This is a genomic window from Pseudaminobacter soli (ex Li et al. 2025), assembly GCF_003012705.1.
Classification (GTDB): Bacteria; Pseudomonadota; Alphaproteobacteria; order Rhizobiales; family Rhizobiaceae; genus Pseudaminobacter; species Pseudaminobacter soli.
This window is the reverse complement of sequence record NZ_PXYL01000010.1, coordinates 114640-171369: the sequence shown is the minus strand read 5'-3', so window position 1 is coordinate 171369 and position 56730 is coordinate 114640. Positions and strand designations below refer to the sequence as shown.

The 56730-nt window shown below is 62.8% G+C and carries 54 protein-coding genes and 3 tRNA genes; 18 read left to right on the top strand and 39 right to left on the bottom strand.

Annotated features, from left to right (window positions below; translation table 11 throughout):
* Window positions 1-223 precede the first annotated feature (223 nt).
* The 6 genes from C7I85_RS19615 to C7I85_RS19590 all read right to left on the bottom strand — a co-directional run bounded on the left by C7I85_RS19615 (window position 224) and on the right by C7I85_RS19590 (window position 4546).
* A complete protein-coding gene (locus C7I85_RS19615; protein WP_106725697.1) occupies window positions 224-946 on the bottom strand; it encodes a PopZ family protein in 723 nt (240 codons plus the stop codon).
* Between the two features lie 222 nt (window positions 947-1168).
* Window positions 1169-2551, bottom strand: a complete 1383-nt coding sequence (locus C7I85_RS19610; RefSeq protein ID WP_106725696.1) for a TolC family outer membrane protein — start codon at window positions 2549-2551, stop codon at window positions 1169-1171.
* A 175-nt stretch (window positions 2552-2726) separates the two neighbouring features.
* Window positions 2727-3401 (bottom strand): protein-L-isoaspartate O-methyltransferase family protein, encoded by a 675-nt coding sequence (locus C7I85_RS19605; RefSeq protein WP_106725695.1) that lies wholly within the window; start codon window positions 3399-3401, stop codon window positions 2727-2729.
* Between the two features lie 87 nt (window positions 3402-3488).
* Window positions 3489-3562: transfer RNA gene (locus tag C7I85_RS19600), tRNA-Cys, on the bottom strand.
* 227 nt (window positions 3563-3789) lie between these two features.
* Complete coding sequence (locus C7I85_RS19595; protein WP_106725694.1) at window positions 3790-4107, bottom strand: RcnB family protein; 318 nt, start codon at window positions 4105-4107, stop codon at window positions 3790-3792.
* Between the two features lie 136 nt (window positions 4108-4243).
* The gene (locus tag C7I85_RS19590; RefSeq protein WP_106725693.1) at window positions 4244-4546 is read right to left on the bottom strand and encodes a hypothetical protein; all 303 of its coding nucleotides are present in this window, start codon (window positions 4544-4546) and stop codon (window positions 4244-4246) included.
* Between the two features lie 187 nt (window positions 4547-4733).
* Here C7I85_RS19590 and C7I85_RS19585 point away from each other — a divergent pair.
* Window positions 4734-4808, top strand: a tRNA-Asn gene (locus tag C7I85_RS19585).
* Between the two features lie 198 nt (window positions 4809-5006).
* On the opposite strand, the gene C7I85_RS19580 is transcribed toward C7I85_RS19585, so the two are convergent.
* Entirely contained in the window at window positions 5007-5219 is a 213-nt protein-coding gene (locus C7I85_RS19580; RefSeq protein WP_106725692.1) for a hypothetical protein, read from the bottom strand.
* A gap of 209 nt (window positions 5220-5428) precedes the next feature.
* On the opposite strand from C7I85_RS19580, the gene C7I85_RS19575 reads away from it, so the two are divergent.
* From C7I85_RS19575 to C7I85_RS19565, 3 genes are all read left to right on the top strand, one after another.
* Window positions 5429-5788 carry a hypothetical protein gene (locus tag C7I85_RS19575; protein WP_106725691.1) on the top strand — a complete coding sequence of 120 codons (360 nt, stop codon included), beginning with the start codon at window positions 5429-5431 and terminating at the stop codon, window positions 5786-5788.
* Window positions 5789-5917: 129 nt separating this feature from the next.
* Window positions 5918-6109 (top strand): hypothetical protein, encoded by a 192-nt coding sequence (locus tag C7I85_RS19570; RefSeq protein ID WP_106725690.1) that lies wholly within the window; start codon window positions 5918-5920, stop codon window positions 6107-6109.
* A gap of 221 nt (window positions 6110-6330) precedes the next feature.
* Entirely contained in the window at window positions 6331-7779 is a 1449-nt protein-coding gene (locus C7I85_RS19565; RefSeq protein ID WP_106725689.1) for an MFS transporter, read from the top strand.
* A 32-nt stretch (window positions 7780-7811) separates the two neighbouring features.
* On the opposite strand, the gene C7I85_RS19560 is transcribed toward C7I85_RS19565, so the two are convergent.
* Window positions 7812-8504: an RlmE family RNA methyltransferase gene (locus C7I85_RS19560; protein WP_106725688.1), complete on the bottom strand. Its 693-nt coding sequence runs from the start codon at window positions 8502-8504 to the stop codon at window positions 7812-7814.
* The gene (locus C7I85_RS19555; RefSeq protein WP_428832879.1) at window positions 8501-9964 is read right to left on the bottom strand and encodes a Ppx/GppA phosphatase family protein; all 1464 of its coding nucleotides are present in this window, start codon (window positions 9962-9964) and stop codon (window positions 8501-8503) included. The genes C7I85_RS19560 and C7I85_RS19555 overlap by 4 nt, the downstream gene beginning before the upstream one ends.
* Window positions 9965-10143: 179 nt before the next feature.
* On the opposite strand from C7I85_RS19555, the gene C7I85_RS19550 reads away from it, so the two are divergent.
* The 3 genes from C7I85_RS19550 (at window position 10144) to C7I85_RS19540 (ending at window position 11825) form a co-directional block, all read left to right on the top strand.
* Window positions 10144-11073, top strand: a complete 930-nt coding sequence (locus C7I85_RS19550; protein WP_106725687.1) for a lysylphosphatidylglycerol synthase domain-containing protein — start codon at window positions 10144-10146, stop codon at window positions 11071-11073.
* A gap of 132 nt (window positions 11074-11205) precedes the next feature.
* Window positions 11206-11279: transfer RNA gene (locus tag C7I85_RS19545), tRNA-Gln, on the top strand.
* Between the two features lie 171 nt (window positions 11280-11450).
* Entirely contained in the window at window positions 11451-11825 is a 375-nt protein-coding gene (locus tag C7I85_RS19540; RefSeq protein WP_106725686.1) for a DUF4180 domain-containing protein, read from the top strand.
* Between the two features lie 189 nt (window positions 11826-12014).
* Here C7I85_RS19540 and C7I85_RS19535 read toward each other — a convergent pair whose 3' ends face one another.
* Window positions 12015-12944, bottom strand: coding sequence for a hypothetical protein (locus C7I85_RS19535; RefSeq protein WP_146148902.1), 930 nt, complete (start codon window positions 12942-12944; stop codon window positions 12015-12017).
* Between the two features lie 390 nt (window positions 12945-13334).
* On the opposite strand from C7I85_RS19535, the gene C7I85_RS19530 reads away from it, so the two are divergent.
* Genes C7I85_RS19530 through C7I85_RS19520 form a run of 3 tightly spaced genes read left to right on the top strand, consistent with a single transcriptional unit; the run spans window position 13335 to window position 16571 of the window.
* Window positions 13335-13793, top strand: a complete 459-nt coding sequence (locus tag C7I85_RS19530) for a (2Fe-2S)-binding protein (protein WP_106725684.1) — start codon at window positions 13335-13337, stop codon at window positions 13791-13793.
* Window positions 13794-13806: 13 nt separating this feature from the next.
* Window positions 13807-16014 (top strand): xanthine dehydrogenase family protein molybdopterin-binding subunit, encoded by a 2208-nt coding sequence (locus tag C7I85_RS19525; protein ID WP_106725683.1) that lies wholly within the window; start codon window positions 13807-13809, stop codon window positions 16012-16014.
* Between the two features lie 44 nt (window positions 16015-16058).
* Entirely contained in the window at window positions 16059-16571 is a 513-nt protein-coding gene (locus C7I85_RS19520) for a DUF302 domain-containing protein (protein WP_106725682.1), read from the top strand.
* Window positions 16572-16583: 12 nt separating this feature from the next.
* Here C7I85_RS19520 and C7I85_RS19515 read toward each other — a convergent pair whose 3' ends face one another.
* A complete protein-coding gene (locus C7I85_RS19515; RefSeq protein WP_106725681.1) occupies window positions 16584-18023 on the bottom strand; it encodes an amidase in 1440 nt (479 codons plus the stop codon).
* Between the two features lie 131 nt (window positions 18024-18154).
* Here C7I85_RS19515 and C7I85_RS19510 point away from each other — a divergent pair, with 131 nt between their 5' ends.
* Window positions 18155-18928, top strand: a complete 774-nt coding sequence (locus tag C7I85_RS19510; RefSeq protein WP_106725680.1) for a helix-turn-helix transcriptional regulator — start codon at window positions 18155-18157, stop codon at window positions 18926-18928.
* A gap of 28 nt (window positions 18929-18956) precedes the next feature.
* Here the strand turns inward: C7I85_RS19510 and C7I85_RS19505 are convergent, their stop codons facing one another.
* The 15 genes from C7I85_RS19505 to C7I85_RS19435 all read right to left on the bottom strand — a co-directional run bounded on the left by C7I85_RS19505 (window position 18957) and on the right by C7I85_RS19435 (window position 32130).
* Window positions 18957-20288 carry an APC family permease gene (locus C7I85_RS19505; RefSeq protein ID WP_106725679.1) on the bottom strand — a complete coding sequence of 444 codons (1332 nt, stop codon included), beginning with the start codon at window positions 20286-20288 and terminating at the stop codon, window positions 18957-18959.
* A gap of 443 nt (window positions 20289-20731) precedes the next feature.
* Entirely contained in the window at window positions 20732-21562 is an 831-nt protein-coding gene (locus tag C7I85_RS19500; RefSeq protein WP_146148901.1) for a DUF1236 domain-containing protein, read from the bottom strand.
* 94 nt (window positions 21563-21656) lie between these two features.
* Entirely contained in the window at window positions 21657-21896 is a 240-nt protein-coding gene (locus tag C7I85_RS19495) for a YdcH family protein (protein ID WP_106725677.1), read from the bottom strand.
* A 126-nt stretch (window positions 21897-22022) separates the two neighbouring features.
* Complete coding sequence (locus C7I85_RS19490) at window positions 22023-22451, bottom strand: hypothetical protein (RefSeq protein WP_245445013.1); 429 nt, start codon at window positions 22449-22451, stop codon at window positions 22023-22025.
* Between the two features lie 158 nt (window positions 22452-22609).
* Window positions 22610-23443 carry an aspartate dehydrogenase gene (locus C7I85_RS19485; RefSeq protein ID WP_106725676.1) on the bottom strand — a complete coding sequence of 278 codons (834 nt, stop codon included), beginning with the start codon at window positions 23441-23443 and terminating at the stop codon, window positions 22610-22612.
* On the bottom strand, window positions 23430-24131 hold the full coding sequence (locus tag C7I85_RS19480) for an ABC transporter ATP-binding protein (protein ID WP_106725675.1): 702 nt from the start codon (window positions 24129-24131) through the stop codon (window positions 23430-23432). The genes C7I85_RS19485 and C7I85_RS19480 overlap by 14 nt, the downstream gene beginning before the upstream one ends.
* On the bottom strand, window positions 24125-24883 hold the full coding sequence (locus tag C7I85_RS19475) for an ABC transporter ATP-binding protein (protein WP_106725674.1): 759 nt from the start codon (window positions 24881-24883) through the stop codon (window positions 24125-24127). The genes C7I85_RS19480 and C7I85_RS19475 overlap by 7 nt, the downstream gene beginning before the upstream one ends.
* Window positions 24880-25863 (bottom strand): branched-chain amino acid ABC transporter permease, encoded by a 984-nt coding sequence (locus C7I85_RS19470; RefSeq protein WP_106725673.1) that lies wholly within the window; start codon window positions 25861-25863, stop codon window positions 24880-24882. Before C7I85_RS19470 ends, C7I85_RS19475 begins: the two co-directional genes overlap by 4 nt.
* Window positions 25864-25881: 18 nt before the next feature.
* A complete protein-coding gene (locus tag C7I85_RS19465; protein WP_106725672.1) occupies window positions 25882-26796 on the bottom strand; it encodes a branched-chain amino acid ABC transporter permease in 915 nt (304 codons plus the stop codon).
* 80 nt (window positions 26797-26876) lie between these two features.
* Complete coding sequence (locus C7I85_RS19460; protein WP_106725671.1) at window positions 26877-28040, bottom strand: ABC transporter substrate-binding protein; 1164 nt, start codon at window positions 28038-28040, stop codon at window positions 26877-26879.
* Between the two features lie 41 nt (window positions 28041-28081).
* On the bottom strand, window positions 28082-29032 hold the full coding sequence (locus C7I85_RS19455) for an MBL fold metallo-hydrolase (RefSeq protein ID WP_106725670.1): 951 nt from the start codon (window positions 29030-29032) through the stop codon (window positions 28082-28084).
* 9 nt (window positions 29033-29041) lie between these two features.
* A complete protein-coding gene (locus C7I85_RS19450; protein ID WP_106725669.1) occupies window positions 29042-30211 on the bottom strand; it encodes an ABC transporter substrate-binding protein in 1170 nt (389 codons plus the stop codon).
* Between the two features lie 67 nt (window positions 30212-30278).
* The gene (locus C7I85_RS19445; RefSeq protein ID WP_106725668.1) at window positions 30279-30824 is read right to left on the bottom strand and encodes a 3-hydroxyanthranilate 3,4-dioxygenase; all 546 of its coding nucleotides are present in this window, start codon (window positions 30822-30824) and stop codon (window positions 30279-30281) included.
* A 50-nt stretch (window positions 30825-30874) separates the two neighbouring features.
* Window positions 30875-31837 (bottom strand): dihydrodipicolinate synthase family protein, encoded by a 963-nt coding sequence (locus C7I85_RS19440; protein ID WP_106725667.1) that lies wholly within the window; start codon window positions 31835-31837, stop codon window positions 30875-30877.
* Entirely contained in the window at window positions 31837-32130 is a 294-nt protein-coding gene (locus C7I85_RS19435) for a hypothetical protein (protein WP_146148900.1), read from the bottom strand. Before C7I85_RS19435 ends, C7I85_RS19440 begins: the two co-directional genes overlap by 1 nt.
* Before the next feature lie 121 nt (window positions 32131-32251).
* Between C7I85_RS19435 and C7I85_RS19430 the strand changes: the two genes are divergently transcribed.
* A complete protein-coding gene (locus tag C7I85_RS19430; protein ID WP_106725665.1) occupies window positions 32252-33163 on the top strand; it encodes a LysR family transcriptional regulator in 912 nt (303 codons plus the stop codon).
* A 9-nt stretch (window positions 33164-33172) separates the two neighbouring features.
* Here C7I85_RS19430 and C7I85_RS19425 read toward each other — a convergent pair whose 3' ends face one another.
* The gene (locus tag C7I85_RS19425; protein WP_245445012.1) at window positions 33173-34030 is read right to left on the bottom strand and encodes an alpha/beta hydrolase; all 858 of its coding nucleotides are present in this window, start codon (window positions 34028-34030) and stop codon (window positions 33173-33175) included.
* Between the two features lie 225 nt (window positions 34031-34255).
* On the opposite strand from C7I85_RS19425, the gene C7I85_RS19420 reads away from it, so the two are divergent.
* Window positions 34256-37084 (top strand): DNA translocase FtsK, encoded by a 2829-nt coding sequence (locus C7I85_RS19420; RefSeq protein WP_106725664.1) that lies wholly within the window; start codon window positions 34256-34258, stop codon window positions 37082-37084.
* A 228-nt stretch (window positions 37085-37312) separates the two neighbouring features.
* Entirely contained in the window at window positions 37313-37990 is a 678-nt protein-coding gene (locus C7I85_RS19415) for a GntR family transcriptional regulator (protein ID WP_106725663.1), read from the top strand.
* 19 nt (window positions 37991-38009) lie between these two features.
* Here C7I85_RS19415 and C7I85_RS19410 read toward each other — a convergent pair whose 3' ends face one another.
* The 3 genes from C7I85_RS19410 to C7I85_RS19400 form a co-directional block, all read right to left on the bottom strand.
* Window positions 38010-38765: an SDR family NAD(P)-dependent oxidoreductase gene (locus tag C7I85_RS19410; protein WP_106725662.1), complete on the bottom strand. Its 756-nt coding sequence runs from the start codon at window positions 38763-38765 to the stop codon at window positions 38010-38012.
* 21 nt (window positions 38766-38786) lie between these two features.
* Window positions 38787-39557: an SDR family NAD(P)-dependent oxidoreductase gene (locus C7I85_RS19405; protein ID WP_106725661.1), complete on the bottom strand. Its 771-nt coding sequence runs from the start codon at window positions 39555-39557 to the stop codon at window positions 38787-38789.
* A 112-nt stretch (window positions 39558-39669) separates the two neighbouring features.
* A complete protein-coding gene (locus C7I85_RS19400) occupies window positions 39670-41055 on the bottom strand; it encodes an aspartate aminotransferase family protein (RefSeq protein ID WP_210203062.1) in 1386 nt (461 codons plus the stop codon).
* Between the two features lie 155 nt (window positions 41056-41210).
* On the opposite strand from C7I85_RS19400, the gene C7I85_RS19395 reads away from it, so the two are divergent.
* A complete protein-coding gene (locus C7I85_RS19395; RefSeq protein WP_106725659.1) occupies window positions 41211-43229 on the top strand; it encodes an amidase in 2019 nt (672 codons plus the stop codon).
* Between the two features lie 76 nt (window positions 43230-43305).
* On the opposite strand, the gene C7I85_RS19390 is transcribed toward C7I85_RS19395, so the two are convergent.
* The 8 genes from C7I85_RS19390 to C7I85_RS19355 all read right to left on the bottom strand — a co-directional run bounded on the left by C7I85_RS19390 (window position 43306) and on the right by C7I85_RS19355 (window position 51735).
* Window positions 43306-44097 carry a DUF1684 domain-containing protein gene (locus C7I85_RS19390; RefSeq protein ID WP_106725658.1) on the bottom strand — a complete coding sequence of 264 codons (792 nt, stop codon included), beginning with the start codon at window positions 44095-44097 and terminating at the stop codon, window positions 43306-43308.
* Between the two features lie 35 nt (window positions 44098-44132).
* A complete protein-coding gene (locus C7I85_RS19385) occupies window positions 44133-44879 on the bottom strand; it encodes an ABC transporter ATP-binding protein (RefSeq protein WP_106725657.1) in 747 nt (248 codons plus the stop codon).
* Complete coding sequence (locus C7I85_RS19380; protein ID WP_106725656.1) at window positions 44876-45685, bottom strand: ATP-binding cassette domain-containing protein; 810 nt, start codon at window positions 45683-45685, stop codon at window positions 44876-44878. Before C7I85_RS19380 ends, C7I85_RS19385 begins: the two co-directional genes overlap by 4 nt.
* On the bottom strand, window positions 45682-46548 hold the full coding sequence (locus tag C7I85_RS19375) for an ABC transporter permease (RefSeq protein ID WP_106725655.1): 867 nt from the start codon (window positions 46546-46548) through the stop codon (window positions 45682-45684). The genes C7I85_RS19380 and C7I85_RS19375 overlap by 4 nt, the downstream gene beginning before the upstream one ends.
* Window positions 46545-47507 (bottom strand): ABC transporter permease, encoded by a 963-nt coding sequence (locus C7I85_RS19370; RefSeq protein WP_106725742.1) that lies wholly within the window; start codon window positions 47505-47507, stop codon window positions 46545-46547. The genes C7I85_RS19375 and C7I85_RS19370 overlap by 4 nt, the downstream gene beginning before the upstream one ends.
* A 112-nt stretch (window positions 47508-47619) precedes the next feature.
* Window positions 47620-49155 carry an ABC transporter substrate-binding protein gene (locus tag C7I85_RS19365; protein WP_106725654.1) on the bottom strand — a complete coding sequence of 512 codons (1536 nt, stop codon included), beginning with the start codon at window positions 49153-49155 and terminating at the stop codon, window positions 47620-47622.
* A gap of 348 nt (window positions 49156-49503) precedes the next feature.
* Window positions 49504-50181 (bottom strand): helix-turn-helix transcriptional regulator, encoded by a 678-nt coding sequence (locus tag C7I85_RS19360; protein ID WP_181257232.1) that lies wholly within the window; start codon window positions 50179-50181, stop codon window positions 49504-49506.
* A gap of 321 nt (window positions 50182-50502) precedes the next feature.
* Window positions 50503-51735 (bottom strand): acyltransferase family protein, encoded by a 1233-nt coding sequence (locus C7I85_RS19355; RefSeq protein ID WP_106725653.1) that lies wholly within the window; start codon window positions 51733-51735, stop codon window positions 50503-50505.
* A 223-nt stretch (window positions 51736-51958) separates the two neighbouring features.
* Here C7I85_RS19355 and C7I85_RS19350 point away from each other — a divergent pair, with 223 nt between their 5' ends.
* The 3 genes from C7I85_RS19350 to C7I85_RS19340 all read left to right on the top strand — a co-directional run bounded on the left by C7I85_RS19350 (window position 51959) and on the right by C7I85_RS19340 (window position 55932).
* Window positions 51959-53362 carry a glutamate-1-semialdehyde 2,1-aminomutase gene (locus C7I85_RS19350; protein WP_106725652.1) on the top strand — a complete coding sequence of 468 codons (1404 nt, stop codon included), beginning with the start codon at window positions 51959-51961 and terminating at the stop codon, window positions 53360-53362.
* 170 nt (window positions 53363-53532) lie between these two features.
* Entirely contained in the window at window positions 53533-54597 is a 1065-nt protein-coding gene (locus C7I85_RS19345; protein ID WP_106725651.1) for an NAD-dependent epimerase/dehydratase family protein, read from the top strand.
* A 15-nt stretch (window positions 54598-54612) separates the two neighbouring features.
* Window positions 54613-55932 (top strand): DUF4910 domain-containing protein, encoded by a 1320-nt coding sequence (locus C7I85_RS19340; protein ID WP_106725650.1) that lies wholly within the window; start codon window positions 54613-54615, stop codon window positions 55930-55932.
* Here the strand turns inward: C7I85_RS19340 and rfbC are convergent.
* Window positions 55929-56471: a dTDP-4-dehydrorhamnose 3,5-epimerase gene (rfbC, locus tag C7I85_RS19335; RefSeq protein ID WP_106725740.1), complete on the bottom strand. Its 543-nt coding sequence runs from the start codon at window positions 56469-56471 to the stop codon at window positions 55929-55931. The genes C7I85_RS19340 and rfbC overlap by 4 nt on opposite strands.
* Window positions 56472-56730: the final 259 nt, after the last annotated feature.

Sequence of the window (56730 nt, the reverse complement as noted above, 5' to 3'; positions counted from 1 at the left end):
TGAGGCCGATGGCGCCAATTATCTGCGAGGCGAAAAGATGGGGGATGAAAGAGCAGCGATTTTCTTTCAAAGCCAATATTCTCAACGGGTTAGAACCGGCGATGTGGCAAATTCATTCACATACCGCGCTTCCGATCGCGTGCGGCTGTGTCCGCGACGCACGAAAAACCCGGCGCGAGGCCGGGTTCTATGCGTATCTAACATGCGTTGCCTGGATGGCTATTCAGCCGCTGCGTGCGACCCGCTCGATCTCTTCGCGGACCAGCCGTTCGACCAGCGTCGGCAAATTGTTGTCCAGCCAGTCCTGCAGCATCGGCCGCAGCATCTGCTCAGCCATTTCGTCGAAGGTCTTACGGCTGCGGGCGGCAAATGCCTCGGACAGTTCACCGAAAGCGGCGGCAACCTGGCGGCCAGTGTGCTCGGAAATGATGGTCGACTTTCCGATTTCACGCGGCGCTACCGCAATGGATTCGGGCAGTGAGGCCTTTTCTTCCACCGTCTGCTCAACCGGAAGCTCCTGGAACGCAGCTTCGAACTCAGTATCGAAGCTCGCTTCCGGTTCCGACAAAGGTTCGGCGGCGACATTCCACTCCGCCACGACGGGCGCCGGCGCCTCGACAGGCTCGTCCTGCACGATAGGCATCTCCGGCTCGAAAGCCGCCGAAAGGCTTTGAGGTGCAATTGCCTCCTCGGCGGCGATTCTGGCCTGCACGTCGGCAAGCGTCGGGCTGGGTTCGACTTCCGGCGCACGCGCGGCCCGCAGCTCAGCCCGGAAGGCGTCTACCTCGATGACGGCATTGTCCAATGGCTCGTCGCGGACATCGACCCGGCCCGTCATGTCTTCAGGGCCTTTGCGGATGCCATCGCTGTCTTCGATGATCCTGCGGATGGAAGCCAGGATCTCTTCCATCGAAGGTTCGCGCTGCACGCTGTTTGCCTGTGCCATAGTCACGTCCGCCGCCCTGTGCCCCAAATCAGCGACCGCTTCGGCATCGCCCGAAGGGGTTCGAATCAATGCTTTAGCGTAACGCGCAGATTGGACGCCGAGAATCCCCAAAGTCGGGGCGCTTGCGATTTCAACAGATTAGAAACCATTTCGTGAATGAAAAAGGAGGCGCCGTTGCCGGCGCCTCCTTGATCCGATTCGGCATTGGCCGACTAAGCAATGTCAGCGGCCATCCGGCGTACGCAAGCCGAACCACTTGTCCTTGACGGCGTTGTAGTGCTCTTCCGGCTTGTACTCGGCGACATTCAGGCCCAGCCGGCCCGCATAGAGCTGGCCCGTCGCCTGCAAGATGCCATAGCTGGCAACCACGAGCTGCGCCTCGGAAGTGGCGAGGCTGATCTGGGCACTGATGACATTGCTCTGCTGGATGAGCACGTCGAGCGTGGTGCGCTGGCCGACATTGCGTTCTTCGACGACGCCGTTCAACGCGAGCTGAGCGGCGGAGACGGCCGTGCGGTTGGAAACAACGCCCTGCTTTGCGGAAGCGTAGGATGCCCATGCGGCGGCTACGGCCTGATGCACCTGATCGCGAATGACGTCGACCTCGATGCGAGCCTGCCCGAGCGATTCCTTGTTCTGGCGTATGACTGCATCGTCACGACCAGCCTGATAGATCGGGATGGTCAGCGTGGCGCCGACGCTCGCGTTGTTGTACGTGTTTCGGCTGACACCCGGCAACCCATCGGCCTGAATACCGCTACTTTCGAAGAAATTGCGTGACGCGGATGCCGATCCCGTCAACTGGGGCAGCTTTGCGCCTTCCGACGACTTCACCGCGAATCCGGCTGCATCGACCAAATGCTGCGTCGAAAGGATTGCCGGATGCTGGTTGGCGGCCAGCCCATAGGACTGTTCCAGGCTCTTCGGCAGCATCTTCGAGATCGGTGCCGCCGGGCTCAGCTTGCCAGCCTTCTCGCCGACGACCTGGAAATAGGTGGCCTCACTGATCTCAGCCTGGGAACGTGCGGCCGCCAGCTGGGAGATGGCCGTCGAACGAGCGGATTCCGCCTGAGCGACATCGGTGCGGGTGCCTTCGCCGACATCCAGTCGCGATTGGGAAGCACGCACCTGCTCATCGAGGAACTCGAGATTGCGCTCGGTCAGAATGGCGATCTGCCTGTCGCGGATCACGTCCATATAGGCGCTGACTGCGTTGAACAGGGTGTTCATCTCGGTGTTGCGCAGATTTTCGTCGGCTGCGTAGACCTGCGACCTGGCGCCCGCGACGTTGTTCTTGGTCTGGAAACCGTCGAACAGCGTCTGGTTGATCTGCACGCCGAAGCTAGCGCTGGTCTGCCGTGCGTTTAGCGTCGAGGTATAGTTGATATTGCCGACGCCGAGAATGGTTGGGCGATAGCCGGACTTGGCGATCGCCACGCCCTCGTCGGTCACCCGCACGCCGGCCCGGCCTGAATTCAATGACGAATTGTACTGATAGGCCTTCGCCATGGCTCCGGTGATGGTCTCAGCGAAGCTCGGCACCGTGGAGAGCGCGGTGGCAGAGAAAAAGACGGCAGCTAGAATGCCTTTGCGCAAAAACAACACGACTTGTCCCTCATCCGTTTCAGTGGGAGCAAAAACGGCCGAGCAGACAAACGCCCACCTCGATCGATCCTTGAATGCCCCCTGCTGACCCCCAAACCCGACTCAGGCACGAGTATTCAGCAATGGTTCACCATAAGGCCACCACGGCAGCAGGACAGCCGCAAGACTTTCCTGCTTAGAATTCGAAAGCGCCAGCGCGTTCAAATCCCGGCAGTGGCCTAATTGCCGCATTAAATGCCCTGCGGCCGGTGACAACACCAGTAGTCTTTAAAAAGAGACGTGCAACGCCTGCATTGCCCTGCCCCTCGACGGCGACGAGTCGGCCGCCTTCCTTGAGCTGATCAAACAACGACTTAGGCAGTTCTTCAACCGATCCGTCGAGGAAAATCACATCATAGGGAGCTTCGGCCGCGTAGCCGGCCTGCAAAGGCCCCTGCACCACTGCGACATTGTCATAGCCGAGGCTCGAAAGGGTCGAGGTGGCAGCGTCGGCGAGCCCTGCATCGCTTTCCAGCGCAACGACTGAGCTTGCCAGCCTGGACAGGACCGCAGCCGAATAGCCGGTGCCGCAACCGATATCGAGCACGAAATCGGTCGGGCGCACATCGGCAAGCTGCACGAGCTTGGCAAAGGGCGACGCCTGCATGAGGTAGCGCGCAGGCTTGCCGGCCTCAGCCGGCGCAATTTCGATGTGCTCGTCGATATAGGCGAGCGCCTGACGCTTGACGGGAACGAATGCTTCGCGCGGCACCGTAAGCATGGCTTCGAGCACGCCCGGATCCGTCACGTCGGTGGTACGGACCTGGCCATCAACCATTTTCACGCGCTGTTCGGAAAAGTCAGTATTCATACCCAAAACAACCCGTCTCGGCGCCAGCACTGCGCATTTCTTACCGGGTAGAACAGTCGGTCCATTTTAGGACCAGATGCGGCAGATTGGAGGCCTCGCCCGGAATCGAACCGGGGTGCAAGGATTTGCAGTCCTCTGCGTAACCACTCCGCCACGAGGCCTCGCCGCTGCCGGCGTTCTACGGGGGTTCAATAGGTTGCCAGATTTTTTGCGTCAAGCTGTCAAGACGTCGTTCGTGTAACTTTCCCCGCACCATTTGTGATGATTGTCACGCCAATTACGTAGCGGCACCCCACCGAGGATCGATCTTTGGGCGAACGTTTTGCCCTTATAGTAAATGGACGGGGCGGCTCTTCAGCCGCCCTCTTCAGCACTCTCGACCGCCGGATCAGCGGCCAGCGAAAATGCCGGCAATGATCCCTGACGCCATATTCACGAGAATATAGCTGTTATCGACCCGAACCCATTCCTGCCCGCGAGCGGGACGCTGGAGGCCGTAGCGGTGATAGTCGCGAACGACATGCTGGCGCTTCCAGTCGGGCAAGCGCTTACCCTTGGCCCAGTGTGGCTTGGGGGCCGGCTTGTGATGCTGATTCTTGTGGCCGTGGCGGTACTCGACCTGGTTGCCGTAGCCGGGCTGCGCCTGCGCGGCAATCGGGGCTGCGAGGACTGACATGGCTACAAGGGCAAGGGCAATGCGCTTCATGGGAGGCTCCTTATCTATTCAACACAAGGAACCTAGGCGGCTTAGGATGAACGCAAACTGAACGTGCCCATTACAATTCCCTAATGGAATCCAGATGTTGCGAGGCGATTCTGCAGCAATCCGATTCGGCCCGGAATCATTTTGACTGCGAATCGCCGCTTCGCTCCTCCTCGTCACGTCCTTTGCGCCACCGCTTCCAACGTACGATTCCGCGGCGACGATAGCGACGAATCGATGCGAACTCGTAGGAAAGCAGCAGCAGCCCGACTGGAATCATCCAGAAGCCAAGAATCGGCAGAAAACCGAGCAGGCCGAGAATTGTCAGCCCGACGCCCAGCGCGATGCGCTTGTTTCGTGATTCCGGCAAACGAATCTCGCGACCTAGAATCGAGATCGTGCGGCGTTGGGTTGCTTCGGCAGGCGTTTCCTTTTCGGCCATATGACGCGCCCTACCCCTCCCCTGTGGAAAAACGGCCCGCCTGCACAACCGCCAAGAGCCTTACATATGAAGGGGTCCCATCGCCTTTTCGAGGTAGCCGCAAATTATTCAGCAAAAAAATCACATTCGCTCTTTGCAAAGCCGAAAAGGGTTTGCTATACGCAGCCTCGTTCTGACGAGCCGCTGTTCCCCGGTAGCTCAGTGGTAGAGCAACCGGCTGTTAACCGGTTGGTCGCTGGTTCGAATCCGGCCCGGGGAGCCACTTATCCAGCTAGCTTCGTCGACAACCTCAGATAACAATCTTCTGAATTTTCGCTCTTCGCCTCGGCGCGCCATCAGGCTAGTCGCCGGCAAGCACAATGAGCGCATTGTTCCTTCCACACAAAGACTAGGCAAAACGACGTTCGGTTTCAGTCGGTCGAAAGGGGCGGCCGAATCTGGTTCGAGCGAATCGGTCGAATCACTGGATGGGCTTGTACATGCGTCGGCCGGTAGCCATCCCGGTGCTGTGTTGCGGAACGCCACATCCTTTGACGGCCATGTGCGAGCGCCCAGCATGACATTTGAGATTCGCGGTGTTGGACTTGCTGGCGTTGTAGTTGATCGTCGCGCTTGCCGGAGCGGCGAGCCCGAGCCCAATGGCAATTGCGAAAGCGCCTGTCAGGAAACGCATATTCGAACCTCCCATTGACAAGCTGGCGTCGTGCGGAAGCCAGCACCCGCAAAAACGCTGGTCTCCGCTCGCATATGTGTCAAATCAATAGGTTGTAAGCGGTCCGCGGTCATGGCACCAAGCGGGCCGGCAGACACGGCGACGTCTTGCTCATATCGGTTCGACAAACACGCAAATTATCGCCACATGGGCAAGGCAAGGCCGCAGGCATGCAGATGACGAGTTGGAGTTTTGTTGTGCTCGCCGCCGCCGCGGCCCTCGCCGGCTGCGCAACGCCGCCGGATGCGATCGAGGCCAAGACGGTGAACGACGCGCGCTTCAAGAACCTCGATTGCCCTATGCTGATTACCGAACGTGATCGGCGCATGCAGATCCGCGATCTTCTGATCGACGCCCAGAGCGAACGATTCCGCGCCGACCTGATCAGCAGTGCGTTCACCGGCCTGACGCAGTCGATGATCAACTCGCCGAGCGAGCGCGAGGCGAAGATCGCCGAGGTGAAGGGCGAAATCCTCGCCATCAACCAGGAAATCATGGCGAAGAACTGCATTGTCCGGATTGGCCAGTAAGGCTGGCGGTGAATAAGTCAGTAACTGCCCCGACGTCAGCCGCGATTGGTAAAATTCGACCTATTTCCTTGATCCTTTCGCAAGTGCCTTGAGCCAATTTCGGCAACGGGGGGCGAATGGAGGCTCACATTGAGGTCGGACTTTGCCACCGCGCGGCAATTGCTGGAAAAAGCGCAACAACATCTGCAGGGCCGCGACGCCGCCAGCCGACAGCTCAATGAAGCCGTCGAGCTGTTGGTGGAAGCGGTGCTCACGGCAGAGCATACGGCCCCTAAAGGCGAGGTCGTCATGTTTCCGCAAAGAAGGTCGGGCGCGCGCTAAGGATTTGTTCACCACGTCCATCGTAGCTTTGGCGTCGAGGGGCGCTTGGTACTGCGTAGCCCCGGTTCTTCTCACACAGAAGTGACGGCCGCAGGCCCCTGGCCCAACCGCAATCTTCTTGCTTCGGCCAAAAACCGACGACATATCCGGCCTGCTCGTGTTGTTAATTGCACCGGGTCGACGCGTTCGCGCCGTCCGGCGATATATTCCGGGACAGTTTCGTGAATCGCACCATTCCGCTCATTCTCGCGGTCGCCCTTTTCATGGAAAACATGGATTCGACGGTGATCGCGACGTCGCTGCCGGCGATCGCGACGGATATCGGCACGAGTCCCATCGCATTGAAGCTGGCGCTGACGGCCTATCTGGTTTCGCTGGCGGTCTTCATTCCGATCAGCGGCTGGATGGCCGACCGTTTCGGCGCCAAGAACGTGTTCCGCGCCGCCATCGCCGTCTTCGTCGTCGGCTCGGTGGCCTGCGCGATTTCCAATTCGCTGCCGGCCTTCGTCGTCTCCCGCTTCCTGCAGGGCATGGGCGGGGCCATGATGACGCCAGTGGGCAGGCTGGTTCTGGTCCGCTCGACGCCGAAGAACGAACTGGTCGCCGCAATGTCGTGGCTGACAGTGCCCGCGCTTGTCGGACCGCTTGTGGGTCCGCCGGTCGGCGGCTTCATCACCACCTATTTCACCTGGCACTGGATTTTTCTGATCAACGTGCCCATCGGCATCATCGGCATGTGGCTGGCGACCCGCTTCCTGCCCGAGACCGATTCGATCGGGGTTCCGCCGCTCGACGTGCCGGGCTTCATCCTGAGCGGCATTGCGGCCTCCGGCGTGGTGTTCGGCTTGTCGGTGGTCAGCCTGCCTGCCCTGCCCCCGAGCGTCGGCATCGCCACGCTGGTCATCGGCCTGCTGGCGGGCCTCATCTATCTGCGCCACGCCAAGGTGGCGCCGCACCCGCTGCTGGCGCTTCGGCTGTTCAGGAACCAGGTGTTCCGCTCCGCGGTGGTCGGCGGCAGCCTGTTTCGCATCGGCATTGGCGCCGTGCCCTTCCTGTTGCCCCTGATGCTGCAGATCGGCTTCGGCCTGACGCCTTTCCAGTCGGGCATGATCACCTTCGTCTCGGCAATGGGCGCCATCGGGATGAAGCTGGTCACCGCCTGGGTGTTCAGGGTGGCAGGCTTCCGCCGCGTGCTGATCCTCGGCTCAGTGATTTCGGGCGCAACGATTGCGATCTACGGCTTCTTTACGCCAGAGACGTCCTATCCCACGATGCTCGCCATCCTGCTGATCGGCGGCTTCATCCGCTCGATGTTCTTCACCGGCGTCAACGCGCTGGCCTATGCCGAGGTCTCGGAGGCGGATACCAGCAAGGCAACGCCCATCACCGCCGTGTTCCAGCAGATCAGCATCGCGCTCGGCGTTGCCGTGGCCGGTGGCATCCTGGAAGTCTCCACGAAACTTCATGGCGGCCCGCTCACGCTGAGCGATTTCCACTCCGCCTTCTTCCTGGTCGCGGCGATTTCTGCAACGGCAGCATTCTTCTTCATCCGCTTGCCGGCCGATGCGGGCAGTGCGGTTTCGGGCCACAGCGGTCGCGGGGCGCGCGAAATCGAGCCCGCATCAGGCAGTTCGCAGACCGCCCCGCTTACGTCGCGCCGGCCCGACTGACCGGCCTTGATTCGACCAGCTAAGCTGGCGCGTCAGCCCTTGAAGTCCTTGGCAAGTAGATAGAGTTCGGCCGATTCGTCGCGCGATGCCGGCGGCTTGACGTGCTGCACGGAGCGGAAATTCTGCTTGAGCCGCGTCAGCAGTTCGCCCTCGGTGCCGCCCTGGAAGGTCTTGGCGAGGAAGTGGCCGCCCGGCTTCAGCACGGAAATCGCAAACTCCGCTGCCACCTCGCACAGATGCATGGTGCGCAGATGGTCGGTGCGGCGATGGCCGGTGGTGGGCGCCGCCATATCCGACAGCACCAGATCCGGCTCACCGCCCAACGTCTCGATCAACCGTGCGGGCGCGTCGTCGTCCAGGAAATCCATCTCCAGCACCACCGTGCCCGGCACGGCATCCATACCGAGATAGTCGATGCCCACGACATGCGGGTTTTCCGGCTTCGACTTCGTGCGGGCCGCCGCCACCTGGCACCAGCCGCCTGGTGCTGCGCCAAGGTCGATCACCTTCAGGCCCGGCTTCAGCAGATGGTGACGGTCGTCGATCTCGATCAGCTTGTAGGCCGCGCGCGAGCGATAGCCGTCGGCCTTCGAACGCTGCACATAAGGGTCGTTCATGTGGCGCTCGAGCCAGCGGCGCGACGATTCCTTCAGGCCGCTCTTCTTCTTGATTCGCGTTTTCAGAACGCGGGTGCCGGCAGCCGGCTTTTCGGGTTTCTTCGTCATTGGCGTGGTCCGTTTCGCCAGTTGCGGCGCCAAACGCCGTCGTCAGCCATCAATTCACTCAATATGCCTTCGCGCAGGCCGCGATCCGCCACGCGCAGCCGCTCCGAGGGCCAGACCCGGCGGATGGCTTCAAGGATGGCGCAGCCGGCCAGAACCAGGTCGGCGCGATCGGCGCCGATGCAGGCATTGGCGACGCGCGCGTGGAAATCCCAGCCGAGCAGCTTTTCGATCATGCCGTCGACCGAGGCGTTGTCCATCCACAGGCCATCCACCCGGCGCCGATCATAGCGCTCCAGGCCGAGATGAACACCTGCAAGCGTCGTCACAGTGCCCGACGTGCCGAGCAGATGAAAACGCGCGCCGTCCATCAGATGGTTGATTCGGTCGCGCTCCTGGAACCCGGCGATCAGCCCGGCGACATCGTCGACCATGGCCGAAAAGATGTCCGGGGTGACGTGACGCCCGCCGAAGCGTTCGGCCAGCGAGACCACGCCGACCGGCAGCGATGTCCACGACACGATGTGATTGGCCAGGCGTGGCGACCTCTTGCCGGACAGATCGATCAGGGCGATCTCCGACGAGCCGCCGCCGATGTCGAACAGCACAACACCGTTGGTGTCGCGATCGATCAGCGAGCCGCAACCCGAAACCGCCAGCCGGGCTTCGGTCTGGCGGTCGATGATTTCCAGCTTCAGGCCTGCCTCGGCCTCGACACGATCGAGGAATTCGGCCCCGTTCTCGGCCGAGCGGCAGGCCTCCGTGGCAATAAGCCGGGCGCGCTTGACGGAACGGTTGCGCAGCTTGTCGCCGCATATCTTCAGGGCTTCGACTGCCCGGTCCATCGCCGGACGCGAAAGCCGTCCACTGCTGCTCAAGCCCTCGCCGAGACGGACGATGCGCGAGAATGCGTCGACCACCCGGAACTGGCCGGGCCGTCCCGGCACCGCCATCAACAGGCGGCAATTGTTGGTGCCGAGATCGAGCGCTGCGAAAATGGGCGATTCGCCGGCGTCGTTGCGGCGCGATGCGTCCGGTCGCCTGATCAGAGGCGACGAGCCACCATTTACGATTTCTGAAGCAGTACGGCGGGCAGCCGGAGCCTGCGCGGCCCGCCCCGTAGCCGGTGCCTGACCGGCCTGCGGCGCCGCACCGTCGCGTGCAAAAACCTTCCGGCCGCGCTTGCGCTTACGCCGCTTCTTGCCCTTCGGCACTTGCTGAGGTGCATCTGCCTTCGATTGCCGCTCGGCGGATCGATGGCCCGGCGCCCTTTTCCTGGGATTCGCCGGACGGTTCGCCGAGCCGCCACGCGGCAGCCGGTCTCCCCTGGACGCACCCGCTTCCGGCGCCCTCGCACCGGGTTCGGGGTCTTCCACCTTATGTGTCCTTCTTGCGCCGCGCGAACCTTGACGGACGCTGCACACGCTACAATTTTTCGAGTTGCGCCGAAGATAGCAGCGCAACGTCCGATCACCAAGCCCGGCAGCGAAATTTAGCCCGCGGCGTCTCCAAGCCTCCCTTCCCAGTTGAACAGCAGGCTTTCATCGGGCATTTCTTGAGCAGCACCACGCATGCGGACCGGCCCCGGCTCCGCCTTCCCCTGACGTTACGAAGGAGACCTCGCAGGCATGGCCGCAACAAGATGAAATTGAAGAGCTATATCTGGCCTGTGATTGGACTTAGCGCAGTCGGCTTCTCGGTCTGGCTGCTCTATCACGAGTTGCGCGGCATTTCGCTGGAGGACGTCGGCGACGGCCTCACCGCCATCCCCATCCACCGATGGGTCCTGGCGGGAATGAGCTCCATTGTCGCCTATGCGGCGCTGGCCGGCTACGATCACATCGCGCTCAGCCACCTCGGCAAGAAGGTGTCCTTCCTTTTCATCACGCTGTGCTCCTTCACCACCTATGCGCTGTCGCACAATATCGGCGGCTCGGTGCTGTCAGGCGCCGTCATCCGCTATCGCGCCTATGCGACTCGCGGCCTGACCGGCCAGGAAGTGGGCATTCTGGTGGCGTTGTGTTCCTTCACCTTCGTGCTCGGCGCCCTGCTGCTCAGTGCGATTCTGCTGTTGGCGGAACCGCAGGTGCTGGAGCGATTCGTCGACGTGCTGCCGATCTCGGCCTCGCGCACCACAGGCATCGTGATTCTCGTGTTGATCGGCCTCTACATCTTCGGCAGCTGGCTGAGGCTGAAGCCGTTGCAGCTTGGCAGCCTGCAGATCTTCTACCCTCGCCTGTCGATCGTGGCCCGGCAATTGATCATCGGGCCGATCGAGCTGATGGCGGCGGCAGCGATCATCTATTTCGCGCTGCCGGCCACAGGAAATCCCGGCTATTTCATCGTGCTCGGCGTGTTCGTCGTCTCGTTCTCGGTGGCGCTGATCTCGCACGCGCCGGGCGGCCTGGGCGTGCTGGAAGTCGTCTTCCTGGCCGGCCTGTCGGACATGGACCCGGCCGCCGTTCTCGCCGCGCTCCTGGTGTTCCGATTCTTCTACCTGATCATCCCGCTGATCCTGGCGTTGTTCGTGGTCCTGATTTTCGAGAAAACGGAGTTTTCGCGCCGGAGCTGAAAAAGTCGCGGATCAAACGTGAATTGAAACACATTGGACCCTTGACTATTTTCCGGCGATGGCTACAACGCACCCCGCACACGGCAGCCAACGCTGCTTCGCGGCGCAGGTGTCTCGGATGAGCACCGCTGCTGGGGAATAGGTTAACGGTAGACCAGCGGACTCTGACTCCGTTAGTCCTGGTTCGAATCCAGGTTCCCCAGCCAACCACTTTCATTAATAAAATCAGCTATATAAGCGCTCAAGGGCGCTTTTCAAATAGCTTGCCATCCTAGTCACAGCGGCGCTGGATGTTTGCGGAGAGGCGACGGCGCTGTTCCTGCTGGATAGAAGCTGGATATGGCGAAGCAGCCGGCATCCTCCGATAGAGAGGTCCTATGGATCAGCTTGTTGAAATTGGAAACACACGCATCCTGAGATGCGCTGAAGAAGGTGAGCTTCTTCAAAGCTCCGCCGATGCCAACACCTTCTTGAGTGCGGCGTGGTCGCACAATGCCGATCTGCTCGCGATTCCCTCAGAGCGGCTCGGGCCCGACTTCCTGACACTGAGTACGGGCGTCGCGGGCGAGGCCTTCCAGAAGTTTGTGAACTACCGCCTAAGATGCGCGATCGTAGGAGACCTCACAGAGGCCCTCGACCGAAGCCGCGCGCTTCGAGACTTCGTGCGCGAAACGAACAAGGGTAACTCCATCTGGTTCGTTCAGGATTTCGAGCAGCTTCGGGTGAAACTCGCGGGTACTCAGGCCGGCTAGCTACCCGCCAGAACTATCGATCGCCGCGAGCTTATAACGACCGACCAGTCGTCAGCCTGAAACACAAAAGGAAGCTCGCCGCCTCAACGAGACGACGAGCGAAAAGGTTGGCGAATCTGTTCGACGGATAGTCGTCGGCGTCCCCCCTCCCGCACAGACACAGAAGCCGAGGGGAGCGCCGTGCCCCAGTTATTGCGGCGTGCCCCAGTAATACAACGCCGCCGACGAGGCGGCGCCGCCCAGCACGCAGGGAAGGCCAAGAGCGGCCTGGCCGGTGGCCGCGGCGGCGACGCATCCGAGCGAGATCACGCCCTGCCCCAGCTTGCCCCACCACACGGTATCGCGCTTGGAGCCAGGCCCCATGCGCTTGAGATCCTCAAGCCGGCCGAGCGCGATCTTCCGCAGAGGCGAGACTTCGGCTGTCTCCGCCGCTTCGATCGCCTCCGAGAGCTGCTTTGTCGTCTGCTTGTCGGTCTGCTGCGACTGCAGCGTCTTGAGCTGGCCGAGCAGCTTGGTGTCGCGCGAGGCGTTCATCGCTATCGTGTACTTCGCCATGCTGCCGATGGTCAGCTTCTCGACGCTGTCGCGCTCTTCCGCCCAGGGCAGCATCTTGATCATGCGCTCGAGCGGCTGGGGGCTGCGTGAGGCGTAGTAATACCCCCAATACATGTCGAGCGTCTCGGGACGCTCGTCGAGCGGGATCTGCTTCTCATCCGTGTCCTTCTTGGCGAACCATTTGGTCGGATTGGCGCGATCCTTCCATGTGGTCTTCACCTCTTCCACCGGGGTGTCCGGGGTCGGCAGCTTGCCATCGAGATAGCGCTCCACCATCAATTTGCGGGTCGGCATCTTCGGCTCGTAGCGGGCCATAAGCCCGCGCCAGTCGGGATGGCCGGAATAGGCAATGGCGCGCACGATCGCCCAATGGTCGATCGGGCGCAGCACAAGCAGCTTCTTGATGGTGCTGTCGGCCTTATCCGGCTTGGAGCCGATCATCCCGGCCATGAAGCCGACATACATGCCAGATCCTTCCGGATCGCTCAGCGCACCGACGTCGCTCGCGATCTTCATGACTGACGGGGCGCGGGCAAGATCGCGGTTGGGATCGTAGGTGTTCATCCATACGAGCACGCCCTCCTTGCTATGTTGGATCGGCGCCGCGGCCTGGGCCAAGCTTGAGGCCAGCAGGATGGCAATGAGTGCAACACAAAGAGCTCGCATATCCCAGATCGCGCATCCCCTGCGCGTCCCACTTTTTGATTGTCTTAGAGGGTCCAGCTGGAATTCATCAGGCGCATGGGACCGTTTCAGGACGCGCTTGCGACCATTTTGGGGCGAAAACGCCGAGATTTTGGCCAGAAGCCATGATTGCTTCGCGGTGATTCTTTCGATTAGTACGGCGTGTTTGCACCGGAAAAGCAGCCTTCGCGACATTTACCGCTCGCTCCGACGCCCTAAGTTTGTTCCACGGATCCTAACCGGGGGATGACGAACCGAAGGGAGCCGACCATGGCGACCACGATAAGCATCAACGGGCAAAAACATACCATTGACGCCGACGGCGACACGCCTCTGCTCTGGGTTCTGCGTGATATCCTGGGCATGACGGGCACGAAATTCGGCTGCGGCATGGCGCTATGTGGCGCGTGCACCGTGCATATCGACGGCGTTGCTACCCGATCGTGCATCACTCCCCTCGACAGCGTCGGATCCTCCGAGATCACGACAATAGAGGCAATCGGCGCAACGCCGGCCGGCGCGAAGATCCAGAAGGCGTGGCTCGACCACGAGGTCGTCCAGTGCGGCTACTGCCAGTCGGGCCAGATCATGTCGGCTGCGGCGCTCCTGAAAGACAACCCGCACCCCACCGATGCCGACATCGACGAAGCCATGTCCGGCAATATCTGCCGCTGCGGGACCTATCTGCGCATCCGCGAAGCCATCAAGCAGGCCGCGCAATCGAGCTGACAAGGGGCCGGTCATGACCATCGATCACTTCACTTCCGAAACAGCAACCCCGCACGGTCGCATCTCAGCGGGGCACGTCTCACGTCGCAAGTTCCTGCAAGTCGGCGCCGCCGTCGGCGGGGGCCTGCTGCTCAGCCTGCGACTGGGGCTTGCCAAGGATGACGCTTTTGCCGCCGACGCCAAAGAATTCGCGCCGAACGCCTTCATTCGCATCGGCAGCGACGGGCAAGTTGTCCTGGTCATGCCCTATGTCGAGATGGGCCAGGGCACCTACACCTCGATCCCCATGCTGATCGCCGAAGAGTTGGAAGTGGACCTGCCGAAGGTGCGGCTGGAGCACGCACCGCCGAACGAAAAGCTCTACGGCAATCCTGCGCTGGGCGGCATCCAGGCGACCGGCAACTCGAGCGCCATCCGCGCGGCCTGGCAGCCGCTTCGCCAAGCGGGGGCGACCGCGAGGATCATGCTGATCGCGGCGGCGGCGCAGCGCTGGAACGTCGCTCCTGCCTCATGCAGCGCGAAAAACGGCGAAGTGCTGCATGAGGAGACGGGCAGGCGCATCCCCTATGGCGAGCTGGTCGCCGATGCGGCGCACATTCCCGTCCCCGACCATGTCGAGCTCAAGCGGCCGGACCAGTTCACGCTGATCGGCACGCCGGCCAAGCGCCTGGACGCCCCGGCAAAGGTCAACGGGACGGCCATCTATGGCATCGACGCCCGGCCGCCGGGCGTGAAGATCGCGACCCTGGCGCAGTCGCCGGTCTTCGGCGGCAAGGTCAAAAGCGTCGACGATACGGCTGCCAAGGCGGTGAACGGCGTCCGCCAGATCGTGCAACTCGACGACGCCGTGGCCGTCGTTGCCGATCACATGGGAGCGGCAAAGAAAGGCCTGGCGGCCCTGGCAATCCAATGGGACGATGGTCCGCACGCCGCGGTCGACATGCAGACGATCGTCGGCGAACTTGAAGAAGCGACGCGCAGTCCCGGCGCCGTGGCTCAGAACATCGGCGACGTCGACAAGGCCTTGGCGGGCGCCGCCACGAAGGTCGAGGCGGAATACCAGCTTCCGTTCTTGGCGCACGCCGCGATGGAGCCGATGAACTGCACTGTGCATGTTCAGAAGGACGGCTGCGAGGTGTGGGTCGGCAACCAGGCCCTGGCGCGTGTCCAGGCGGCGGCAGCGAAGACCGCCGGCCTGCCGCTCGACAAGGTCGTGGTCCACAATCATCTGATCGGCGGCGGATTTGGCCGGCGGCTGGAGGTCGACGGCATCATTCGCGCCGTCGAGATCGCCAAGCACGTCGACGGCCCCGTGAAGGTCGTCTGGACCCGTGAAGAAGACATCCAACACGACATGTACCGGCCCTATTGGTACGATCGGCTGTCCGCAGGGCTCGATGACAAAGGAGCGCCGGTTGCCTGGAACCATCGTTTCGCCGGTTCCTCGGTAGCCGCTCGCTGGGCGCCGCCCCTGTTCAAGAACGGGCTAGATGCCGACACGACCGAGGGCGCCATCGATCTGCTCTATGCCCTGCCGAACGTTCACGTCGAATATGTCCAGAAGGAGCCGCCGGGCATTCCTACGGCCTTCTGGCGGAGTGTGGGGCCATCGCACAATGTGTTCGTGACCGAAAGCTTCATGGACGAATTGGCAGCGGCGGCAAAGCAGGATCCGGTCGCCTATCGGCTGGCCCTGCTCGATCGCGAGCCGCGAGGCAAGGCTGTTCTCGCCCTCGCCGCCGAAAAGGCCGGCTGGGGCCAGAAGCTGCCGGAACGGACCGGCCGTGGCGCCTCCCTCCAGTTCGTCTTCGCGACCTATATGGCGCATGTCGCCGAAGTCGAAGTTGCCGACGACGGCATGGTGCGCGTCCGGCGGGTCGTCTGTGCCGTCGACTGCGGCACCGTCGTCAACCCCGACACCGTCCGGGCGCAGATCCAGAGCGCGATCAACTTCGGCATCACGGCGGCGCTCTACGGCAAGATCACCCTTGCGAACGGCCGCGTCGAACAGGCCAACTTCGACACTTACCAGATGCTCCGGATGAACCAGGTGCCCGCGATCGAGGTGCATATCGTCCAGAACACGGAATCGCCGGGCGGCATGGGCGAGTGCGGCACATCGGCAATCGTGCCGGCGGTTGCAAACGCAATCTTTGCGGCAACCGGCAAGCGCCTGCGCAAGATGCCGATCGACCCCAATGAGTTGAAACGACAAGGGTAAGTTGCACCGCGCGTCAGGGATAACTTGGTCAAAAGGCGGTCAAAATGTCTGCGCTGACGGAAGCCAAGACCTTCACCGGAACCAAGCTCGTATACCAGGCCGACCTGCCGTTCGATGAAGTCCTCAGGCGGTTCCACGCCCAGGTCGGCCACGCGGACATACCTACTCTGGCGCGCCTGGCGGTGGAAACGCCTGACGAGCAAGCCTACGCCAGGGAGATCGAGGCGCGGTTTGTCGGCAAAAGCGGTTTCATGCTCTTTTCGGAGATCGATCACGGCGGTTGGATCGCGCGCTTCGGCATCCGGCGGCACGCGATCCGGCTGATCTATGGCAATCCGTTGATTGCCATTACGATGATCCGAGAAGACATCTCGGCCGGATTGTTCGTTCCTGTAGAAATGCTGGTGCTGGACACCCCGGATGGCGGCACGACGCTGTCCTACGTCCAGCCATCGTCACTGATCGCAATGGATCGAGAGAATTCAGCCCTGCGCACCGCCGCGGAGGCACTGGATGCGAAGGTCGCGGCGCTTGTCTCAACTATTCTCGACAGTTGAGCGGCAGTTGCGTCAGATCTCGGCGGCTTGATCGTCCGGCAATTTCTGGCGAGCTCGCGGCAGTTGAACCGGCGGCATCATGGCCTCCATCGCGGCGGCGATGGAAAGCACCTGCTCGTCGGCAAAGCGGCGCCCGACGATCTGCAAGCCGACTGGCATGCCATCCTCGGCCAACCCGACCGGCAGCGACAGGGCCGGAAGCTGCGGCACCATGTTGAAGGGGCAAGTCACGTCCAGCCCCTTGTAGCGGCCGTCGGGCAACGTCGCGACATAGTCGTCGTCCGTCTCGGTGACCAGCGGCGCAGTCACGGCGCAAGTCGGGCAAAGAAGCGCCTCGTAACGCTCGAACAGGGTTGCAAGGTCACGCCACATGGCCGTACGCAGAACCTCTACCTGCTTATAGGCCGTCGCCCCCACGTTTTGGCCGCGCTCGATCATCGCGACGACTGCCGGGTCCATCCTGTCGCGGTAACGTTCGACCTCGTGACCGAAGAAGGCCGACATGAACACGCACCAGAGGTCGAACCATTCATCGTTGACGGCTCGCGTCCAGGGCAGCGACACCTCCTCCACCACCGCGCCGGCACGACGCAAGGCTTCGGCGGCTTGGCGAACCACGGTCTCCACCTGCGGCTCGACGGCGTAATAACCAAGGTCGATCGACAGGGCGAAACGTCGCCCCCTCAGGTCCTTTGCTGCGGCGTCTTCGGCGTTGAAGCCGATGGGCAGGGACGAAATATCCTCGTCGCTGGGGCCTGCAGCCGCGGTCATGAAGGCTACGGCGTCGCCGACGCGGCGCGCCAACGGGCCGAAGTGGGAGATATTGTCGAAGACGCTGGGCAAGATGGTCATCGGAATGCGACCAAGGCTAGGCTTCAGGCCGACGACGCCGCAGAAGGCCGCTGGGATACGCACCGAGCCGCCCATATCCGTTCCCTCCGCGAAGGGCACGACTCCCGTCGCCACCGCAACGGCCGAGCCTCCGGACGAGCCGCCGCTGGTACGCTCGCGGTTCCAGGGATTACGAGTCACGCCCCACCGCGGACTTGTCGTCATGCTGGAATAGGCGAATTCTGGCGTCGTGGTCTTGGCGACCAGGATGGCGCCGGCCTCTTGGAGGCGGCGGATGCAGAGCGCGCTTTCCGTCGGCACCCAGTTGGGCCGGGTCCAGGAACCGAGCGTGGTCAGATCGCCCTCGGTCGGCGTCAGATCCTTGGCGGTGAAAGGAACTCCAAGCAGTGCCCCCCTCGCCTCGCCTCGCACAATCGCCCTGTCGACAGCCCGGGCGGCCTCCAGAGCCTTTTCCTCGCGGATAAGTACGAACGGGTTGAGTGCAGGAGCTATAGCCTTGGCGCGACGGATCGATTCAGCCACGACGGTTTCGGCGCTGAAGGCGCCAGCCCGGATCCCGGTGGCGATCTCGGCCGTCGGCAGATCAAGCGGATGGTTCAATGCGTCGTCTCCTTAAAGAAGGCTGCTCTGCGGGCCGTGAAGCCGGCTAACATCGGATATGGGCTTGCGCTGCACGGCCGCGCCTGCTGAATGTGTCCGAACCGCAGGAAAAACAGCGCGCACGCTTCACGATGTCCCGATCGCAAACCAGGCCCCCGAGCTTCGAAGCATGGAACGCTGCCCTCGGCACCGTGACCGGCCGGATCGGCTCGCGCGGCTTTCCCGACGCGCTTGCCTCTGCGCTCGGTCTGCTGGCGCCGTTCCAGATGATGAACGGCTTCGTCTACTCGCCCGACGGCCATGCCTTCGATCTCTACAACGAGAAGATCGTGGTCGAACGCTCCATCATCGTCGACCGCTATCTTGGCGGCACCTTCGTGCTGGATCCGTTCTATGACGCCGTCCGCGGCGACGACAGCCAGCGCATGATCGTAATGCGGGAACTCGCGCCGGACGACTTTCGGCAGACCGAATACTACCGGCTGCATTACGTCACCACGCAGATCGTCGACGAGATCGGCTTCGTGATGAAGCTCGAAGACGATTTTTGCGCGGTGCTGTCGCTGTCGCGAACCGGCGCGGCGGACCTGTTCGCCGACGAGGAGCTGCAGCGCCTGCGCGCGGCAGCCCCCGTGGTGTGCGCCCTTGGAGAACGGCACTGGTTTCATCTTCCCAGCCTTGCGCTCGCTGCCGCGACGACGAGACCATCGAAGCGTATCGAGCACCCGCTGCTGACGCGCCGGGAACTCGAGATCGTTACGCTGATCCTCAAAGGCCATTCCAACATCTCGCTTGCCGCGCTGCTTTCGCTCTCGCCCAACACAGTCAAGGTGCACCGCCGGCAGATCTACTCGAAGCTGAACATCTCAAGCCAGGCCGAACTCTTCCGGCTGTTCCTGGCTTGAGGAGCGCGGGCCTTCCGGCTCGGCTTTATCACTCGGCGAAGTCCATCTCCGGCGGAGCGACGCGGAAGAACTGCGTCAGGTAGCCCAGATAGACGATGCCGATCACGAGCCAGACCAAGCCGAGCAGCTTGGCGTTGCTGTCCAGATTGAGCAGCAGAAGCACATCGCAGACCGCAGCCACCGCCGGGATTATCAGGCCGACGAGGACACCGAGCGGCCGGACCTGCTGCTCGCCCTTGAGGTAGAGCACGATCACGGAAACATTGACGGCCGTGAAGGCAAGGAAGGCGCCGAAATTGATGAAGGAGGTCGAGGTGGTGACATCCATCGTCAGCGCGAGCAGGCCAACGATGCCGACCAGCATGAGATTGAAGACCGGCGTGTGCAACGTCGGATGCAGGCGGCCGAAAAAGCCGGAAGGCAGCACGTTGTCGCGGCCCATGGCATAGAGCAGCCGACCGACGCTGGCCTGTGCCGCAAGGCCGGAGGTGAATTGCGCAACTACCAGCGTTGCCAGGAACAGGGTGACGAAGAGATCGCCGCCGACAGCCTTGGCGATTTCGGTTGCGGCCGCGTCCACCGAAGCAAACTCGAAACCGGGATGGGCGAGCTGCGTCACATAGCCAGCCAGCACGAAGATGAAGCCGCCGGCCAGCGCCGTCATCAGGATCGCCTTGGGCATCGTGCGCCTTGCGTCGCGGGTTTCCTCGGTAAGGGTCGAGACCGCGTCAAAGCCGAGGAAGGAGTAGGCGGCGATGGCCGCGCCTGCGACGGAGGCCGAGAATGGCACGCCGGCCTTGAAGAAGGGTTGGACCGAAGCAAGGCCTCCGGCTCCATTCGCGGCAACGACATAACGGGCCGCAAGCAGCACGAAGGCGGCGAGCATGGCGAACTGCACCAGCATGAGGATGAAGTTCACCCGGTTGGCGAAGACGATGCCAATGACGTTCACCATCGACGTCAGGGCAATATAGGCCACGATCCAGATCCATGCCGGGATCTCCGGGAAGGCCGAGGTGAGATAGGCCGCGCCGATGAGCCAGATCACCATCGGCAGGAAGAAATAGTCGAGCAACACCGCCCAGCCGACGAGAAAACCAACGCTCGGGCTGATCGACTTGCGGGCGTAGGTGTAGGACGAGCCGGCGACCGGATAGACCCGCGCCATGACGCCGTAGCTGATTGCGGTGAGGAGGATCGCCGCCGAGGCGATCAGATAGGCCATGGCAGTGGTGCCCTGGCTGGCGGTGGCCAACGCGCCGAACGTGCCGAAGACGATCATCGGCGTCATGTAGGCAAGGCCAAACAGCACAACGGACCAAAGGCCAAGCGCCCGGTCCAGCTTCACGGTTTCATTCATTGTTCCACTCCGAACGGTTTTGATCCGATGCGTTAGGGCCGGCCGTCGGCAAAAAGCCTTCGGTGCGGAGTCGTTCGCATTCTTGTGATGTCAGCATGACGCAGAGTGACGCATCCGAACATAATCCCAAGGGGTTAGAGAACGCCGCCTTTGCGCTCTCTTCGGACGGCTAAGCTAGAAGGCAAATCGATCCCCCGCCAATCTCACCCGAGCGCGGCTCTGCGGCTCGCCTCCCCTCCCCTGCTGGGCTGCTCAACTGTGGCAAGACAGGGAGGTGGTCTTCTTCCTAGCTGGGGACCGCATGCCGCGCCAGTCTCCGGGAGCGCTCGGCGCGCCTCCCAAGTCGCGATCGACGGAAAGTCGGTAACGAGCGCTCTTTCAGTCGGAACGGCAGGAGTCGCTGGAAGAAGGAATGAGCTTGCCGCTCCAAGCGACGGTAGCCACTAGGCAATGATCAGCACGATCTCCAACGTGTTCGGGTCGACGATCGCGATCCGCCCATCCGCCAATTCGAAATACATGAAACCTTCGTAGTCCGGGATGATTTCCACGATGCGCGGCGGCAGCCGGTAGAGGTGGATTTCTCGTGGCACCCGCGCGCCGACACCGACGGAAAAGTCGACATTGGGGGCCGCCTTGACGTGGTTCTCGCGGAAGACGCGCCTAAGCTCCGTGCGCTGCTCATCGTTCACCTGGCGCTTCTCGCCATGCTTCTCTTTGGTCCCAGCGCCTTGCTCCTCCATCGGCTTTTTGCCGGGCTTACCCTGTGCGCCACCTTGCTCGTTCTGCTCTTCCTGTTGCATCCCCGGCTGATTTTTCTCGGGCCTCTCCGACTTCATCGGAGTTTCTTCGCCATTTCCGCCACCGTTCTGCATGTTCTGGCCACCCTCGGGTGCCTGGCCCTTTTCGGTGCCGTTTTGTCCGCCTTGCTGGCCTTCGGACTGTTCAGGCGGCTTCTTCTTCATCATTTCTGTTTGGGCGAAAACCTGTCCGGGCACCAAGCCCAGAGCCAATGCAATTGCGCTTTTGAGAAGGACATGTCTCATGGTCATACCTCCCACGGACTGACGGGCGTCAACGACGCATGGGAATCGGTGTTCCATCACGTTTCGTGCTGGAGCTTCCGCATCGCCAACGAGACGAGGATCGTGCTTATTCCGTGCAGCGGCTTCGGCACACTGCATCCGGCGGGTGGGGCATCGCTCGCCAATCTCGACGGTTATGAATATGCCACCATCAGCCGCTCGCCGCGCGGCATGGCGGAAGAGGTCCACGAGACCTATCTGAAAAAGACCAAGCCCCAGAAATTGCGCCCCGTCGCGGCCATTGCGACCGCGACAGAACCTTTGGTGACCATCACACAGGCGGCTACGCCGTTGCGATTGCCTTGGCGATTTCGTCCTTCAGCGCCAGACGACGTTTGCGCAATTCAGTCTCCGCCGTCTCGCCCATCGGCTCGATGTTGGTCTCCGCCTTGTGGATCTGGTCGTTCACCTCGTCATACTCTTCGAGGACGCGAGCGAAATGGCTGTCCTTGGCCTTCAGGGCGTGGATGACCTCCAGCTTGCCGGGGAATTCCTCGCCGAGAGTGTGAGGGGTGTTGGACATGTCGTCTCCTTGCTTTGTTTCCGGCCAAACATAGCCGGCGACGCCAAAACGACTTTGATTCAAGTCAAGCTAGGTGACGAACAGCTGGTGCCAAGCCCCCTCGCCCGGTCGCATCAGGAAACCCGCCTAGCGGTTCTCGTAGGTGTAGGACGCGCACATCTCCTCGTCGCTGGCCGGCGCCTCGTCACCGGTGAAGACGGCAAGCGCGGTCAGATCGTCGCCCGTATTCCAGGCCGCGACATAGGAAACCTTGCCCGAGCCGCAGAGGCGATTGCCGTTTTCGAGCACCGGATCGGCGGGCTTGCTGACGCTGTAGACCGAGGCCGGAACCGTTTTGCCACCGACGATGAAATGGTCGGCAATGAGCTCTGCGAATTCCAGGGTCTTGCCGTTCGCGAAGGTGATGCTGAAATCGTCGAACTGGATGTCGCCAGTCACGCTCTCGGCCGTGGAGCTGACGGCAGTGTAATCGTCTCCCTCGACATAAGCCGACGCACCGCCCGTAAGCCCTGCCGCGATTGCCATGGCGATCAGGCCAGTTTGGATAATTTTCATCGTTCCCCCAAGTACGAGCTTACCTCGCGTAGGCAAGCTCTAGCCGGCATCGCGGTGGGAGACAACGAGGGCCGCAATACAATGATTGCGTGTGCCGGGATATTTCTGCCACGCGGGCGTCAACCCGACGCGGTCGGTACTGACCGGACAACACCCGGTTAGCGCACCAGTGGCGCGACGCTGTTTTCGATGAGCCGCACCAGGCTGAGGGCGGTCATTTCGGATGATTTGGGATTGGTCTTGAGCGCTTCGTTCTCGAGCATCATGTCCAGCCGGCCGAAGGCGCCGGACGCCTGGACGCGATGGCCGTTGCGCGTCGCGGCAGGGTCTGCCACCAGCACGACGCGGGTGAGGTCGAGGCCGATGCCCGACAGCGCCGAGATCACGGCGACATTGGCATTTTGCGGGAAGCGGTCGGCCGCCTCGCGCGCGGAACCCACGAAGAATTCCGAGCGCTCGGCAAGCGTGTCGAGGTCAATGACCTCCTCCGCCTTGGTGCCTTGCCAGGCACGCGGCGGCTTGACGATGGTGTGCACCACCTCGTCTATCGGCAGCATCGAGGCTGCTGCAAGCGCGCCGAGATCGCCAAGTGCGCCCGAAGGCACAATGATGCGACTGCCGGTTTCGCGCGCCGTGGCAAGAAGGCTGTCGAGCAGCGCATCGTCGCAAAAGGCGCTCGTCGACGAGACGACGAAGCTCCTTGCATAACGCAGCGCCGCCTCGCCCCAGAGAGCCACAGCCGGCCGGCCGGCCGCTTCGACGACCATGTCGATGTCGAGGCCGGCGAGTTCTTCGGGACCGGCGATGAGCCTCGCTGTCGCGGGCAGATCGGCGCGGTCGCGCCCCGCCTCGCGTACCGCCACGGCCGCGATCTCGACGCCGGACAGTTGCCTGTCGGCGAGGATCTCGCCGACGCGCCGCGCGATCGCACCCCAGCCGACGAAGCAGACGCGCAACGGCCGCGCCGATGCGGCCTTGTCAGATGCCGACATAGCGCTGCACCAGTTCGGCGTTGTGCGTCAGGTCGTTGCTAGTTCCGGACCAGACTGTGCGCCCCTTTTCGAGGATGTAGTGACGGTCGGCCAGTCGCTTCAGCACGTGGAGGTTTTTGTCGATCAGAAGGATGGACTGGCCTTCCGCCTTCAGCGCCTCGATGCAGCTCCAGATTTCGGCGCGGATGACCGGGGCAAGGCCTTCGGTCGCCTCGTCGAGGATGAGCAGCTTCGGGTTGGTCATCAGCGCGCGGCCGACGACCAGCATCTGCTGCTCGCCGCCGGACAGCGTGCCGGCCGCCTGGCTGGCGCGCTCGCGCAGTCGCGGGAACAGCTTGTAGACGCGCTCAAGCGTCCATGGATCCTTGCGGCCGAGACGGTTGGACGCGGTGGCCACCAGGTTCTCGCGCACGGTCAGCGTCGCGAATGTCTGGCGCCCTTCTGGCACAAGCCCGACACCAAGACGCGCCACCGTTTCGGGCGTTGCGCCGCGCACCTCGCGACCGGTAAAACGGATCTCTCCGGACAGCGGCTTGAGCAGCCCCATGATCGATTTGACGGTGGTGGTCTTGCCCATGCCGTTGCGGCCGAGCAGCGTCACCACCTCGCCTTCGCCGATCTCCAACGCGACATCGAACAGAACCTGGCTCGGCCCGTAGGCCGATTGCAGCTTGGCGACGCTCAGCACACTTCCTCTCCTTCGCCCAGATAGGCCGTGCGGACCTCCGGATTGTCCCTGATTTCTTCGACCGAGCCGGTGGCGATGATGCGGCCGTAGACCAGCACCGAGATGCGGTCGGCAAGCGCGAAGACCGCGTCCATGTCGTGCTCGACCAGTAGCATGCTGACCTGTTTCTTCAGGTTGCGCAGGATGCCGATCATCTGCTGGCTCTCGGCGTGGCCAAGTCCGGCCATCGGCTCGTCGAGAAGCAAAAGCTTGGGCTCGGTCGCCAGCGCGACGGCGAGTTCAAGCTGCTTCTGCTCGCCATGCGATAGGTTGGCGACCAGCTCATCCGCACGCCGCTCCATCCCCACCGTGTGGAGATATTTGCGCGCCTCTTCGCGCAGTGCGGCTTCGCTTCGCGCATTCCCCCAGAAGCGGAAGCTGTGGCCCTGCCGCACCTGGACGGCGATGGCGACATTGTCGAGCACCGTGTAGTCGGGCAGCAGGCAAGTGATCTGGAACGTGCGCGCCAATCCGAGCGAGACGCGCTTGGCCGTCGAGAGATCATCGACCGGCTTGCCGGCGAGTTCGATGGTGCCTTCGTTCGGCTTGAGCTCGCCCATCAGCTGCGAGATCAGCGTGGTCTTGCCGGCGCCATTGGGGCCGATCAGCGCGTGGATCTCGCCGGGCTTGACGGTCAGGTCGACATGGTCGGTGGCCAGCAAGCCGCCGAAGCGCTTGACCAGGCCACGGACGTTGAGGATCGGCGTGCTCATGCGCTCCTCCCGACAAGCCGCGCACCCAGCGCCTGAACGCCACCTTGCGTGTAGAGCACCACGAACAGCAGGATGAGGCCGAGGCCGAGCTGCCAGTTCTCCGTCCAGGACGCGAGGACGGATTCGAGCACGATGAACACGGCGGCACCGATCAGCGGACCGAACAAGGTGCCGACGCCGCCTAGGATGACCATGATCATCAGCTCGCCCGATTTGGTCCAGTGCATCATGTCGGGGCTGGCAAAGCGCAGGAAGTTGGCCATCAGCGCACCGGCAAGGCCGCAGCCCATGCCCGAGATGATGAAGGCCACCAGCTTGTAGCGATAGGCTGGCAGGCCGATCGCCGCCATGCGCTTTTCGCTCTGGCGCAGGCCGACGATGACGTTGCCGAAGCGCGAATTGACGAGGCGCCACAGGACGGCGAAGAACAGCACCGCGATGGCCAGGCAGACATAGTAGACCGTGTGCTTGTCGCGCATGTTGAGCCAGGGGAGCTCATTGGCGCGGCGGATGATGAGGCCGTCGTCGCCGCCATAGGTCTTCAGCGAGACGAACAGGAAGAACAGCATCTGGGCGAAGGCCAGCGTGATCATGATGAACTGTACGCCGCCGGTGCGCAGCGAAAGAGCGCCGATGATTGCCGCCATGATGCCGCTCAGCACGACGGCGACAGGCAGGGTTATCAGCATCTGATTGGTGCCGGGGATGAAGCCGAACAGCGGTTCGCCGAGCGAATAATGCTGGTAGAGAATACCCACCGTGTAGCCGCCGATGCCAAAGAACGCGGCATGGCCGAAGCTGACCATGCCGCCATAGCCGAGCACGAAATTGAGGCTCGCCGCGGCGATGCCGTAGATGAGCACACGCGTTGCCAGCGAGGTGAGCGCCGCAAAGCCTGCGGCATCCGCGACGGTCGGCAGTGCGATCAGCGCGATCAGCAAGGCTGCAAGCAGCGCGGGTCGCTTGAGTGATTTTTCCATATGGCCAACCAGCCTAACTTACGAATTTCGGATGAAGAGGCCTTTCGGCCGGATCAGAAGCACGATCGCCATCAGAAGATAGATGCCCATGGAGGAGATGCCTGCGCCCAGCGCATCTGCCTCCGGCCCCACCATGATCTGGCGTAAGAGTCCAGGCAGATAGGCGCGCAGGCTGGTGTCTACGATGCCGAGGATAAGGCTGGCAAAGAACGCGCCGCGGATCGAGCCGACGCCGCCGATCACCACCACCACGAAGGTCGTGATGAGGATCTGCTCGCCCATGCCGACCTGCACCGCGAGGATCGGCCCCGCCATGAAGCCCGCCAGGCCGGCAAGCAGCGCGCCAAGCCCGAAGACCAGCGTATAGAGCAGCCGCACGTCGACGCCGAGCGCCCGCACCATCTCGCGATTGGTCGAACCGGCCCGCACCAGCATGCCGACACGCGTTTTGTTGATCAGCAGGTAGAGCCCAAGCGCCACGAGCAGGCCGACGACGATGATGGCAAGGCGATAGACCGGGTAGAACAGGCCGGGCAGCAGCTCGACCGAGCCATCCAGAAGCGCCGGCATGGAGACGAACAGCGGCTGACGCCCGAACAGCATGGTGATCGCCTGGTTGAAGATCAGGATCAGGCCGAAGGTCGCCAACACCTGGTCCAGATGGTCGCGTCCATAGAGCCTTCGCACCACGAGGAATTCGATCACCACGCCCGCAAAGGCAGCCGCCGCAAGGCCGGCGGGAATGCCGAGCCAGAACGAGCCGGTTTCGGCCGCTACCCAGGTGCCCGCATAGGCGCCGATCATGTAGATCGAGCCGTGCGCCAGGTTGATGACGCCCATGATGCCGAAGATCAGCGTCAGGCCGGCCGCGAGCAGGAACAGCATCACGCCGAACTGCACGCCATTCAGCAATTGTTCGAGAAAGAGCGTCATTCGGGATTACTTCGAGAAAGTGGAAATGATGGGGGAAGCGGCGAAGCTGCCGCCGCCTCCCCCGATCGGCACAAGCCGGCTTACATCTTGCATTCGGCTGCGTAGGCGTCGCCGTGGTCCTTGAAGACCTCGCCAACCGTCTTGATGATCGGCTTGCCTTCCGGACCCTTTTCGACCTTGAGCGCGTACCAATCCTGCACCGGGTGCTGGTTGGGGCCGAAGGAGAACTTGCCGCGGACGGATTCGAAATCGGCCTTGCGCAGCGCCGCGCGGAAAGCGTCGGCGTCGTCGATATTGCCGTCGGTGGCCTTCAGGGCCGAAGCATAGGCAAGAGCGGTGTCGTATGCCTGGGCGGCATAGTAGGTGACCGGGCGGTTGTAGGCCTTGTTCCAGGCGTCCATGAACTTCTTGTTCGCCGCATTGTCGAAGTCCGAATTCCAGTGGCTGGTCAGGTTGAGGCCGAGCGCCGCATCGCCCACGGCGGCAAGCGTCACGCCGTCCATCGACGGCTCGGCCACGACCATCGGGATTTCCTTCATCAGTCCCGCCTGCTCATATTGGCGCAGGAAGGTGATGCCGAGGCCGCCGGGGTGGAACTGGAACACCACGTCCGGCTTGGCGGCGCGGACCTGTGCGAGCTCGGCGGCGAAATCGGTCTGATCGAGACGCGTGTAGATCTCGCCCGCGATCTCGCCCTTGAAGTAGCGTTTGAAGCCCGCGAGCGCGTCCTTGCCTGCCTGATAGTTCGGCGCCAGTATGAAGGCCTTCTTGTAGCCGAGATTGGTGGCCAGCTGGCCGGCGCTCTCGTGCAGGCTGTCGTTCTGCCAGGAGACGACGAAGTAGTTCTCGTTGCACTCCTTGCCGGCGAGGTTCGACGGTCCGGCATTGGGGCTGACGTAGAAGGCGCCACTGTCCACGATGTCCGGCACCGTTGCGCCGGCAACGTTGGAGAACACGATACCGGTGAACAGCTTGATCTTGTCCTCGTTGAGGAAGCGTTCGGCGATCTGCTTGCCCTGCCCGGGCTTGAGGCCGTCATCCTCGACAAGGAGGTCCACCGGCACGCCGCCCAACTTGCCGTCTTCCATGGCCAGCTTGAAGCCGTCGCGCACGTCCTGGCCGAGATAGCCGGCCGGGCCGGTCAGCGTCGTGATCATGCCGATCTTCACCGCATCCTGTGCGAGAGCCGGCAGCACGGCAAAGGCCGAAACCGAAATAGCAAGCAGTGCTTTCTTCAAAATCATAGGTCACTCCTCCTCTAAGCGACGCCTGTCAGCGCGCATTTTTAGTTTGCCGGCTCGCCGGCCTCCGCGAAATCGAGCGGATGGAACCGGAATGAAGCCCCCTCCGCCTTGAGCCGACCAAAGACCGGAGCGGGGAAGTGATAGGGTGCCAGCACTGTATTTCCCGCAGCGGCATTGGCAAGCAGGCCCAGCCGCGTTTTACGCGCCTGTTCAGGATCTTCGCAGAATTTGCAGACGATGCTGTCGTCACCGAGCTGAAGCTGGTGATGGACCGCATCGGCCAGGAACAGCACCTCCCCCTCACCGGTTGCGAGCGAGACGACCACCATGCCGGGCGAATGGCCCGGAGCCGGCTGCAGGCGCAGGCCCGTGGCAACCTCCGCATCCGGGGCCACCGTTTCGAAACCAACGCTTTCGATAATGGGCAACACGCTATCTGCGAAGGCACCGTGCAGCGTCTGTCCTTCCGGATCGGCCTCATGGAGAGCGGTCCAGTGAGTGAGTTCGTCCGCGGACACGACGTAGCGGGCATTGGGGAAGGTCGGCCGCCAGACCTCGCCTTCCCGCCTCGTGTTCCAGCCGACATGGTCGGCGTGCAGATGCGTGTTGATGACGATCCCGACATCCTCGGGCGACACGCCGATCGCCGCGAGAATGTCGAGGAATCTGGTTTGACGACGATGCCAGGCCGGCCGGTCCGGCCGCTCCTTGTCGTTGCCGATGCCGCCGTCGATGAGGGCGACATAGTCCGGGGTCTGGATCACGTAGCAGTTGAAGCTCAGCCCCACCGTCTCTCCCTCGGGATCGACGGTGCCAGCCGGAGAGCGCTTCGCGGCACTCTCCAGGTCGCTGCGCGAAAGTCCAGGGAAGATGGCCTTGGCCGGCCAGGCGACATTCGCCATGTCGGGAATGCAGGTGACCGTCACTGGACCGGCTTCAAGCCGCTCCAGTTCGACGTCGAGCTCGGGAATGTGCCGCCGGACGACCTTCATCGCCGCGCCTCAGAGATCGCAATCGCCGGCGAACGGATCGCCATGTGCCGACAGGAGCTTCTTGCGGGTCTTCAGCGTCAGCTGGCCATCGTCACCCTTCACCACCTGCATGGCATACCAGTCCTGCACCGGGTGCTGGTTCTTGCCGAAGCTGAAGCTGCCGCGCGTGGTCTTGAATTCGGTCTTCAGCATTGCGGTGCGGAAGGCTTCGACGTCCTCGACCTTGCCCTCGGTCTGCTTGAGCACCGAGGCGATGGCGAGCGCCGTGTCATAGCCCTGTGCCGCATACATGGTCGGCGTGCGCTTGTAGGTCTCCTGGAACTTGGCCACGAATTCGCGATTGGTGTCGTTGTCGAGATCGGTGTTCCAGGCGCCCGAGACGTTCAGCCCTTCGGCGGCATCGCCCACGGCCTTCAGGATCGCGTGGTCCATCGACGGCTCGGCAATCACCATAGGAATGGCGCCGAGCAGGCCCGACTGCTGGTACTGGCGCAGGAAAGCGATGCCGAGGCCGCCGGGCTGGAACTGGAACACCACGTCGGGATTGGCGGCCTTGATCTGCGCCATCTCGGCCGCGAAATCCGTCTGGTCGAGGCGCGTGTAGAGCTCGCCGGCGATCTCGCCCTTGAAGTAGCGCTTGAAGCCGGCGATCGCGTCCTTGCCGGCCTGGTAGTTCGGCGCCAGCACGAAGGCCTTCTTGTAGCCGAGGTCGGTCGCGTTCTCGCCGGCGCTGCCCTGCATGGTGTCGGTCAGCCAGGACAGGACGAAATAATTCGGGTTGCAGCCTTTGCCGGCGAATTCGGACGGCCCGGCATTGGGGCTGACGAAGATCGCATCTGCGTCCACGATCTCAGGCACGGTCGCGCCCGCGACGTTGGAGAAGACGATGCCGGTGAAGAGCTTCACGCCTTCGTCGTTGAGGAATTTTTCCGCGATCTGGCGGCCGTTGCCCGGCTTCAGCCCGTCGTCCTCTACCAGAACGTTCACCGGCACGCCGCCGAGCTTGCCGCCCTCCATGTCGATAGCGAGCTGGAAGCCGTCGCGCACATCCTGTCCGAGATAGCCGGCAGGGCCGGACAGGGTCGTGATCATGCCGATCTTGACCGGATCCTGCGCCAGCGCGCTTGTGGCAAACAGCGAGGCGGCCGCAAAGGCCAGCAGAGAAGACTTCAGTTTCATGCCTTAAGATTCCTGGGTAAGCCGGCCCGCCGAATTTCGGCGGACACCTTCAACAATTCTGGGAAGCCTAGAGCTTCACCCAGCCTTCGGGCGGGGTCTTGCCGGGATGGATCGTGCCGCATTTCGGGCAGGTGCGCGCATTATCGTCGGCATAGAAGGCCTGATAGAGCGGCGGCAGATCGCGCACGATGCTCTTCAGGGAAACCTCGATGCGGTGCACCAGTTCGTTGCACTCGAAGCAGTACCATTCGAAAGCGTCGATCTGGTCGGGCTGGCGCTTCGGCTCGACGACGAGACCGATGGAGCCCTCCTGCGGGCGCTGCGGCGAATGACGAACATGGGGCGGCAGGAGGAAAATCTCGCCCTCGCGGATCGGCACGTCGTAGAAGTTGCCGTTGTCCACCACCTTGAGCATCATGTTGCCCTTGAGCTGGTAAAAGAATTCTTCGACCGGGTCGTCATGATAGTCGGTGCGCTTGTTCGGGCCGCCGACCACTGTGACCATCATGTCCGCGTCTTCCCAGATCTGCTGGTTGCCGACCGGCGGCTTTAACAGATGGGCGTGCTCGTCGATCCATTTCGAGAAGCTGAAGGCGGAAAGGCGTCTGCTCATGTTTCTCCTCCGTGAAATTGGGCGGCGCCGCGTGGACGCCGCCGCCAGGGTCAGTTCCGGCCGACCTTCAGGCCGCAGTTTTCGAAAGCGACGCGGGTGGCGCGCTTCTCCTCCTCGGTCAGCTCCAGCATCGGCGGACGCACCGCGCCGCCAACCTGCCCGAGCAACTCCTGCCAGTATTTCTGGTGGGAATGCGGCTTCTCCGCAGGCCGGGTATCCTTGAGCGCCGCGCGCACCGGATCGAGGCTGTCGCGAACGCGGCGCGCTTCGTCGGCCTTACCGGCGAATGCGAGATCGGTGTATTCGCGCATGCGGGTGTCGTGCTTGCTCTGGATCAGATAGGGCGGCGACGAGCACAGATAGAGCTGCCAGTCGAGCTCGAGGATATTGTCCAGCCACTCTTCCTCGGAAGCCGTGCTGACCAGGATGCGGTCGCCGGCGAGGCGCGTCAGCTCCGAATACATCGGACGCGGCACGCTGTACTTGATGGCAACGACGTTCTCGATATCGGCCAGCTGGTTGCAGAGCTCGGGGCTCATCAGATAGCCGCTGTCGGGATGGCTCCAGAGCGCGATGCCGATATCGACCTTCTCGGCGATCGCGCGGTAGTAGTTCAGCAGCGTTTCGTCCTGCCGCTTGAAGAAGTGCAAGATCGGCGCATGCACGACGATGTAGTCGGCGCCGACCTTCTGGGCGTGCTTCGCCAGGTCGATTACCACATCCATGTTCTGGTCCGAGCAGGACATGATCGTCTGGGCGCGGCCAGCACAGGCCTCGACAGCCAGCTCGAAGCTGCGCTTGCGCTCCTCGACCGACATCGAGAAGAACTCGCCCTGCTTGCCGGCGACGAAGAAGCCGTCGATCTTGAGGTCTTCGATCCAGTGGTCGAAGTTGCGGCGAACGCCGTCTTCGTCGATCGCGAGATCAGGCGTAAAGGGCGTGAGCGCCGCGGCCCAAATGCCCTTCATGGTCGCCCGCGAATGGGCCTTGGCGTCTTTCTTCGTGTATTTCATCAATCGTCCACCTGATTGTCGCTGCCCGCCGAGCCTTGCAAGGCGAGCCAGATTTTCTCACTGGTGAGAGGCATTTGAAGATTGCCGAGCGGCGGCCTCGCGCCGCAATCGACACCGGGAACCTGGCCGAGGCGGATCTGGCTGCGCGCGAATTCGAGATGCAGGCGGCCTTCGGGCATATGGTCGTCGACGCAGGTGCCGCGGCTGATCACGAGACGACGGTCCTTGCGGCTGAAGGAATTGCGTCTCATCCAGCCATTGGCGGCGCCGCCGATCGCACCCGTTGCCTCCAAGAATTCCTCCGTGGCCGCACCAGCGACCCTAATGGAAGCAGAAAACACGCTGGCCATCTATATGGCAATCGCCATTCAATGTATTAATTGATAGGAAAACGCGATAAGTCTCGAGTCACCCGTGAAAATCACCATCAAGCAGATCGAAAGCTTCCTCGCCGTTGCCGAGCTCGGCAACTTCTCGCGCGCTGCGCAGCGGCTCAACATCGCCCAACCCGCGCTCTCCCAGGCAATCAAGGACCTCGAAGCGGAACTCGCCGTGCGGCTGTTCGACCGCACCACACGGCGCGTCGAACTGACCGATGCCGGGCGCGAATTTCGCAACTCGGCCGCCAAGGCGCTGGAGGAGCTGGAGCATGCCGTGGAAAGCGTGCACGAATTGGCGGAGAGGCGGCGCGGAAGGCTGCGCATTGCCGCCCCGCCTCTTCTGGCGGCCGTCGTGCTGCCGCAGGCCATCGCAGAGTTTCAGGAGCGCTATCCTGGCATAACGGTGCAAATCGCCGACGTCGGCACGGAACAGATCATCGAGAGCGTGCGCAGCGGCAAGGCCGATTGCGGCCTGGGCACCTTCTCGCCCGCGGAAGAGGGCATAGAGCGCGTGCCACTGGTGCGCGACAGCCTGATGCTGTTCTGCGACCACCGCAGCCCGTTCAACGACGCGATCTCGGTCCCCTGGCGAGAGCTGGAAGACCAGCCGCTGATCACGCTCACCCGCGACAGCGGCATCCGGCTATTGGTCGAGGTCGGCTTCGAAGCGGCAGAGATCGCGCTGAAACCCGCCTACGAGGTGACCCAGGTCACCACTGCCATCGCATTGGTCGAGGCGGGCCTTGGCGTCGCGGTTCTACCCACCTATGCGCTGGCTGCCGCGCGCTACAGAAAGGTGGTCGGCAAGCTGCTGACCGACCCCAATATTTCCCGCGAGGTCTCGCTGATCCACGCCACCGGCCGCTCGGTCTCACCGGCAGTCTCGGCTTTCGCCACCATCGTGCGGCGCTACGCGCAGCAACTCACGCCGCGCGAGACCAGCTGAAGCGACACGTCAGCCTTTTATCAGCCGAACCAGCAGCTGCGACAGTTCGCTGTCTTCCGAAGCAAGGTCGAGCAGCACGTCGAAATGGTTGCGCCCTGCGATCTCGACCAGCTGAGAAGGAAAACCAGCCGCGCGCCACAGGCGGTCATATTCCGTCGACTGCCGCTTGAAGCCGGCAGGCTCGGCGTCGGCATAGGCGACCACGATGGGGCAGCCGACGCGCGGGATATTGGCCGCGGGGCTCAGCCGCTCGACCATACCGTCATCCAGCCTGATCCAGTCTTGCACGAAGGATTTTGCAATCGGGGCGAGGTGGAACAGACCGCTGATCGGCATGGCGCCCTTGACGATGTCTTCCGGCACACCGAACGCGTCGTGCCAGCCGCCCGCCAGCACTGCGCCGGTCAGATGGCCGCCGGCAGAACTTCCGCCGACATAAATCCGGTCCGGATCGATCCCGTAAGCGCGCCCGTTCTTCCAGAGGAAGCTCACGGCCGCACGCACCTCGCGCACGATCTCTTCCAGGGTGACTTCGGGCGCCAGCCTGTAGTCCACCACCGCCGTGGCGATGCCGTGGCTGGCGAGCATGCCGGCCATGAAAGCGGAGTCGTGCTTCGAGAGCATTCGCCAATAGCCACCATGGATGAACACGAAGACGGGCCGCGGCTCCGAGCCGGTGCCGTAAATGTCGATCGTCTGCCCGCTCTCGGGGTCATAGACGACGTCGAGATGCGTGGCGAGGCCGCGCATCTCATCGGAACGGCTGCGGTAGTTGCGCATCTCGGCCTCGAAGACCTCGGGCGTCACCGACGCGCGCGCTGTAATCGCGATCGATAATTTCCCGCGGCCAGCTGGCTTCTTCGGCAAGCACACTCATGCGCAATTCCTTTGTCGATTCCCGGCCGCCAGCTTACGAAAGCGCGGATGACGTCAGCCACCATTTTCGGCTGTTCCCGCCTCGGAAAATGTGTCCGGCACGACACGTCGAGCTTCGCTGCGACGACCGAAACGGCCCCGCTGGAAGGATCTATTAACCACTCGCTTCCTATTGCTCAACGGACGTCTCCTCGGCGAATCTTGAGTACAGGATCCATGACCCTCCATCGAACCTACCTTTCGCCCTTGGCTTCGCACGATGAGGGCGAAGCAAATCACTTTGAAGACAGGCGCAATGCGCCGAACGGCGTGCCGCACGCAGCAGCGAACGGCCGCAATCCGCAGTTCGCCCCGCGCCAGGCGCCTCAGAAGAAGGCTGTCGCGGCTGAAAGCTATTTTGTTCATTCCACGATGCAGGATCACTTCTTCCTGGCTCCAAATGTCCGCTTCACCCGCACTCCCGAACACGAACTGATGAAGCGTCGCTCGCCTCAGGGCGAAGCCGAGACCGTGCAACCACAGACGAATGCCATGAATACTCCCTCGCGCCAGCCGATGACGCAGCCTGCTCCAATCGCGCCGACGCCATCGCCCAGCGCCCCCGTGCCTTCAGCATCGACGGTAAGCCATCAGCCCGCCGCGCAAGTCGCTCAGCCGGCAGTTGGCACCGTCAGGCCTGGAGTAGCGGCAACGCCGACCGGCAAAACCCCTTCGCTGCACCGCGTCGTCGAAATGGCACAGGTGCTTCCGCGGGTCGCCACGGCGGTGACCGCGGCACCGCAGCCGTTGCCCCAGGAACCTGCTCCCGAGCCCGAAGTCGCGCCGGCCGAAACGGCAAGAGCCGAAGACACACGCTGGTCCTTCCTTTCCGACCACGCCTTCTTCGAATTCGTGTCGCCGGAGGCCATGGACGGGCCGACGCTCGTCGCGCCAACCGGTGTGGGCGGTTCCGTAGCCTGGAGCCAGCAGCAATTCCGCTCGGCGACGAACGAGATCACAGCGCTCTATCGCGTCATCGAATGCCATCCCGGCACGCAGGTCGCCCCTGCCCTGCCGGAGGTCGCGGCCTCGACAGTTGCTGCCGAAGCCAGTGGGGAAGTGCCCGAAGCCCGCGCAACCGAACCGGCGCAGCTGACGCCGGCTGCCATCATTGCCTCCGCCGCTCCCGCGGTCGCAGCCCCTGTGGAAGAGATTGCCACCGCGCCGGCCAAGGAAGTCACCGCAACCTCCGCATCCGAAGCCGTCACGGTCTCGACAGCCGAAGTTGTCACGGCCCCGGCGGTGGAAACGGTAGTGGTTCCGCGCGTGGAAGCTGCTGCGACTGCACCCGTGGAGATCGTAGCTCTCCCCGTGGCAGAGGCCGCGCCGATCCCGGCTGCGGAGAGCCAAGCCGCCTCCGAAACGGTCAGGAAGGTGGAAATCACCATGCCGGTTCCGACCGCACGCACGACGCTGCCGCCGCTCGGCGGCGCGACGCTGCCCGGCGCGGTCGATGGCTATCAACTGCCCTCCGAAGACCTCCTGCAGGAGCCGCCGGCTGGACAGGGCTTTTACATGTCGCAGGAGCGGCTGGAACAGAATGCCGACCTGCTGGAAAGCGTGCTCGAAGACTTTGGCGTGCGCGGCGAGATCATCCATGTGCGTCCCGGCCCTGTCGTCACGCTCTATGAGTTCGAGCCGGCCCCTGGCGTAAAATCCTCCCGCGTGATCGGCCTTGCCGACGACATTGCGCGTTCCATGTCGGCCATTTCCGCGCGCGTCGCGGTGGTTCCGGGCCGCAACGTCATCGGCATCGAACTGCCGAACGAGACGCGCGAGACGGTCTATTTCCGCGAGCTGATCGAATCCGCGGACTTCCGCGAAACCGGCTGCAAGCTGGCGCTCTGCCTTGGCAAAACCATCGGCGGCGAACCGGTCATCGCCGAGCTTGCGAAGATGCCGCACCTCTTGGTCGCCGGCACCACCGGCTCGGGCAAGTCGGTCGCCATCAACACGATGATCCTGTCGCTGCTCTACCGGCTGAAGCCGGAAGAGTGCCGCTTGATCATGGTCGATCCGAAGATGCTGGAACTCTCCGTCTATGACGGCATCCCGCATCTGCTGACGCCCGTCGTCACCGACCCGAAGAAGGCCGTCACGGCGCTTAAATGGGCCGTGCGCGAGATGGAGGACCGCTATCGCAAGATGGCGCGGCTCGGCGTGCGCAACATCGACGGCTACAACCAGCGCGCCGCGGCCGCCCGCGAGAACGGCGAGACCGTCACCATGCAGGTGCAGACCGGCTTCGAGAAAGGCACCGGCGCGCCGCTGTTCGAGGAGCAAGAAATCGACCTGGCGCCGATGCCTTACATCGTCGTCATCGTCGACGAGATGGCCGACCTGATGATGGTGGCCGGCAAGGAGATCGAAGGTGCCATCCAGCGTCTGGCGCAGATGGCGCGCGCGGCAGGTATCCACCTGATCATGGCCACGCAGCGGCCTTCGGTCGACGTCATCACCGGCACGATCAAAGCGAACTTCCCCACCCGCATCTCCTTCCAGGTGACGTCGAAGATCGACAGCCGCACCATTTTGGGCGAACAGGGTGCCGAACAGCTTCTGGGCCAAGGCGACATGCTGCACATGGCCGGCGGCGGTCGCATCGCCCGCGTCCACGGCCCGTTCGTTTCCGACGCCGAGGTCGAGCATGTCGTGGCGCATCTGAAGGCTCAGGGCCGCCCCGAATATCTCGAGACGGTCACGGCCGACGAGGACGAGGAAGAGCCCGAAGCCGAACAGGCACCTGTCTTCGACAAGGGCGCGGTAGCCGCCGAGGATGCGGACTCGATCTATGACGAGGCGGTGAAGGTGGTTCTTCGCGACAAGAAGTGCTCGACCTCCTACATCCAGCGCCGCCTTGGTATCGGCTACAACCGCGCCGCCTCGCTGGTCGAGCGGATGGAGAAGGAAGGCATCGTCGGGGCTCCCAACCATGTGGGAAAACGCGAAATACTGCTGGGTCGGCGCGACCATGCCGGCGCACCGGAGAAGGACGACATGGACTGACCGGCGGCGGGGGCGGTTCCGCCGCCCCCTGCCCTATCGGCCACGCGGGCAAACAGGCGGATTCTGCCAATTCGCAAGAGCAGCCCTCCCCGCTTCGGGCCCGGGAACCGAGCTTGTCCGATTGCCGCGGAGGCTTATACTTCGGCCCGGCAGTCGGCGACCGGTCAGGGATTTGTCTGAACAGGCTTTTCACGGTCTGCAGGGCTGGAAACGAAAGGGGCGTCAGAGGTGGATGTGCAGCAGGCCAGTGATGCCGTCGATCCCGCTTTCGCGCCGGTTCACCAGCAGGTCTACCAGACCCTACGCGAGAACCTGATAACCGGCCGCTTCTCGCCCGGCGAAGCCATCAGCCTGCGCAGTATCAGCGAGATGCTGGGTGTCGGCATGATGCCGGCGCGCGAAGCCATCCGGCGGCTTGCGGCCGAGAACGCACTTGAGATCCAGCAGAATCGACGCGTTTGCGTGCCCCGGCTCACGGTGTCGCGTTTCGAAGAACTGATGCAGGCGCGGGTGGCGCTCGAACCGATCTGCGCGGCGCGCGCGCTGCCTTATGTGGACGCCGCCCGGCTCGAACGGATGATCGCTTTCGACACCGAGATGAACGAGAGCTACAGGTCCGGCAGCGCCGATGCCTACATGCTGACCAACTACCGCTTCCACTTCGAGCTTTACCGGGCCGGAGGATCCGAGGTGCTGGTGCCGCTGCTCGAAAGCATCTGGGTCCAGTTCGGGCCCTTCATGCGGACGGTCTACAACCTCGTAGAAGCCACGAACGTCATCGACAAGCACAGTATCGCCATCGACGCGATCCGCCGCAAGGATGCGGAGGCCCTGAAGCTGGCAATCCACGCCGACATCCTCGACAGCGTCTACCTACTGCGCAAAACCTTGCAAGACCAAGCTTGAGCGTTTGCGGCGGCTCGGCCTAGCCCTTGCGCTCCTGCAGGATGTTGCCGCCATCCACCACCAGAACCGAGCCGTTGACGTAGCTCGCCCCGTCGGAGGCGAGGAAGACCACGGCGGCGGCGATCTCGTCCGGCGAACCCGCCCGGCCCGGAGGCGTGCGGCGCGCGGCTTCCCGTTCCTCCCGCGTCGAGGCACCGGTTTCGACCCAACCCGGCGCGACAGCATTCACGGTGATGCCATGGCGCGCGATTTCCAGCGCAAGCGCATGGGTCAGGCCCACCATTCCGGCCTTCGCGGCGGAATAGGCCGACTCGCCCTCGTTGGACACATAAGGCCCGGTGACCGATGCGATGTTGACCACGCGGCCGTGGCCGTTCTCGACCATTTTCGGCAGGAAGGCGCGCGTGACCAGAAATGCCGTCTTCAGGCTGACGTCGATCCCTCTGTTCCAATCGCTCTCGGTCAACTCCATGAATAGTTTCTGGACGGCCGGCTGCGCGGCGGTTCCCATCCCTGCATTGTTGACGAGGATGTCGACGTCGCCGATTTCCGCGTGCAGGCGCTCGACCTGCGCGGCGTCGGTCAAGTCGGCAGCAGCTGCCTTGACCTCGATGCCTTCGGCCCGGAGTTCTTCTGCCCGCTCGAAGATGCGATTGGAGGACGACGTGATGGCGACCGACAGTCCCGCCTTGTCTAGTGCACGGGCGATCGCGATGCCGATGCCATCAGGGGCGCCGGCGCCAGTGACGAGTGCGGTTCTGGATTTCGCTTGCATGGATGGTCCTCCCTCGCCGGCTCAATAACCTGCTGTCACGCCGAAATCGATCGGCAGCGCCGTGCCCGTGATTGGCGCAGCGCCCGGCTGGCAGAGGAAGTGGATCAGCCCAGCGATCTCCTCGACCTTGATGAAACGGGCCGTATCGCCCTGTGGATAGTGCGACAGAAGCTTGCGCTTGTAGCCATCCGGATCGCCGCCGCCATAGGTCGTGGCCTGGTACTCGATCATCGGCGTCGCGACATCGGCGGGGCACACGGCATTGACCCGCACGCCATGCGGCGCGAGCTCCAGCGCGAGCGCCTTGGTCAGCAGGACAAGCCCGCCCTTGGAGGCGCAATAGACCGCCGCGCCGTTGTTACCCACCAGGCCGGCGTCCGACGAAATGTTCACGATCACCCCGCGCGAGGCGATCAAGTGCGGCGTGGCGGCAGCGATCAGGAAGAACGCGCCCTTGAGGTTGACGTCGAGCACGCGGTCCCAGTCCTGCTCACTGACCTCCGCGGACGGTCCTTCGAGCCAGACGCCCGCGGCATTGACCAGCACGTCGATGCCGCCGCCCCACTCCGCAGCCGAAGCGACTGCCTCCTTGCATGCCGCAACGGAGCGGATGTCGAAGGCAAGGCACAGCGCCTCGCCGCCTGCTGCCTCGATCCGCTCCTTTGCCTCGTCGAGCCTTGGGCCCGCGAGGTCCGCGACCACGACGCGGTTGCCGTCGGCCGCAAAGCGCAGCGCGGTTGCGATGCCCATGCCGCCCGCGCCACCTGCAATCATCACCGTTTTGCGCGACATTGGGTCCACTCCTCCAACAGACTGTTTTCGCAACGACGACGCCATGGCGCCGTCGTTGCGTCAATTGCAAAATGCCCGCCACAGCGCAAGCACGGCGGGTGCGTTCACGACCTTAAGCAGCCGCCTTGGTCGCGGCGAGTTCGCCAAGCACGTCGCGATAGGCGCGGACCAGCCCTTGCGCCTCGTGCTCTTCCAGCGGAGGCGCGACGAGGATCATGTTGTGGAACGGCGTGACGAGGAAGCCGCGGTTGAGCAAGGCCAGATGCAGTGCCGATTCGATGGTCGACGAAGCGGCAGCGCGGGCTTCCACGGCATTGCGCACCGGTGTATCGGTAAAGACCACCTCCAGACGCGCGCCGACGCGCGTCACCGTCCAAGGCAGGCCACAATCGGCAATGGCCGCGCGCAGGCCTTCGTCAATCACGTCTGCCTGGCGGCCCATGCGGGCATAGGTCTCGGCGGTCACGATCTGTTCAAGGCTTGCGCGCAGACAGGCCAGCTGCAGCGCGCTTCCGGAAAGCGTGGTGCCGATGCCCGAATGGCCCGACGTTTCGCGCGCCTTCCTTGCCTTGTCGAGCAGAGCGGCGACGTCGAACGTCATGCCCCATATGCTGACGGGAATGCCACCGCCGATCGGCTTGCCCATGACCAGGATGTCAGGTTCCAGACCATGCACTGCCGTGTAGCCGCCGAGCCCCGAGGAAATCGTGTGGGTTTCGTCGAGCAGCAGCAGTGTGCCGGCCTCGCGGGTCAGGCGGCGCAGGACGTCGTGAAAGCCTTCCTCAGGCAGGATCATGCCGCAGTTGGTCATCACCGGCTCGGCCAACACGCAGGCCACCTCGCCGGAGGCGAGTGCCGCGCGCAGCGCCTCCTCGTCGTTGAACGGAATCGAGATGGTGTTCTCGCCAAGATCGACCGCCTGCCCCAGCAGGCTCGCGCGAGAAAGCGTCTTGCCGTCGACCAGATCGACCAGCGTTTCGTCCACCGAACCATGATAGCAGCCGTCGAAGACCAGAATCTTGCGCCGGCCGGTGACGGCACGTGCGGCGCGGATGGCGAAGCGGTTGGCGTCGCTCGCTGTGGCCGCGATCTGCCAGCGCGGCAGGCCGAAGCGTTCGACAAGCAGTGACGCCACGACGTTTGCATCGGCCGAAGGCAGCATGGTCGTCAGGCCACGATGGGCTACGCCTTCGAGGGCGCGCAGGATCGGCGCCGGGCCGTGGCCGAACATCGCGCCGGTGTCGCCGAGGCAAAGGTCGACCACTTCATTGCCGTCGACATCGGTGAGCCTAACCCCGCTGGCCCTGTCGACGATCATCGGGAATGGCATCGGCCAATCGAGCATCCAATGCATCGGCACTCCGTCGAAGAAGCCATTGCCTGCCTGCGTGGATGCCAAAGCCTTTGGACGCCGCTCGGTATATATGCGAGCTTCGACGGACAACATGGCGGCGGCGCGGGCTTCGATCTCCGCCAAAGCTGGGTTTTGCTGATTCAATCTATGCCCCCTCCGGTAAATCATGATCACGATCTATATTTTTGGCTCGACACAATGTCAACAAATGCAAAAGTTTTGACCCAGACCCTAACGAACGATTATCAATATCGTGATCACAATTTATCAAACCGTGCCAATCTCCACAGGACCGACCGATGACTGAAGACAATCTCCACATCGTGGAAGCCACCATCCCGCAACTGCGCCGGGCGCTCGATGCCGGCACTGTCACCAGCGTGGAGTTGGTCGCGGCCTATTTCAGGCGCATCGGCTATTACGACCGGCACGGCATTGCCTTGAACGCGGTTCCGGTCCTCAACCCGACTATTTTCGAGGAGGCCGCTGCCTCCGACCGGCGCCGCAGGAATGGCAAAACGCTCGGGCCGCTCGACGGCATCCCCTATACGGCCAAGGACAGCTACAAGGTCGCCGGCCTGACCGTAGCCTCCGGCTCGCCCGCCTTCGAGGATCTCATTGCCAATGAAGACGCCTTCACCATCGAAAGGCTGCGCGCTGGCGGCGCGGTCCTGATCGGGCGCACCAACATGCCGCCCGTGGCCAATGGCGGCATGCAGCGCGGCGTCTATGGCCGTGCCGAAAGCCCCTACAATGCCAACTACCTCACGGCAGCCTTCGGATCCGGCTCATCCAATGGTTCAGGCACGGCGACGGCGGCAAGCTTCGGCGCTTTCGGGCTTGGCGAGGAAACCTGGTCGTCGGGCCGCGCGCCGGCCTCGAACAATGCGCTGGTGGCCTATACGCCGTCGCGTGGCGTGATTTCGGTTCGGGGCAACTGGCCGCTGGTGCCGACCATGGATGTGGTCGTGCCGCATACGCGAAGCGTCGGCGACCTGCTCGAACTGCTCGACGTGATCGTCGCGGACGACCACACGACGCGCGGCGACTTCTGGCGCGTCCAGCCATGGGTCTCCATTCCGCCAAGTTCGGCCCTGCGCCCGCCCCGCTATACCGAACTCGCACTCGAAGGATCATTGGCCGGCAAAAAGATCGGCGTGCCGCGCATGTATATCGGTCGCGACACCGGCGCCAATGCGCCGATCGAGACGCGCGCTTCGGTGCTCGCGCTGTGGGAACAGGCGGCGGCCGACCTGCGACGGCTTGGCGCGGCGGTGGTGGCAGTCGATTTTCCGGTGGTCTCAAACTACGAGCGCGACCGGCCCGGTGCAAAATCCATGGTGGATCGCGGTCTGGTTCCCGCAGAATTTGCCGAGCGGGAAATCTGGGACCTCAGCATCTGGTCGTGGGACGATTTCTTGCGCGCCAATGGCGACCCCGCCATTCCGGATCTGGCATCGGTTGACGGCGCAAAGATCTTTCCGCAGCCGCCAGGCGCCCTGCCCGACCGCTATGGCGACGATATCGACCTCGCTGACTATGTGAAGCGGGCTCGGCAAGGTGTCGCCGATCTAGAAAGCATCCCGCACATCGAGCGCGGCCTTAAGGGTCTGGAGGAAACACGCCGGATCGACTTCGAGGACTGGCTGGATGCCGAGGGCCTGGACGCCGTGGTGTTCCCCGCCGCAGCCGATGTCGGCCCGGCCGACGCCGACGTGAACGAGGCTTCCGCGCGGCTTGCCTGGCGCAACGGGACCTGGGTTTCGAACGGAAATCTGGTGCCGCGGCACCTGGGTATTCCGACTGTCACCGTGCCAATGGGAACCATGGCGGATATCGGCATGCCGGTCGGCCTCACATTCGCCGGCAAGGCCTATGACGACACGCTGCTTCTGCGCCTGGCCGGGGATTTCGAACGCTCCGGCTCGCGCCGCACCAGCCCGCCTAGGACACCGGAACTTGCGGACGATGTTTTTGTCCCGCGCGAGCGGGCTGAAAGCACCGAGGCAGAGTTGCCCAAGGTCACGCTTCACGTCGAGACGCGACAGCAGGGCGAGCACGACGAGGTAATTGTCACGCTCGATGTGGAACGTGCAAACGACGCCGAGTGTGAGCTGAAGGTCCACATCAATGGCGAACCCCTCTATATGCAGCGAGCAGGCACTCGCTTCAGCGGCCGCGTTCTCGTTCCTGCCGAAACGCACAGGGGTTTTCACAGCGTGTGGCGCGGTTCATACGGTTCGATCGTGACTGCGGTCATCCGCCTCAAGGACGGACGCAGCGCCGGCGCCTACACGGTCACGGGCGGCATCGCCTGATTGCAAAAACGGCGTAACCGGGTTTCCGGTTACGCCGTTTTGTTCTTAGAGCCGTCAGCAGGTGCTAGACGGCACCTCAGTCGTGCATCTTGAGTTCGCCGGCTTCAATGCGGATCGGCAGCACATTCTCGGCCGGCGGCAACGGGCACACGGCATGGACGCTGAAGGCGCAGGGCGGATTGATCGCCTTGTTGAAGTCCAACACGATGGTGTCGGCCGTGATGTCCTCGCCAAAGAGGAAGCGCGAGGCCGGATAGGTCTTGTCGCGCGCGGTCTGGTCCCGCAGCACGAATTGCGGCATCTGCGGCGTACCGTGGGTCGGCAGCAATTCATAGCGCACGCCATCGCGCGTGAAGGCGGCCTTGTGAGTGATCGTCACATCGGTCGGAATGCCCAGCACCGTGTCGACCGTCATCTCGATCGGCTTTTCCAGCGGGATCCAGTCGGCAACGATGCGCCAGCTCGGATCCGTCGGAAAAGACTCGATGCCGGCGAATTCGCCGGGCGCAGTGGACTGCGTGTCGCGCACACGCAACGCGTTCTGGCCGTTCAGCGTCGTCACTTCGAGCAGCAGCTGGCCAGCGGTGAAGCGCGGCGGGTGTTTCTTGTCGAGCTTCAGCAGGATGGGCTGCGAACCGTCCGCCGGCGAGAAGGCGACGCCGCCGTCCGAGCCTTGCGTCAGCGTCCCGACATGGGCGGGACCGGCCGAAAGCACGATGTCATTGTCCTCGGCCGAGCCGACCGTCACCGAGCCCGGCTCCAGCCACCAGCGGCCGATGATGTTGAGCCAGCCGTCGTCGGCCTTGAGATGGGCCAGCCGCTTGGCGCGCCAGTCTTCGATGCTGCGGATGTAGTCGGTCGTCGTCATACTGCTTGCCTTTGGTCTCGAAATTTTCCCGCGCCCTATCTAGGCATCCGGGGAACGCTTTGCAGCAGCTTTTGCGTGTAAGGATGCTGCGGGGCGTCCAATATCTCGCGAGTGTTGCCGCTTTCCACTATATGACCGCGTTCCAGGATGATGATCTCCTCGCAGAGCGAAGCGACCACGCCCAGGTCGTGCGAGACGAACACCAGCGTCATGTTTTCCGACAGGCGCTTGAACAGGTCGACGATGCGGATGCGCGTCGAAAGGTCGAGCGCGCTGACCGCCTCGTCAGCCAGCACGAGTTGCGGCCGGGCAACGATGGCGCGGGCAATGGCGATGCGCTGGCGCTGGCCGCCGGAGAATTCGTGCGGATAGCGGTTGATGGCATCCGCCGGCAGGCCAACCGCATCGAGCGCCGCGGCCACCGCTTCGCCATGCGCGCCCGGAATGCGCAGCGACTGCAGCGGCTCGGAGATGATGTCCCGCACCTTCTGGCGCGGGTCGAGCGAGGAATACGGGTCCTGGAAGACTGCCTGCACCGAGCGGCGATAGTCGCGCATGAAGCCGCGGCTGGACGGGTCGAGGACGGAGCCGCCAAAATTGATCGTTCCGCCGGTCGGCTTGGTCAGCCCCAGAAGCAGGCGTAGAATCGTCGTCTTGCCCGAGCCAGACTCGCCGACAAGGCCGACGCTCACGCCCTTCTTCACCGCAAAGGAAACGCCGTGAAGCACCTGGCGCTGTCGGCCGTAGCCGAAGGTCACATCGCGCACATCGAGCAGGGTCATGCCGTTCCCTCAAGTGCGTTGTCGAAGGAGCGTGCCGCCTCGACGAGGGTCTTCGTATAGTCGTGGCGCGGCTGGTCGAAGACAGCCTTCACGGGCCCCTCTTCCACCGCGCGGCCATTGCGCAGCACCGTCACGCGATCCACCACGGTGGCAACCACCGGCAGGTCGTGGCTGATGAACAAAAGCGCCATGCCAAGCTCGCGCACCAGGCTGTCGAGCAGTTTCAGGATTTCCGCCTGCGTGGTCACGTCGAGCGCGGTCGTCGGCTCGTCGGCAATCAGCAGCTTCGGCTTGCAGGCGAGCGCCATGGCAATCGCCACGCGCTGGCGCTGGCCGCCTGAAATCTCGTGCGGGTAGGAATTCGCGATCCGCTCCGGCTGCGGCAGCGCGACATGGTCCAGGAATTGCAGCACCTCGCGGTCGACTTCCCGGCGCGGGGGCGACTTGCCTTCGCGGGCCAGACGCCGCCCCAGCGGCCCCGCAACCTGCGTGCCAATCTTCATCAAAGGGTCGAGCGCGGTCAGCGGTTCCTGAAACACCACGGCAACCGACGAGCCGCGCAGGCCATTCAGCGTACGTTCGAGCGTGCCGACCACCTGCTGGCCGTCGAGCAGGATCGAGCCGGCGGGGACGATGGACTTGGGCAAAAGGCCCGTCACCGCCATGGCGGTCAGCGACTTGCCCGAGCCGGATTCGCCGATCAGCCCCATGCGCTCGCCTGCGCCGAGGGAGAATGACAGGTCGGAGACCAGCGTCTTGTCGCCGGTCTTCAGCGTGAGCCCATCGACGGAAAGGAGCGGCGTCATCGCGAGATCCTCCGCGTCGGGTCGCCGATGTCGCGCAAACCGTCCGCCAGAAGGTTGATGCCGATCACCAGCGTCACCAGCGCAATGCCCGGCGCGATGGCCCCAATGGGGGCAGTGTAGACCGTGCCCTGTGCTTCCTGCAGCAGGCGACCCCAGGAGGCATTGGGCGGCGGTGCGCCGAGGCCGAGATAGGACAGCGAGGATTCGGCAATGACAGCGATACCGAATTGCAGCGCGAAATTGACGCTGAGCGTGGGCCAGATGTTGGGCAGCACATGCCGGACCACTACGCCCGGCCACGAGGTGCCGGAGGTTCGCGAGGCGGTAATGTAGTCGTTCTGCAGCACCCGCTTGGCAAGGATGCGCGTCAGCCGAGCCACGATTGCCGACATGGCAATGCCGAGCGCCAGGATGGCCGACCACAGGCTGGCGCCTTCGCTAGCCGCCACCACCAGCATAGCGAGCAGCAGCGTCGGAAACGCGATGAGGATATCCAGCGTGGCGGCCAGCGCGTCGTCCAGAAAGCGCGTGGCGAAGGCCGCGAGCAGGCCGATGGTGACGCCGATGGCCGCGCCGATGGCGACCGCGCCGGCCCCGACGATGAGCGCGATGCGCGATCCGATCATGATCTGAGTGAAGAAATCCCGCCCCAGCCGGTCGGTGCCTGCCCAATGGATGAATGATGGTGGCTCGAGCCGGCCGCCGGTCGTGCTGGTCGGATCGTAAGGCGTCCAGAACAGCGTGAGCAAGGCGATGGCGACATGGATGCCGACCAGGATCAGGCCGATGGTGAACGTCGGCGACCAGCGCGGCTTGCGGGCGGCCGTAACCACTGCTGGCGTAAGTTCGTCGGCAGCGCTCATGACGCAGCTCCTGCCTTGTCGCGCAGTCTCGGGTCGATCAAACGCTGGGCGAGGTCGGCCGTGAAGCCGACCAGGAGCACCAGAAGCGTTGAGACGAAGAGCACGCCCTGCACATTGGGATAGTCGCGCTGCTGGATGCCCAGCAGCAGCATCGAGCCCAGGCCCGGCAACGTGAAGACCCGCTCGACCACGACCGCGCCGAGGAAGGCTGACGCCAACTCGATGCCGAGAATGGAAATGACGGGCACGGCGCCGTTGCGGATGCCATGCCGGACGAGCGCTTCCGTGAAGGTGGAACCGAGCGCACGCGCGGTGCGCAGATAATCGCTGCCCAGCACGTCCAGCGTAGCCGTGCGCACATAGCGCAGCAGCGAGGCGGACATGACGATGGCGAGCGTCAGCACCGGAAGTGTCAGGGCGCGCAGCGCTTCGGCCGGCGCATGCCAACCGCGCGATGGAAAGCCTCCTGACGGGAAGACGCGAATGTTCACGGCAAAGGCCGTGACCAGCAGGATGCCGACCCAGAAGACCGGAATGGCGATACCGAGCTGCGAGACGGTCGAAATGGCCGCGCCATACCAGCGATCGGCCTTCACCGCCGAGACGATGCCAAACGGCACGGCGATGACGATGGCAAGGGTGAAAGCCAGCAAGGTCAGCGGCAGCGTGACCGTCAGGCGCGCGACGATCTCATCCGCCACAGGCGCGCGGCTGATGAAGGAGTTACCGAGGTCGAAGCTGGCGAGACTGCCGACAAAGCGCACGAACTGTTCGCCCAGCGGCAGGTTCGAGCCGAGCTGCTCGCGCGCGGCCTCGATTTGCTGCGGGTCGGCGCCGACCGACAGCAGCGTGTTGGCCGGGTCGCCGGGAAGCAGCCGGAGCAGCACGAAAAGGACTAGCGATGCAATGAAGAGCGACAGGACCAGTATGGCGAGCCGCCGAACGACGTAGGAAAAAATGACGGCTCCCTTTCGTCCCCAACAGAAACATCGTGCGGAAGGGCTTCCGCACGATGTTCGATACAGCACAGGTCGACGCCCCTAATAAGGCGTCGGTGTCAGCTTTTCAGGCTCAGTCCGCGCTCTTCTTGATGCCGTAGGCGAAGAACTGCGAGTTCAGACCGTTGACCGGATAGCCGCTGACGTTGGCCTTCGATATCACGATCTGCGGATAGAGATAAAGCCAGCTGCTGGCCGCATCTTCGGCGATGGTGCGGTTGGCCTCGGTCAGCTTGGCGGTCTGCTCGTCCGTCGTCGTGCTGGTTTCGGCCGACTTGATCAGGTCCACGACCTTGGGGTTGTTGTAGCCCCAGTAGAAGTCGGGATTGCCGTAGAACACGATGTCGCGATGGTTGACGTGCTCCTGCAGCGTCGCCTGGAAATCGTGCGCCTTGTAAATCTTCGTGTACCACTCGTTGGCCGTGATCACGTTGATGTTGACGGTAATGCCGACCTTGGCCAGCTCGCTCTTGATGAACTGGGCAACGATCGGATGCGGATCGTAGTTAGGCGTGTCGAGCGTAAACGTGAAGCCGTCTGCGTGGCCGGCCTCGGCGAGCAGCGCCTTGGCGCTATCCACGTCATACGGATCGACGCCGTTCAGATCGACATACCACGGGTCTGTCGGCGGCACGAAGGAGCCGATCAACGTGCCGTACTCGCCCCAGATCGAGTTGAGGAGCTTCTTCTTGTCGATGGCGCGGGCAATCGCCTTGCGCACCTTGACGTCGTTGAAGGGCTCGACGCGATCGTTGAAGGCGAACAGTTCCTTGGTGGTGGACTTGCCTTCGCTGACCGTGAATTCGGCGTTGTCCTTGAACTGGGCGAGCGAATCCGGGCTCTGAACGCCGGTGATGACGTCCACCGCGCCGGTCAGCAGGGCGTTGTTGAGCGCGGTCGCGTCGGTGAAGTAGTTGAACACCACCTCGCCATTGGTCGGCTTTTCGCCCCAATAGCTGTCGGAGCGCTTGAGCGACAGCGTCGAGCCGCGGCGCCAGTCTTCCAGCTTGTAGGGGCCGGTGCCGTCTTCGCCCGACGTCAGGTCCTTGGCGGCGTCGTTGACGATCCAGACGTAGCTCAGATTGTAGGGCAGCGAGATAGAGCGCGAGGATAGCTTGACGACGACGGTGTTGTCGTCCGGCGTCTCGATCGAGGTGATGGGCTCGAGGCTCTTCTTGCGCGAGCTCTTGGAATCGGGGCCGACGACGCGCTCGATGCTGAACTTCACGTCCTTGGCAGTCAGCGGATCGCCGGAGTGGAACTTGACGTTCGGCTGCAGCGTGAAGGTGTAGGTCAGGCCGTCGTCGCTGACCTTGTAGTCGCTGGCGAGCACTTTTTCGACCGAGCCTGCGTCGGTCAGGCGGAACAGCCCCTCATAGACGTTGCTGTTGAACGCCTCGTTGATGCCCTGGCCAGCGCCAGCAATGTTGTCGAGATTCTGCGGCTCGTAGAGCGAGCCGATCTTGATCGACGCGTCGACATCATAATTCTCTGCCGCCTGAAGGGCGGAGCTCGCCGACAGGAAGCCGGCAAAGGCGGCCGTGACCGCAAGGGCGCGCACGCCGTACCGGCCCGAATATTTGCCCAACAGGGCCGTTGCACCAATCATTCAAACTGCTCCTGACACAGATGTTCGTTGCTACAGGGAAAGCAGACGATTTTCGATCAGGAAACCATCCCCCACCCCGTCGACCCACGGCATAGGACGCGCCCGCTTGCCTTGAGACGACGTGAGCTTTGCCCGGTGTTGTCCCAACCGTCGGGCCGCTCATTTGCCCCAACATACAGCGGGCCCGGCGCAAAGCCGAGGAGATAGAAAATTCGATTCAGAGGAATTTTTGGAAATCCATTCCAGATTTAAGCCGCTGTCGACATAGGCGTTTCGACGGCACGTTCATACCGCTGCGGCATGGAAACGACTCTGCGGCATTCATGCCGGGACGAGTGGCGCAAGATATCAAAGGCCGTTCGTCTGCAGGTCGCGAAAGCGAGCCGCTGCCTCGGTGCGATTGTGGGCGCCTAGCTTGCTGATGATGTTGTGGAGATGGATCTTGACTGTGTGCTCGGAGAGCTGGAACGCCGCAGCGATGCTCTTGTTCTGCAGCCCGCGCGAGACCATTTCCAGGATCTGAACCTCGCGAGCGGTGAGGTCGCCCATATGCGTGCGACCTCGCACTTCCTGCCCCGGAGGTCCGGCCGCCTCGTCGGTGAGTTTCTTCGCATATGAATGGATGAGACCTGCCGGAAAATACTCTCCGCCACGCAGCATGAGCCGAACCACTGACAGCCAGACGTCCAGCCGGAGGTTCATCGGCAGCACGCCGCGCACAAGGCGTGAGCCAAAAATGTCGGAGACAGAAAACGCGGGATTGCGATCATCGATCTCGATGACGGCCGTCAGGGCCTGCGGATGAAGGAGAGAAAGATCGGCCGCCCTGGCTTCGGCCGCCTTCAGCAGCGCCGCGTCGACCAGGATGAGGGATACCGAATGCTCGAAGCTGGTGCAGGCTTCCTCGACGCTTTCGACCTGCTCCACGAGCACCCACGGGAATTCATGCTCAAGCGCATAGACAAGGCTTTCCGAAACCGTACCGAGCCTCGCGATGAACAGGACAACCCGCCGAGGTTCCGACACCCTGCCCGCCCGCCCGGCCCATCTGATGCCGGTTTCGCCCTCTGCACTGATAGTAGCCAACGCAATACACCCTTACGCAGTTTCTACTGTGCCGGGATAGGTTTCGGCATGTGAACCATAGCGCGAAGGTGCGCCAATCACGACAACCCAATACGGCTGAGACGTGGCCCCCGGCGGGGTGAAGCCGGCGAAGCAACTTACATCCATGGTCATCCGGAAGGACTAGGGTGAGCGATTTCAAACCCTTGCGCGCGGCAACTGCAAAGTGGGCTGACGCTGTTTGGGATTGACCGGTCTCGAGAAGGCAACTCGACGTCGAAATCAGGAACGGAGCGCGCGCGACAGATACCGCGTAGTCGGCGCCTCAATGAAGACGAATATAACGATGGCAATGCATGTAACCACGAAAGGCGTCGCAACAAGAATTGCTGTCGGCACGTAGATCGTTCCCTGATGGGATGACAGAATTTCTTCGGAGACACCGTTCACGAATTGGTGGCAGAGGTAGATCGAATAAGTGCACTTTGCGAGAAAGTTCACGAGCTCGAAATTCAAAGCCAATCCGATTTGCTCAAGCGTCACTGCGCCGAGCAGGATCCCAGACGCAGGAGCTCCCAAGGCGAGCAGGCGTGGCACGGACGGCCAAAGATAGGGCCGCAATATCACCGCCGCTGTGCAGATGGCGATTATCGCAATCGCGGTCAGTAACAGGGGCTGCTTCGGCAAAGCCGCTGTGGCTCGGCTCGTGACAAATTTGTAGATCAAAACACCGAAGACGAAATCGACCAGGATCGGATCGGTGTATGCGTGAAGTGCACGATTGGTGGGGTTGAACAGCATCCCCATCAGCGCAAGCGCGGCTACGAAAGCCGCGGCCAGGTACACGCCTTGCCGGACGCTCGCGAGTTGAAACGCGGCTGTAATGACATTGAATTCAACGATCACGATCAAGGTCCAGGTCGGATGCAGGATCGGATATGGACCGTAAGGGACGAAGGCTAGCGACATCACAAGCTCTCGCATCGTGTGTGGCTCGTCGCCGGTGGCATAGTTCTTCACCAAGAAGGCGAGAATGGTGAAGAGGAAATAGAGCGGCAATATCCGAATGGCCCGATCCCGCAGATAGACTAATCCGGGCTTGCCGGACCGGCCAAGGACTTGGGCGGTCAAAAAGCCAGCTACCACAAGGAACAGGTCCGTTCCGAACCGCAGAATATCAATCAAGTCTTTTCCGGCAGGGATTACCGAGAAAGCCGGCTCGAGATGAACATAGACGATGCCGTAGGCCGCGATCAGCCGCAGCAGTTGAATGTTCCCCCAGAATTTCCGTTCGGCCGATGCGGTGGACGCCGCATGTTGGGAACGATACTCCCCCTTGAGTCTGGACGGGATGACGCTCCAAACGTCGCCGACCAGTCCCGGACGCCAGGGACTGGCTTCGACCGGCTCAGCTTCCGATCCTGCGGATGCTGACGAAGAGCTCCTTCGGCGCGAAAGAGCAAATGCAGTGACAGCCGTGAATGCGGCGACACCGCAGGCAGAAGCCCAAATCATCGTAAGCCGAAGCCCCACAGAATTTCAGTGACAGGCCGGATCGCTAAGTCCGTCTGCAGACGATACTCCCCGCCCGCAGACAACAGAACGCGCGCAAATGGATGTATCCGGTCCGGCCGGCCTACCCGGATTGGATGATGCCCGGACATCGTTTGGGGAACATTCCGCCGGCGGGCGGCCATGTAAGCTGATGGCCTGACAACCGCTTCGTTGGGGATGGCCAATGTCCGAACAATCTCGTCGCTACGAGAAGTCAGCCCGACTGCGGGAGCGCGCGCACAGGTTGATACCGGGTGGCAGCCACACCTATGCAAAGGGTGACGACCAGTACCCGCTTCTCGCGCCCGGCTTCATTGCTCGCGGTTTGGGTTGCCATGTCTGGGACGTCGATGGAAACCGCTATATCGAATATGGGATGGGCAACCGTGCCGTCGGCCTGGGCCACGCCTATCCGAAGGTTGTGCAGGCGGTTGAACGCGAGCTTCACGACGGCTGCAACTTCACCCGGCCGGCCAGCATCGAGGTCGAAGCCGCAGAAACCTTTCTCTCCCTCATCCCGACCGCGGAAATGGTCAAGTTCTGTAAGGACGGCTCCGACGCCACGTCCGGCGCGGTAAAGCTTGCACGGGCCTATACCGGTCGCGATGTGGTTGCCTGCTGCGCCGACCATCCCTTCTTTTCGGTCGACGACTGGTTCATCGGCACGACGGAAATGAACGCGGGCGTGCCCGAAGTGGTGAGCAAGCTGACGGTGACCTTCCGCTACAACGACATTGCGAGCGTCAGGGAGATGTTTGCAAAAAACCGCGGAAAGGTCGCGGCCGTGATCCTCGAGGCCGCCCGCGCCGACGAGCCGAGGGACGGCTTTCTGCATGAGGTACAGCGCCTTTGCCGCGAGAACGGCGCGCTGATGATCCTCGACGAGATGATCACCGGGTTTCGCTGGAATGCCGGCGGCGCGCAGGCCGAATACGGCATCGAACCGGACCTGTCCTGCTTCGGCAAGGCCATGGCGAACGGCTTTTCTGTCTCCGCCCTTGCCGGCAAGCGCCAATATATGCGCCTTGGAGGGCTCGACCACACGGATCGCCCACGTGTCTTCCTGCTCTCGACGACGCACGGAGCCGAAACGCACGCGCTTGCCGCGGCAATCGCCTCAATGCGGATATTCCAGAACGAGCCCGTGATCGAGCATCTCTACCGGCAAGGCCGCAAGCTGAAAGACGGCGTCGAGGAAGCCGTGAGGCGACACGGGGTGGAAGACTATTTCAAGATCGTGGGCCGCCCATCCTGCCTTGCCTATGCCGCGCTCGACCAGAACCGCAAGCCATCGCAGGCCCACCGCTCGCTATTCCTGCAGGAGACAATCGCGCGCGGTGTTCTGATGCCGTCTCTGGTCGTCAGTTACACGCATGACGACGCGGCCATTGCCGCGACCATCGAGGCCATCGACGGGGCGCTGGCCGTATATGCGCGCGCCCTGGATGACGGTGTCGAAAGGCACTTGGTAGGCCGGCCGTCGCAGGTCGTGTACCGGCGTTTCAACAAGAAGTCGGAGAACCCGGCTAGCGCCGAACCGCCTGCCGAAACGCCCGGCGAGGCGTTCCTGCCGGCAAAGGCATCCTAGGGCGCCCCGTCACACGAGGGGCACGGGCCTTACCACCAAAGAGGCATGGGCACGACAGAGCGCCGTCAAAGGAAGAACTGACGTTACCGATAGTCTTCATCGTCCGCGCCGTCTCCAGGCACTAGCCTTAAACACCGCTACAGTTGTCAGTTTAGCGAAGGGATTTTGCAATGAAGGTTCTTGTGACGGGTCATCAAGGGTACATTGGTTCGGTCATGGTGCCGATGCTGCTTCGTGCGGGCCATCAGGTGACCGGCTACGACAGCGACCTCTACCGGCGTTGTACCTTCGCGCCCGGCGGAACCCTGGCTGACGTGCCTTCCATCCGCAAGGATGTTCGCGACGTCGAGCCCGCCGACCTCGAAGGCTTCGATGCGGTCATCCACCTTGCAGCGTTGTCGAACGATCCCCTCGGCAATCTCGATCCTGACCTCACCTACGACATCAATCATCGTGCGAGTGTCAAATTCGCCGTTGCCGCCAAGGCTGCCGGCGTAAGCCGCTTTCTTTACGCCTCGTCGTGCAGCAACTATGGACAGGCGGGCGATGGCATGATCGACGAGACCGGCGAACTGAAGCCGGTGACGCCTTATGGCTGGTCCAAGGTCATGTCGGAGCGGGACATCTCCGTACTCGCCGACGACAGCTTCTCGCCGACCTATTTCCGGCCGGCAACGGCCTATGGACTGTCGCCTCGACAGCGCTTCGACATCGTGCTCAACAATCTGGTCGCCTGGGCGGTCACCGAGGGCGTGATCCTGCTGAAATCGGACGGCAGCCCGTGGCGGCCGATCGTCCATATCGAGGACATTTCCCGCGCCTTCATTGCCGGTCTCGAAGCACCACGCGAACTGGTTCACAACGAGGCCTTCAATGTCGGCCAGACCAGCCACAACTACCGGATCCGCGATATAGCGGCGATCGTCGCCGACGTGGTTCCGGGATGCCGGCTGGAATATGCGGCGGATGCCGGCCCCGACACTCGCTCCTATAGCGTGAGTTTCGAAAAGATCGCGCGCGTGCTGCCCGGCTTCAGGCCGCAATGGGATGCCCGCGCTGGTGCCGAGCAGCTCTACGCCGCCTATACCGGCTCGAACCTAACGCTTGCAGAGTTCGAAGGTCCGCGGTTCCAGCGCATCGGACACATCAAATATCTCATGGGCAACGGGCTGATAGACGGCCGGATGCGTGTACAGCCGACGCAGCAGGCCGACCTCAGTGCGGCGGCCAGCTGATCTGACGAGTTTTTCATGGATCAGCCGGCCTCCATCATCGATCCTGCCCCGTCCAACGATGAGATGGGGCGGAGGATCTATGAACTGGCTGCGCGTCTCTACCCGATCTGCCGGAGCATCACCGGCGACGGCGTGCGCGAAACGCTTGAGATACTCTCCGAGACCATACCGCTCGAACGACATGAGGTGGCGACCGGCACGCCTGCTTTCGACTGGACCACCCCGAGGGAATGGATGATCCGAAGCGCGACGGTTCGAAATGCGGCGGGCGAAAAGGTCATCGACTTCGACGACCACAATCTGCATGTGCTGAACTACAGCGCCCCGTTTCGCGGCACCGTCCGGCTGGATGAACTGAAACGCCACATCCACACCCTGCCCGAGCAGCCGGATCTGATCCCTTATCGGACCTCCTACTACAGCGAAAACTGGGGCTTCTGCATGGCGCACAATCGCCTCGCGGAACTCCCCGAGGGAGACTATCAGGTCGAGATCGACGCGGAGTTCAAGGACGGCTCTCTCACCTATGGCGAGTACTTGCATCGTGGCGAGACGGACCGCGAATTCCTTCTTTCGGCCCATGTCTGCCACCCCTCGCTCGCCAATGACAATTGCTCGGGGCTGGCAATGCTTGCCTGTCTGGCGGCCAGCCTGAAATCGCGAAAGACGCGCTACAGCTATCGCTTTTTGTTCGCGCCAGGCACGATCGGCTCGCTCGCCTGGCTGTCGCGCAACGAGGACGTGACTGAGCGCATAGACCACGGCTTGGTCGTTTCCTGCGTCGGCGATGGCGGCGGGCCAACCTACAAGCGCAGCCGGCGCGACAATGCATTCATCGATCGCGCGATGGCGCATGTGCTTTCGCGATGTCCAAAGCCCGCGACGCTTCTGGACTTTTCGCCTTACGGCTATGACGAACGGCAGTTCTGCTCGCCCGGCTTCAACCTTCCGGTTGGGCTATTCCAGCGCAGCGCCTTCGGCACCTTCCCCGAATATCACACCTCCGCCGACAATCTCGACTTTATCCGCCCGGAGCATCTGGCGGAGTCCTATCGCATCGTCACGGAAGTGATCGACATCGTCGAGGGCGACTGGACACCGGTCAGTCTTTGCCAAAAGGGCGAGCCGCAGCTTGGCCGGCGCGGTCTCTATGCGGCGCTGGGCGGCGACAGATCGACCGGCCTCAGTGCGATGAGCCTGCTCTGGGTTCTGAACCTGGCGGACGGCCGGCATTCGCTGCTGGACATGGCAGAGCGTTCGGGCCTTGGGTTCAAGGAATTGGCGGCAGCCGCCGAATTGTTGCGCCTTCACGGCCTGTTGGCTGATGCCCGCTAGGCGTGGACAAAATCCTGCAGGAGCGGCCAGTTGCGGTCCTTGTCGGACATCGCAGTGGGCGCCATCGGCCAATCGATCCCGAAAGCCGGATCGTCAAATCTGACGCCGACAGAGGCCTGCCTCGCATAGAACTCCGAAATCAGATACGACACCCCTGTATCGTCCGTGAGGGTCTGGAACCCATGCGCGAATCCTGCCGGGATATAGAGCTGACGGCGGTTCTGCGACGTGAGCTCGAAGCCCGCCCATTTGTAGCGCGACGGGGACGAAGGCCGCAGGTCGATGATGACGTCGTAGATTGCACCACGGATACAAGAGACAAGTTTGACCTCGGCATGAGGCGCCAGTTGGAAATGCATGCCGCGAAGCGTGCCCTTGAACGAATTCTCGGATTGGCTGTTCTGCACGAAGCGGGTTTCCAAGCCCCTTTCGCCCAACTCACGGGCGCAGAAAGTGCGCATGAAGCTGCCCCGCTCATCGACAATGGGCTCGGGCTCGATCAGCCACGCACCACTCAGCTTCGTCTCGAAGAATCGCACGCTGCCACCCGCTTCAGCCAGCACCACTCGCGATTGTTTGCCGCGCGCATGCATCGCGGAAGTCGACCGACGGAATGTCAAGACTTAGCTCAATGCCGGATGGTCCTCGCCCGCTCCTACCCATTCAGGATGATGCAGCACCATCGCAGCACGGCGCATAGCCTTTTGGACATTGGCCTTTAGAACCCCGATGCACGTTCGGATGACCGCAAGCATCGTAAGGGCAAATCGAGAACGCTGAAGCGCTCCCCTATCCTTC

What these genes read in the sequence shown, in the direction of transcription:
- C7I85_RS19615 (WP_106725697.1), bottom strand. Translation starts at nt 946, where the DNA reads ATGGCACAGGCAAACAGCGTGCAGCGCGAACCTTCGATGGAAGAGATC.
- C7I85_RS19605 (WP_106725695.1), bottom strand. Translation starts at nt 3,401, where the DNA reads ATGAATACTGACTTTTCCGAACAGCGCGTGAAAATGGTTGATGGCCAG.
- C7I85_RS19595 (WP_106725694.1), bottom strand. Translation starts at nt 4,107, where the DNA reads ATGAAGCGCATTGCCCTTGCCCTTGTAGCCATGTCAGTCCTCGCAGCC.
- C7I85_RS19590 (WP_106725693.1), bottom strand. Translation starts at nt 4,546, where the DNA reads ATGGCCGAAAAGGAAACGCCTGCCGAAGCAACCCAACGCCGCACGATC.
- C7I85_RS19580 (WP_106725692.1), bottom strand. Translation starts at nt 5,219, where the DNA reads ATGCGTTTCCTGACAGGCGCTTTCGCAATTGCCATTGGGCTCGGGCTC.
- C7I85_RS19575 (WP_106725691.1), top strand. Translation starts at nt 5,429, where the DNA reads ATGCAGATGACGAGTTGGAGTTTTGTTGTGCTCGCCGCCGCCGCGGCC.
- C7I85_RS19560 (WP_106725688.1), bottom strand. Translation starts at nt 8,504, where the DNA reads ATGACGAAGAAACCCGAAAAGCCGGCTGCCGGCACCCGCGTTCTGAAA.
- C7I85_RS19550 (WP_106725687.1), top strand. Translation starts at nt 10,144, where the DNA reads ATGAAATTGAAGAGCTATATCTGGCCTGTGATTGGACTTAGCGCAGTC.
- C7I85_RS19540 (WP_106725686.1), top strand. Translation starts at nt 11,451, where the DNA reads ATGGATCAGCTTGTTGAAATTGGAAACACACGCATCCTGAGATGCGCT.
- C7I85_RS19535 (WP_146148902.1), bottom strand. Translation starts at nt 12,944, where the DNA reads ATGAACACCTACGATCCCAACCGCGATCTTGCCCGCGCCCCGTCAGTC.
- C7I85_RS19530 (WP_106725684.1), top strand. Translation starts at nt 13,335, where the DNA reads ATGGCGACCACGATAAGCATCAACGGGCAAAAACATACCATTGACGCC.
- C7I85_RS19525 (WP_106725683.1), top strand. Translation starts at nt 13,807, where the DNA reads ATGACCATCGATCACTTCACTTCCGAAACAGCAACCCCGCACGGTCGC.
- C7I85_RS19520 (WP_106725682.1), top strand. Translation starts at nt 16,059, where the DNA reads ATGTCTGCGCTGACGGAAGCCAAGACCTTCACCGGAACCAAGCTCGTA.
- C7I85_RS19510 (WP_106725680.1), top strand. Translation starts at nt 18,155, where the DNA reads ATGTCCCGATCGCAAACCAGGCCCCCGAGCTTCGAAGCATGGAACGCT.
- C7I85_RS19505 (WP_106725679.1), bottom strand. Translation starts at nt 20,288, where the DNA reads ATGAATGAAACCGTGAAGCTGGACCGGGCGCTTGGCCTTTGGTCCGTT.
- C7I85_RS19495 (WP_106725677.1), bottom strand. Translation starts at nt 21,896, where the DNA reads ATGTCCAACACCCCTCACACTCTCGGCGAGGAATTCCCCGGCAAGCTG.
- C7I85_RS19490 (WP_245445013.1), bottom strand. Translation starts at nt 22,451, where the DNA reads ATGAAAATTATCCAAACTGGCCTGATCGCCATGGCAATCGCGGCAGGG.
- C7I85_RS19485 (WP_106725676.1), bottom strand. Translation starts at nt 23,443, where the DNA reads ATGTCGGCATCTGACAAGGCCGCATCGGCGCGGCCGTTGCGCGTCTGC.
- C7I85_RS19475 (WP_106725674.1), bottom strand. Translation starts at nt 24,883, where the DNA reads ATGAGCACGCCGATCCTCAACGTCCGTGGCCTGGTCAAGCGCTTCGGC.
- C7I85_RS19470 (WP_106725673.1), bottom strand. Translation starts at nt 25,863, where the DNA reads ATGGAAAAATCACTCAAGCGACCCGCGCTGCTTGCAGCCTTGCTGATC.
- C7I85_RS19465 (WP_106725672.1), bottom strand. Translation starts at nt 26,796, where the DNA reads ATGACGCTCTTTCTCGAACAATTGCTGAATGGCGTGCAGTTCGGCGTG.
- C7I85_RS19460 (WP_106725671.1), bottom strand. Translation starts at nt 28,040, where the DNA reads ATGATTTTGAAGAAAGCACTGCTTGCTATTTCGGTTTCGGCCTTTGCC.
- C7I85_RS19455 (WP_106725670.1), bottom strand. Translation starts at nt 29,032, where the DNA reads ATGAAGGTCGTCCGGCGGCACATTCCCGAGCTCGACGTCGAACTGGAG.
- C7I85_RS19450 (WP_106725669.1), bottom strand. Translation starts at nt 30,211, where the DNA reads ATGAAACTGAAGTCTTCTCTGCTGGCCTTTGCGGCCGCCTCGCTGTTT.
- C7I85_RS19445 (WP_106725668.1), bottom strand. Translation starts at nt 30,824, where the DNA reads ATGAGCAGACGCCTTTCCGCCTTCAGCTTCTCGAAATGGATCGACGAG.
- C7I85_RS19440 (WP_106725667.1), bottom strand. Translation starts at nt 31,837, where the DNA reads ATGAAATACACGAAGAAAGACGCCAAGGCCCATTCGCGGGCGACCATG.
- C7I85_RS19420 (WP_106725664.1), top strand. Translation starts at nt 34,256, where the DNA reads ATGACCCTCCATCGAACCTACCTTTCGCCCTTGGCTTCGCACGATGAG.
- C7I85_RS19410 (WP_106725662.1), bottom strand. Translation starts at nt 38,765, where the DNA reads ATGCAAGCGAAATCCAGAACCGCACTCGTCACTGGCGCCGGCGCCCCT.
- C7I85_RS19405 (WP_106725661.1), bottom strand. Translation starts at nt 39,557, where the DNA reads ATGTCGCGCAAAACGGTGATGATTGCAGGTGGCGCGGGCGGCATGGGC.
- C7I85_RS19395 (WP_106725659.1), top strand. Translation starts at nt 41,211, where the DNA reads ATGACTGAAGACAATCTCCACATCGTGGAAGCCACCATCCCGCAACTG.
- C7I85_RS19390 (WP_106725658.1), bottom strand. Translation starts at nt 44,097, where the DNA reads ATGACGACGACCGACTACATCCGCAGCATCGAAGACTGGCGCGCCAAG.
- C7I85_RS19385 (WP_106725657.1), bottom strand. Translation starts at nt 44,879, where the DNA reads ATGACCCTGCTCGATGTGCGCGATGTGACCTTCGGCTACGGCCGACAG.
- C7I85_RS19380 (WP_106725656.1), bottom strand. Translation starts at nt 45,685, where the DNA reads ATGACGCCGCTCCTTTCCGTCGATGGGCTCACGCTGAAGACCGGCGAC.
- C7I85_RS19375 (WP_106725655.1), bottom strand. Translation starts at nt 46,548, where the DNA reads ATGAGCGCTGCCGACGAACTTACGCCAGCAGTGGTTACGGCCGCCCGC.
- C7I85_RS19365 (WP_106725654.1), bottom strand. Translation starts at nt 49,155, where the DNA reads ATGATTGGTGCAACGGCCCTGTTGGGCAAATATTCGGGCCGGTACGGC.
- C7I85_RS19355 (WP_106725653.1), bottom strand. Translation starts at nt 51,735, where the DNA reads ATGATTTGGGCTTCTGCCTGCGGTGTCGCCGCATTCACGGCTGTCACT.
- C7I85_RS19350 (WP_106725652.1), top strand. Translation starts at nt 51,959, where the DNA reads ATGTCCGAACAATCTCGTCGCTACGAGAAGTCAGCCCGACTGCGGGAG.
- C7I85_RS19345 (WP_106725651.1), top strand. Translation starts at nt 53,533, where the DNA reads ATGAAGGTTCTTGTGACGGGTCATCAAGGGTACATTGGTTCGGTCATG.
- C7I85_RS19340 (WP_106725650.1), top strand. Translation starts at nt 54,613, where the DNA reads ATGGATCAGCCGGCCTCCATCATCGATCCTGCCCCGTCCAACGATGAG.